This is a genomic window from Oceanisphaera ostreae (assembly GCF_042676125.1).
Taxonomy (GTDB): Bacteria; Pseudomonadota; Gammaproteobacteria; order Enterobacterales; family Aeromonadaceae; genus Oceanimonas; species Oceanimonas ostreae.
On sequence record NZ_JBHTJS010000036.1, the window covers coordinates 57,672 to 115,342 of the forward strand.

The 57,671-nt window shown below is 48.7% G+C and carries 53 protein-coding genes and 1 pseudogene (2 of these 54 cut by a window edge); 14 read left to right on the forward strand and 40 right to left on the reverse strand.

The window, feature by feature from the left end:
- The 5 genes from ACFQ1C_RS09985 to ACFQ1C_RS10005 all read left to right on the forward strand — a co-directional run.
- Positions 1-121: the end of a TRAP transporter substrate-binding protein gene (locus ACFQ1C_RS09985; RefSeq protein ID WP_379558462.1), read on the forward strand. It extends 869 nt beyond the left edge of the window; only the last 121 of its 990 coding nucleotides appear in the window; its start codon lies beyond the left edge, outside the window; it ends in the stop codon at positions 119-121.
- Between the two features lie 100 nt (positions 122-221).
- On the forward strand, positions 222-788 hold the full coding sequence (locus ACFQ1C_RS09990) for a TRAP transporter small permease (RefSeq protein WP_379558463.1): 567 nt from the start codon (positions 222-224) through the stop codon (positions 786-788).
- A gap of 33 nt (positions 789-821) precedes the next feature.
- Entirely contained in the window at positions 822-2,102 is a 1,281-nt protein-coding gene (locus tag ACFQ1C_RS09995) for a TRAP transporter large permease (RefSeq protein ID WP_379558464.1), read from the forward strand.
- Positions 2,103-2,148: 46 nt separating this feature from the next.
- On the forward strand, positions 2,149-2,865 hold the full coding sequence (locus tag ACFQ1C_RS10000; RefSeq protein WP_379558465.1) for an aspartate/glutamate racemase family protein: 717 nt from the start codon (positions 2,149-2,151) through the stop codon (positions 2,863-2,865).
- Positions 2,866-3,007: 142 nt separating this feature from the next.
- Positions 3,008-4,270, forward strand: a complete 1,263-nt coding sequence (locus ACFQ1C_RS10005; RefSeq protein WP_379558466.1) for a dicarboxylate/amino acid:cation symporter — start codon at positions 3,008-3,010, stop codon at positions 4,268-4,270.
- Between the two features lie 93 nt (positions 4,271-4,363).
- Here ACFQ1C_RS10005 and ACFQ1C_RS10010 read toward each other — a convergent pair whose 3' ends face one another.
- From ACFQ1C_RS10010 to ACFQ1C_RS10030, 5 genes are all read right to left on the reverse strand, one after another.
- The gene (locus tag ACFQ1C_RS10010; RefSeq protein WP_379558467.1) at positions 4,364-5,434 is read right to left on the reverse strand and encodes a LacI family DNA-binding transcriptional regulator; all 1,071 of its coding nucleotides are present in this window, start codon (positions 5,432-5,434) and stop codon (positions 4,364-4,366) included.
- 204 nt (positions 5,435-5,638) lie between these two features.
- Positions 5,639-6,640 carry a TRAP transporter substrate-binding protein gene (locus ACFQ1C_RS10015; RefSeq protein ID WP_379558468.1) on the reverse strand — a complete coding sequence of 334 codons (1,002 nt, stop codon included), beginning with the start codon at positions 6,638-6,640 and terminating at the stop codon, positions 5,639-5,641.
- An 80-nt stretch (positions 6,641-6,720) separates the two neighbouring features.
- Positions 6,721-7,953, reverse strand: coding sequence for an NAD(P)/FAD-dependent oxidoreductase (locus ACFQ1C_RS10020; protein WP_379558469.1), 1,233 nt, complete (start codon positions 7,951-7,953; stop codon positions 6,721-6,723).
- A 63-nt stretch (positions 7,954-8,016) separates the two neighbouring features.
- Positions 8,017-8,334 carry a non-heme iron oxygenase ferredoxin subunit gene (locus ACFQ1C_RS10025; RefSeq protein WP_379558470.1) on the reverse strand — a complete coding sequence of 106 codons (318 nt, stop codon included), beginning with the start codon at positions 8,332-8,334 and terminating at the stop codon, positions 8,017-8,019.
- Positions 8,335-8,402: 68 nt separating this feature from the next.
- Complete coding sequence (locus ACFQ1C_RS10030) at positions 8,403-9,371, reverse strand: fatty acid desaturase (RefSeq protein WP_379558471.1); 969 nt, start codon at positions 9,369-9,371, stop codon at positions 8,403-8,405.
- Positions 9,372-9,697: 326 nt separating this feature from the next.
- On the opposite strand from ACFQ1C_RS10030, the gene ACFQ1C_RS10035 reads away from it, so the two are divergent.
- Both ACFQ1C_RS10035 and ACFQ1C_RS10040 read left to right on the forward strand, forming a co-directional pair.
- The gene (locus ACFQ1C_RS10035) at positions 9,698-10,531 is read left to right on the forward strand and encodes a sugar phosphate isomerase/epimerase family protein (RefSeq protein WP_379558472.1); all 834 of its coding nucleotides are present in this window, start codon (positions 9,698-9,700) and stop codon (positions 10,529-10,531) included.
- Between the two features lie 457 nt (positions 10,532-10,988).
- Complete coding sequence (locus ACFQ1C_RS10040; protein WP_379558473.1) at positions 10,989-11,666, forward strand: type 1 glutamine amidotransferase domain-containing protein; 678 nt, start codon at positions 10,989-10,991, stop codon at positions 11,664-11,666.
- An 88-nt stretch (positions 11,667-11,754) separates the two neighbouring features.
- Here ACFQ1C_RS10040 and ACFQ1C_RS10045 read toward each other — a convergent pair whose 3' ends face one another.
- From ACFQ1C_RS10045 to ACFQ1C_RS10065, 5 genes are all read right to left on the reverse strand, one after another.
- Positions 11,755-12,507, reverse strand: coding sequence for an ABC transporter permease (locus ACFQ1C_RS10045; protein WP_379558474.1), 753 nt, complete (start codon positions 12,505-12,507; stop codon positions 11,755-11,757).
- Positions 12,504-13,451, reverse strand: a complete 948-nt coding sequence (locus ACFQ1C_RS10050) for an ABC transporter ATP-binding protein (RefSeq protein ID WP_379558475.1) — start codon at positions 13,449-13,451, stop codon at positions 12,504-12,506. The genes ACFQ1C_RS10045 and ACFQ1C_RS10050 overlap by 4 nt, the downstream gene beginning before the upstream one ends.
- Positions 13,448-14,599 (reverse strand): ABC transporter permease, encoded by a 1,152-nt coding sequence (locus ACFQ1C_RS10055; protein WP_379558476.1) that lies wholly within the window; start codon positions 14,597-14,599, stop codon positions 13,448-13,450. Before ACFQ1C_RS10055 ends, ACFQ1C_RS10050 begins: the two co-directional genes overlap by 4 nt.
- A 128-nt stretch (positions 14,600-14,727) precedes the next feature.
- Complete coding sequence (gene osmF / locus ACFQ1C_RS10060) at positions 14,728-15,645, reverse strand: glycine betaine ABC transporter substrate-binding protein OsmF (RefSeq protein WP_379558477.1); 918 nt, start codon at positions 15,643-15,645, stop codon at positions 14,728-14,730.
- A 97-nt stretch (positions 15,646-15,742) separates the two neighbouring features.
- Positions 15,743-19,861 carry a hypothetical protein gene (locus tag ACFQ1C_RS10065; protein ID WP_379558478.1) on the reverse strand — a complete coding sequence of 1,373 codons (4,119 nt, stop codon included), beginning with the start codon at positions 19,859-19,861 and terminating at the stop codon, positions 15,743-15,745.
- A 304-nt stretch (positions 19,862-20,165) separates the two neighbouring features.
- On the opposite strand from ACFQ1C_RS10065, the gene sstT reads away from it, so the two are divergent.
- The gene (gene sstT / locus ACFQ1C_RS10070) at positions 20,166-21,386 is read left to right on the forward strand and encodes a serine/threonine transporter SstT (RefSeq protein ID WP_379558479.1); all 1,221 of its coding nucleotides are present in this window, start codon (positions 20,166-20,168) and stop codon (positions 21,384-21,386) included.
- An 89-nt stretch (positions 21,387-21,475) separates the two neighbouring features.
- Here the strand turns inward: sstT and ACFQ1C_RS10075 are convergent, their stop codons facing one another.
- Positions 21,476-22,369 carry a LysR substrate-binding domain-containing protein gene (locus ACFQ1C_RS10075; RefSeq protein ID WP_379558480.1) on the reverse strand — a complete coding sequence of 298 codons (894 nt, stop codon included), beginning with the start codon at positions 22,367-22,369 and terminating at the stop codon, positions 21,476-21,478.
- A 92-nt stretch (positions 22,370-22,461) separates the two neighbouring features.
- Here ACFQ1C_RS10075 and ACFQ1C_RS10080 point away from each other — a divergent pair, with 92 nt between their 5' ends.
- Entirely contained in the window at positions 22,462-23,421 is a 960-nt protein-coding gene (locus ACFQ1C_RS10080) for a TDT family transporter (RefSeq protein ID WP_379558481.1), read from the forward strand.
- Positions 23,422-23,796: 375 nt separating this feature from the next.
- Here the strand turns inward: ACFQ1C_RS10080 and ACFQ1C_RS10085 are convergent, their stop codons facing one another.
- From ACFQ1C_RS10085 to ACFQ1C_RS10105, 5 genes are all read right to left on the reverse strand, one after another.
- Complete coding sequence (locus tag ACFQ1C_RS10085) at positions 23,797-24,630, reverse strand: metal ABC transporter permease (protein WP_379558482.1); 834 nt, start codon at positions 24,628-24,630, stop codon at positions 23,797-23,799.
- Positions 24,627-25,484 (reverse strand): metal ABC transporter permease, encoded by an 858-nt coding sequence (locus ACFQ1C_RS10090; RefSeq protein WP_379558483.1) that lies wholly within the window; start codon positions 25,482-25,484, stop codon positions 24,627-24,629. Before ACFQ1C_RS10090 ends, ACFQ1C_RS10085 begins: the two co-directional genes overlap by 4 nt.
- On the reverse strand, positions 25,468-26,388 hold the full coding sequence (locus ACFQ1C_RS10095) for a manganese/iron ABC transporter ATP-binding protein (RefSeq protein ID WP_379558484.1): 921 nt from the start codon (positions 26,386-26,388) through the stop codon (positions 25,468-25,470). The genes ACFQ1C_RS10090 and ACFQ1C_RS10095 overlap by 17 nt, the downstream gene beginning before the upstream one ends.
- The gene (locus ACFQ1C_RS10100; RefSeq protein WP_379558485.1) at positions 26,385-27,308 is read right to left on the reverse strand and encodes a metal ABC transporter substrate-binding protein; all 924 of its coding nucleotides are present in this window, start codon (positions 27,306-27,308) and stop codon (positions 26,385-26,387) included. Before ACFQ1C_RS10100 ends, ACFQ1C_RS10095 begins: the two co-directional genes overlap by 4 nt.
- A 267-nt stretch (positions 27,309-27,575) precedes the next feature.
- Positions 27,576-28,466: a LysR family transcriptional regulator gene (locus ACFQ1C_RS10105; protein ID WP_379558486.1), complete on the reverse strand. Its 891-nt coding sequence runs from the start codon at positions 28,464-28,466 to the stop codon at positions 27,576-27,578.
- A 103-nt stretch (positions 28,467-28,569) separates the two neighbouring features.
- Between ACFQ1C_RS10105 and ACFQ1C_RS10110 the strand changes: the two genes are divergently transcribed.
- Entirely contained in the window at positions 28,570-29,322 is a 753-nt protein-coding gene (locus ACFQ1C_RS10110) for a gamma-glutamyl-gamma-aminobutyrate hydrolase family protein (protein WP_379558487.1), read from the forward strand.
- A 116-nt stretch (positions 29,323-29,438) separates the two neighbouring features.
- Complete coding sequence (locus ACFQ1C_RS10115) at positions 29,439-30,866, forward strand: alanine/glycine:cation symporter family protein (protein WP_379558488.1); 1,428 nt, start codon at positions 29,439-29,441, stop codon at positions 30,864-30,866.
- A 320-nt stretch (positions 30,867-31,186) separates the two neighbouring features.
- Here ACFQ1C_RS10115 and ACFQ1C_RS10120 read toward each other — a convergent pair whose 3' ends face one another.
- From ACFQ1C_RS10120 to ACFQ1C_RS10180, 13 genes and pseudogenes are all read right to left on the reverse strand, one after another.
- Positions 31,187-32,230 carry an NADP-dependent oxidoreductase gene (locus ACFQ1C_RS10120; protein WP_379558489.1) on the reverse strand — a complete coding sequence of 348 codons (1,044 nt, stop codon included), beginning with the start codon at positions 32,228-32,230 and terminating at the stop codon, positions 31,187-31,189.
- A 24-nt stretch (positions 32,231-32,254) separates the two neighbouring features.
- Complete coding sequence (locus ACFQ1C_RS10125) at positions 32,255-33,412, reverse strand: iron-containing alcohol dehydrogenase (RefSeq protein ID WP_379558490.1); 1,158 nt, start codon at positions 33,410-33,412, stop codon at positions 32,255-32,257.
- Positions 33,413-33,508: 96 nt separating this feature from the next.
- Positions 33,509-34,096 carry a TetR/AcrR family transcriptional regulator gene (locus tag ACFQ1C_RS10130; RefSeq protein ID WP_379558491.1) on the reverse strand — a complete coding sequence of 196 codons (588 nt, stop codon included), beginning with the start codon at positions 34,094-34,096 and terminating at the stop codon, positions 33,509-33,511.
- A gap of 287 nt (positions 34,097-34,383) precedes the next feature.
- Positions 34,384-35,673: a hypothetical protein gene (locus tag ACFQ1C_RS10135; RefSeq protein ID WP_379558492.1), complete on the reverse strand. Its 1,290-nt coding sequence runs from the start codon at positions 35,671-35,673 to the stop codon at positions 34,384-34,386.
- Positions 35,674-35,770: 97 nt separating this feature from the next.
- On the reverse strand, positions 35,771-37,279 hold the full coding sequence (locus ACFQ1C_RS10140; protein ID WP_379558493.1) for a tripartite tricarboxylate transporter permease: 1,509 nt from the start codon (positions 37,277-37,279) through the stop codon (positions 35,771-35,773).
- A gap of 24 nt (positions 37,280-37,303) precedes the next feature.
- Entirely contained in the window at positions 37,304-37,792 is a 489-nt protein-coding gene (locus ACFQ1C_RS10145) for a tripartite tricarboxylate transporter TctB family protein (RefSeq protein WP_379558494.1), read from the reverse strand.
- A 91-nt stretch (positions 37,793-37,883) separates the two neighbouring features.
- Positions 37,884-38,849, reverse strand: a complete 966-nt coding sequence (locus ACFQ1C_RS10150) for a tripartite tricarboxylate transporter substrate binding protein (RefSeq protein ID WP_379558495.1) — start codon at positions 38,847-38,849, stop codon at positions 37,884-37,886.
- A 16-nt stretch (positions 38,850-38,865) separates the two neighbouring features.
- Complete coding sequence (locus tag ACFQ1C_RS10155; RefSeq protein ID WP_379558496.1) at positions 38,866-39,612, reverse strand: GntR family transcriptional regulator; 747 nt, start codon at positions 39,610-39,612, stop codon at positions 38,866-38,868.
- Positions 39,613-39,753: 141 nt separating this feature from the next.
- A pseudogene (locus tag ACFQ1C_RS10160) lies at positions 39,754-40,185 on the reverse strand (DUF4172 domain-containing protein); the annotation flags it as partial.
- A 120-nt stretch (positions 40,186-40,305) separates the two neighbouring features.
- Positions 40,306-41,004, reverse strand: coding sequence for a pirin family protein (locus tag ACFQ1C_RS10165; RefSeq protein WP_379558497.1), 699 nt, complete (start codon positions 41,002-41,004; stop codon positions 40,306-40,308).
- A gap of 49 nt (positions 41,005-41,053) precedes the next feature.
- A complete protein-coding gene (locus ACFQ1C_RS10170; protein WP_379558498.1) occupies positions 41,054-42,013 on the reverse strand; it encodes a quinone oxidoreductase family protein in 960 nt (319 codons plus the stop codon).
- 81 nt (positions 42,014-42,094) lie between these two features.
- Positions 42,095-43,066: a glutathione S-transferase family protein gene (locus ACFQ1C_RS10175; RefSeq protein ID WP_379558499.1), complete on the reverse strand. Its 972-nt coding sequence runs from the start codon at positions 43,064-43,066 to the stop codon at positions 42,095-42,097.
- 116 nt (positions 43,067-43,182) lie between these two features.
- Complete coding sequence (locus ACFQ1C_RS10180) at positions 43,183-43,659, reverse strand: DoxX family protein (RefSeq protein ID WP_379558500.1); 477 nt, start codon at positions 43,657-43,659, stop codon at positions 43,183-43,185.
- A gap of 112 nt (positions 43,660-43,771) precedes the next feature.
- On the opposite strand from ACFQ1C_RS10180, the gene ACFQ1C_RS10185 reads away from it, so the two are divergent.
- A complete protein-coding gene (locus ACFQ1C_RS10185) occupies positions 43,772-44,692 on the forward strand; it encodes a LysR family transcriptional regulator (protein WP_379558501.1) in 921 nt (306 codons plus the stop codon).
- 519 nt (positions 44,693-45,211) lie between these two features.
- On the opposite strand, the gene ACFQ1C_RS10190 is transcribed toward ACFQ1C_RS10185, so the two are convergent.
- The 7 genes from ACFQ1C_RS10190 to rpmH form a co-directional block, all read right to left on the reverse strand.
- Positions 45,212-45,529, reverse strand: a complete 318-nt coding sequence (locus ACFQ1C_RS10190) for a hypothetical protein (protein ID WP_341534344.1) — start codon at positions 45,527-45,529, stop codon at positions 45,212-45,214.
- A 636-nt stretch (positions 45,530-46,165) separates the two neighbouring features.
- Positions 46,166-47,161: a branched-chain amino acid aminotransferase gene (locus ACFQ1C_RS10195; RefSeq protein ID WP_379558502.1), complete on the reverse strand. Its 996-nt coding sequence runs from the start codon at positions 47,159-47,161 to the stop codon at positions 46,166-46,168.
- A gap of 360 nt (positions 47,162-47,521) precedes the next feature.
- Complete coding sequence (gene mnmE, locus ACFQ1C_RS10200) at positions 47,522-48,883, reverse strand: tRNA uridine-5-carboxymethylaminomethyl(34) synthesis GTPase MnmE (protein WP_379558503.1); 1,362 nt, start codon at positions 48,881-48,883, stop codon at positions 47,522-47,524.
- Positions 48,884-48,979: 96 nt separating this feature from the next.
- Positions 48,980-50,677: a membrane protein insertase YidC gene (gene yidC / locus ACFQ1C_RS10205; protein WP_379558504.1), complete on the reverse strand. Its 1,698-nt coding sequence runs from the start codon at positions 50,675-50,677 to the stop codon at positions 48,980-48,982.
- 3 nt (positions 50,678-50,680) lie between these two features.
- On the reverse strand, positions 50,681-50,926 hold the full coding sequence (gene yidD, locus ACFQ1C_RS10210; protein ID WP_379558505.1) for a membrane protein insertion efficiency factor YidD: 246 nt from the start codon (positions 50,924-50,926) through the stop codon (positions 50,681-50,683).
- Positions 50,887-51,249 carry a ribonuclease P protein component gene (rnpA, locus tag ACFQ1C_RS10215; protein WP_379558506.1) on the reverse strand — a complete coding sequence of 121 codons (363 nt, stop codon included), beginning with the start codon at positions 51,247-51,249 and terminating at the stop codon, positions 50,887-50,889. Before rnpA ends, yidD begins: the two co-directional genes overlap by 40 nt.
- On the reverse strand, positions 51,249-51,383 hold the full coding sequence (rpmH, locus tag ACFQ1C_RS10220; protein WP_208006204.1) for a 50S ribosomal protein L34: 135 nt from the start codon (positions 51,381-51,383) through the stop codon (positions 51,249-51,251). Before rpmH ends, rnpA begins: the two co-directional genes overlap by 1 nt.
- Before the next feature lie 375 nt (positions 51,384-51,758).
- Between rpmH and ACFQ1C_RS10225 the strand changes: the two genes are divergently transcribed.
- Positions 51,759-53,900 (forward strand): TonB-dependent hemoglobin/transferrin/lactoferrin family receptor, encoded by a 2,142-nt coding sequence (locus ACFQ1C_RS10225; RefSeq protein ID WP_379558507.1) that lies wholly within the window; start codon positions 51,759-51,761, stop codon positions 53,898-53,900.
- 102 nt (positions 53,901-54,002) lie between these two features.
- On the opposite strand, the gene ACFQ1C_RS10230 is transcribed toward ACFQ1C_RS10225, so the two are convergent.
- The 4 genes from ACFQ1C_RS10230 to elbB all read right to left on the reverse strand — a co-directional run bounded on the left by ACFQ1C_RS10230 (position 54,003) and on the right by elbB (position 56,985).
- Complete coding sequence (locus tag ACFQ1C_RS10230; protein WP_379558508.1) at positions 54,003-54,743, reverse strand: amino acid ABC transporter ATP-binding protein; 741 nt, start codon at positions 54,741-54,743, stop codon at positions 54,003-54,005.
- 7 nt (positions 54,744-54,750) lie between these two features.
- On the reverse strand, positions 54,751-55,416 hold the full coding sequence (locus tag ACFQ1C_RS10235) for an amino acid ABC transporter permease (RefSeq protein WP_379558509.1): 666 nt from the start codon (positions 55,414-55,416) through the stop codon (positions 54,751-54,753).
- Position 55,417: 1 nt separating this feature from the next.
- Complete coding sequence (locus ACFQ1C_RS10240; RefSeq protein ID WP_379558510.1) at positions 55,418-56,176, reverse strand: amino acid ABC transporter substrate-binding protein; 759 nt, start codon at positions 56,174-56,176, stop codon at positions 55,418-55,420.
- A gap of 161 nt (positions 56,177-56,337) precedes the next feature.
- Positions 56,338-56,985 (reverse strand): isoprenoid biosynthesis glyoxalase ElbB, encoded by a 648-nt coding sequence (gene elbB / locus ACFQ1C_RS10245; protein WP_379558511.1) that lies wholly within the window; start codon positions 56,983-56,985, stop codon positions 56,338-56,340.
- Positions 56,986-57,469: 484 nt separating this feature from the next.
- Here elbB and polA point away from each other — a divergent pair, with 484 nt between their 5' ends.
- Positions 57,470-57,671: the start of a DNA polymerase I gene (gene polA / locus ACFQ1C_RS10250; protein ID WP_379558588.1), read on the forward strand. 2,537 nt of this gene lie beyond the right edge of the window; only the first 202 of its 2,739 coding nucleotides appear in the window; it begins with the start codon at positions 57,470-57,472; its stop codon lies beyond the right edge, outside the window.

Here is a 57,671-nt window from a genome sequence, read left to right on the forward strand (position 1 = left end):
ATCTATCCTAGAGGATGAAGATAAATGGATTGAGCTGGCCAAAGAAAAGGTTTGGCCTCAGTTCTATGACTCTATCGGTGGTAAAGAAAGCTTCGAGTCCGTGCTGGAGCAGTTGAAGTAACCCTGATTTTCGAATGCTGTTAACCGGTTTTGACGAAGTGGGTTGAAACTTGAATAAGTGGGAGGAGTCTTCACTCCGCTCCCTTTATCGGAGGATTACTATGTTTAAACTGTTAAAGCATATGGACAAGCTGGAAAGCTATGTGTGCCAGCTATTACTGTGTTTATTTGTGGTCTTGCTGTTTATACAGGTCATTTTGAGGGTGTTTTTCAACTACGGCATACCATGGAGTGAAGAGCTGTCCCGGTTTGCCTTTGTTTGGTTTGTTTTTCTTGGCGCATCTTACGCGGCAAGGCTGTCGGCCCATAACAGAGTGACTTTTCATCTGAGAATGATGCCGGAAAAAATGAGAAACGCAGTTGAGCTGATAGGCGATATTTTCTGGATTGCCTTCAATACCCTGATGACTCTCAAGAGTATCGAGGTGATTGACTCCATGATGGAGTTTACCTATTTCTCTCCTGCTCTGGATTGGTCGATGGCTTACCTATACATGATCTTCCCTATCTCATTCACCCTGACCAGCCTGCGTATTATCCAAGTGAATTACATGAAGCTGGTCTGCGGAGTGAAATTTGGTGATGTGGATGAGCCCAATCTGGAAGATAACATTATGAGCACGCCGACTTCAAAGACTGGGCACCATGGTAATGGTCCCTTGGCTTGATAGATGGATTTTTTGGGATAAGAGGTTCAGATAATGACAGCTCCCTTTATTTTATTTGGTATGTTTTTCTTTTTGCTGGTGATAGGTTCCCCCATAGTCGTGGCCTTGGGGGCGTCGGCGCTAACCGTCTATCTGGCGGCCGGTGATGACTTTGTGTCTCTGGTGCAGACAGCATGGAACGCGGTTGATTCCTTCCCCATCATGGCTCTGCCTGCTTTTATTCTGTCCGGCGCCTTGATGCAAAGCGCGGGCATTTCACGCCGACTGGTGCACATTGCCGAAGTGATGGCTGGCCCCATGGCGGGTGGACTGGGCTTTTCCGCCATTCTTGCCAGCATGTTTTTTGGTGCTATTTCGGGTTCGGGCCCGGCGACAACGGCGGCGGTGGGCATGCTGATGATCCCTGCCATGGTCGACAGGGGTTATGGGCGCAGTTATGCGGGGGCGCTAACCGCCTCGTCCGGTGGACTTGGGGTGGTGATCCCGCCCAGTATTCCCATGGTGATTTATGGAGTTACTGCCAGTGAATCGATTACCAAATTATTCATGGCGGGTATTTTGCCGGGGGTCATGCTGGCCGGTGGCCTGATGATTGCCAACTATATGATCAGTAAAAAGAGAGGCTACACCGCCGGCACTGTGCATGAGCCTGGCGCACTGCGTAAGGCTTGTAAAGACGGTATCTGGGCGATACTGGCACCGGTAGTTATCTTGGGCGGCATCTATTCGGGACTCTTTACCCCCACCGAAGCCGCCGTAGTGTCGGTATTCTATACCCTCTTTATCGGTATTTTCGTTCATAAAGAGCTGAAGCTGGATGGTTTCAAGGAATCGCTGAACTCCACTACTTGGCTGACCGGCCGAGTGCTGATCATCATGTTCACTGCCACCGCCTTTGGCCGGATCCTAGTAGAGAACGACATTCCGGGGATGATTGCCCAGTCGATGTTGGAAATGACTGGCAGCCTGGCACTGATCTGGATCATGGTGATCGTATTTCTGATTTTCGTCGGTATGTTTTTGGAAACACTGGCGACTATCATGATTGTTACGCCGGTACTGTTACCAGTAATGGTCAGTCTGGGCGTAGATCCCATTCACTTTGGTATTGTTTTAGTATGCTGCTGTGAAATTGGCTTTTCTACCCCACCGCTGGGAGAAAATATGTTTATCAGCTCCAGTATTGCCAAGGTTTCCATTGAAGAAATATCGGTTCAGGCGATTCCCTTTGTGCTGGTGCAAGTATTTGTAGTGGTGCTACTGGCTTTCTTCCCTGAGTTGGTGCTTTGGCTACCTGAGCTATTCGGATATTGATTCTGTCGCGAAGGCGGCTGAGTCATCATTGTATGGATGAAGATAAATGAGTGAACAAACAGTTGGTGTAATAGGAGGCATGGGACCGGAGGCGACGGTGGACTTAATGCGCCGTGTGATTGCCGCCACTCCGGCTCGGGATGATATCGACCATATTCATATGCTGGTCGATAACAACCCCAAAGTTCCGTCCCGGATTAAGGCATTGATAGAGGGCTCGGGCGAAAGCCCTGCTCCTTTCATGGCCAAAATGGCCCAGGGACTGGAGCAAGCCGGAGTGGACTTTCTGGTGATTCCATGTAATACCGCGCACATGTATTACCCAGAGGTGGTAGCCGCGGTTTCCGTTCCTGTGGTGAACATTCTCGATGTGACGGTGGAGCATGTGAAGCGCTGTCAGCCGGATATTCGCAAGGTAGGCATGTTGGCCTCCACGGCCGTCGAAAATATCCGTTTGTATCATGACAAATTCGATGTCGAGAATGTAGAGACTCTGTTCCCATCTTTAGAGCATCAGAACAATGTGATGGAATTAATCAAGCGGGTGAAAGCAAAGACGCATGATGTAGACATTTTAGCCAAATATAACGAAGCGGCCGCATACCTGAAATTAATGGGAGCCGAATGTATTGTTCTTGCCTGTACCGAGTTGTCGGTGATTTCCGATAAGCTGACCACAGAGCTACCTGTTTATGATGCCTCGCAGCTGTTGGCAGAACATATCGTTTACAGGGTAAAGGGAGCGATAAAAGAGTCAGCTTGATGATATTAGCACTGACCTTGAAAATACGGCTTTCAGATTTTTAATGTGACGTTGAATGGCATTCTGTTTTTCTTTTTTAGGAATCTCAGTAATGCCATTTTTTTCGCTAAGGCTATGAATAAAAAAGAAAAGGAGTTCGACGATGAGTACCCTAACGGCGCAGGTAAAAATGAAAGATGTCAACTGGTGGAAAAGACTGCAGGTTTGGCAGAAGGTGTTAATAGGGTTGATACTGGGGGCCGCAACCGGCTTCCTGTTAGGAGGAAATGCAGCGGTTTTGCATCCCATCGGCAAAGCTTTTATCGCCGCCATCAAGATGCTGGTTGTCCCCCTGATTTTTATCTCTTTGGTGTGTGGTGTCACCGCCATCAAAGACGTGACCCGCATGGGGCGGATAGGAATAAAAACCTTTGTTGCCTATATAGTGACCACAGCCATCGCCATTCCCATTGGCCTAATTTTGGCTATCTGGCTTGAACCTGGTGTTGGTATGGATCTTGGTAGTGCGACGGCTATTGATGTGAAGTCGCCGCCAAGTATCGTCGACACCCTGCTGAATATTATCCCAACCAACCCCTTTGCCTCCTTTGCCAACGGTGATGTGCTGCAGATCATCCTGTTCGCTATCTTTCTCGGTATCGCTATCAACCTGGTCGGCGAAAAAGCGGATCCGGTGAGAAAGGTGTTCGATGCTTTTGCTGATGTGATGTACAAGCTGACCGATCTAGTGATTGCTTTCGCCCCTTACGGTGTATTCGCATTAATTGCTACCACCACCGGTCAATACGGTCTGGAAGTGTTATTGCCCTTGGGTAAGGTTATTCTTGGTGTCTATCTCGGCTGTATCATCCATGCAGTGGTAACCTTGGGCGGGGGATTGGCACTTCTGGCTCGTTTAAATCCTATTATGTTTTTCAAAGGAATTTTCGAAGCTCAGCTGGTCGCCTTCAGCACGACTACTGCCGCCGGTACACTGCCCGTAACCATGTCTTGTGCGCGTGATAATCTGGGCGTTTCCAAAGATATTGCCAGTTTTGTTTTGCCTGTGGGTACCACTATTAACCTAGATGGCACCGCACTCTATCAGGCTCTGACAGCCGTATTCATTGCTCAAGCCTATGGTATTGATTTGGGTATGGCCGAATACGGCATGATACTGCTAACCGCAATCTTAGCTTCTATCGGAACCGCATCAGTACCCGGCGGTGGCCTGATTGTACTTTCTCTCGTGCTGAGTTCGGTTGGCCTACCACTCGAAGGGATTGCCTTGGTAGCCGGTATCGACCGGATCCTAGATATGGCTAGGACCACGATTAATGTCACGGGTGATGCGGCCGTATCCGTGTTGATCGCCCATAGCGAAGGTGAGTTGGACAAGGACATATATTACAAGAAAGCCGGGTGATCTTAATATTCTGTATATATAATGGGAGCACTGAGGTGCTCCCATTATAAAAACATCAATTGGTAGCGTTCATAATCCGTAAATAAACCTACTTTACAGATGGTGGACTGTATCTCGAATAATTAAATTGAAGTCGAGCTCTGTGCGTATGAGCTCGTAGTCATTATCAAGGCAAGAAAGTAGATATTCAGCGGCCAGCATTCCCATTTTTTGCGCAGGAACATGGACGGTTGTTAAAGCGGGCATCATATTTTTGGATATTTCTAAATCATCAAAGCCAGTAATAGATAGCGAATCAGGAATATTAATTCCAAGTTTCTGACACTCCAACATGGCGCCAATTGCAAATAAATCACTGCCACATATTATGGCCGTGGGTGGATCTTTTTCTGACATTAGCTGCCGTAACGCTATGCGGCCACCCTCCATACTATAGGGAACTTCCAGTATTCTTTGATCTGGGTTCGCTATATTTCTAATCTTCAGTGCCTCAATAAAACCGGCTTTTCGTTCCCGTGAGCGATCATTCGCTTGCGTTATTCCTCCACCAACAATCATCGCTATATTTCGATGGCCTAAATCCAGTACATGGTCTGTCATCATGTGAACGGCTTTACGGTTGTCGAAGCCTATGCAGGAGTACTTACTGTTTTTATCGTAAGCCCATGTATTTACAAATGGAGTTCTACTACGCTCTAAAAGTTCGTACAGGCTTGGGTCGTGATCCAACCCAACGAGAACTATGCCATCAACGCCATGAAAAATGAGGCTTTTAGCATGTCGGAGTTCTTCTTCTCGATCATAGTTGGAAATAGCCAATAACGTGGAATTGTTGGCTGCAAACAATCGCTCTTGTAATGCTTGAACGCCTTTTGCAAAACTTGCAATATCAAGGGTGGGCACAATCACCCCTATAGTACGAGAGCGTTGTGTTGCCAGTGCACGAGCAACACCGTGGGGAGTATAGGAGAGGGTTGAAATCGAGGCCTCGACCTTTGCCCGAAGGGCCGGGGTTACCTTATCCGGATCGCTAAAACAGCGTGAGACTGTTGCAGTTGAGACTTGCGCGTGTTTCGCTACATCAGCGAGAGTAGCCTTGCGGTATTCCCTTGAACGACTTTCTTCATGGGGGGTATTTACGTCGTCTTTGTTATTTAAACTCATGTGCAATCTCGACAGGGGTAACGGACCTTTATTAGTACAACACCTATGAAATGTCAATGTTTTTAAGTGTGATAGGTATAGGTAGCCTTTATTACTGGCGTTTTCGTCCGGTGCAGGCTTGAGCGACCAAAACATTATTGTTTGACGGTGTTCGATTGGGAAATACACACTACTCGTCAGCGAGCAGTGTGTATTTTGTTTTGTTTAATCTGCAATTTGCCTTATGATTTCTTCAAAATTATCACGACCACCTATTGAATCGTAATATTTTGGCCATACCTTTTCTTGCGCTATCTTTATCCATTCTTCTTCATCTTCCAGTATGGATACTTCAACACCGTTTTTTATCATGTTTTGTTTGGCTTTATCGGCTTCTGTTATTTGGAAGAGCATGGCATGTTGTTGGGCTTCAAGTGCTGAACGGACTATGATGTCTTTATTTTCAGCGTTCATCTTGTTAAATTTATTTTTACCAACCAACAGCGGCTGAAGGGCATATAAATAATGAACCTCTGTGAGATAATCCTGCACTTCATAGAACTTCATTGAATTGTTGACGATATAGGGATTATCTTGGCCATCAACAACTCCTTGCTGAAGCGCCGTAAACGTTTCTGTCCATGACATTGCTATCGGGTTAGCTCCCCATGCTTCCCATGAAGCTAGCATGATTTTATTCTGAGGGACTCGTATCTTGAGACCTTGCAGGTCCTGAAGATTACGTACCGGACGTTTAGAGTTGGTTAGGTAGCGGAAATTTGAGTAGGTCCATCCTAAGATGCGTACTCCTGCCTGCTCCTGAGCAATAGTATTCCAGCGGTCGCCCAGAGCCCCCGTCGTGACTTTTAGAGCGTCATTAGTACTTTTAATAAGGTAAGGCATGGTTAATACGCCTAGCTTATCGGAAAATGGTGCTACATTGTTGATGGCGACTAATGCCATATCTAAGGCACCAAGACGTGTATTTTGCACCATTTCTACTTCATCGCCCAAAGCACCATTAGGGTATAAAGTGATATTGAGATCTCCATCTGAATAATGTTCAACCAACTCTTTAAAGCGTGTAGCGTAGGCTCCTTGATCCGAATTCAGTGGATCACCCATTCCCAGCTTTAAGGTTTCTCCATAACTCATTAGTGGCATGCTTGAGAGAGCACAGGTGGCTGTTAAACCTATAACTTTGGCTATTTTTTTTACCGACATCATATTGTATTCCTTTCAGTTGATAAATAAGAGTCCATTCAGTGTGCATGATTTTTGATACTAATTTCTTATGAGCTAACAGTCTATTTTTCCTTAGCCAGCTGGCGTAATGATAGAGATAAATCTGTAAGCATTGTTTCGGTAAGACGATTTTTTGAATATATCAAACGCCTGGCGAATGACATATCTCTACCCGCATTAACGCCAGCCACAGCAGTTATTATTCCGTCTTCTAGGTTGAATAGTATAAAGCTTCCTGACTCAATTTCTCCACGTAAAATTGGAGTATTCCAGACTCCTGGTAAACCAGCAATTTGCAGGTTTATGTCATATTGATCTGACCAAAACCAGGGTATTTCGCTGTGTATTTCCTTCTTGCCACACATATTATGAGCGGCAACGATTGCTTGATTTTGCGCATTTTGCCAACTTTCTAATCGAATGCGCTTATCAAGCAAAGAGTTAAAGTGATTAGTGCAATCACCAGCGGCATATATGGCTGAGTCAGAGGTGTTGCAAAATGAATCTGTGAGTATGCCATTATCTACTGCTAAACCTGAGTTTATTGCAAGTGAAGTTTCAGGCTCCACACCGATACCAATGACAACTAAATCGGCTTCTATAATCGAACCATCATCTAATACAACTAGACTAAAACCATTTTCATCTCTATCTATTTTTAATGGTGTGGAATTAAAATATAAATGAGCGCCTTCTGACTGATGTCGTGAGGCTATATACTGGCTAATTAGTGGAGGAACAGCTCTGCCCATCAGTCTCTCACCAGATTCGACTATAGACACAGTTACACCTCGTAGAGATGCGCTAGCAGCAACCTCAAGTCCGATAAATCCGCCTCCAATCACTACCAGCTTTTTCCCCTTGGTAAGCTGACTTGAAAGAAGCTTTGCATCATTCAATGTACGTAAGTAATGAATACTAGGGTGCTCTGTTCCTGGTATATTCAGTCGCCTAACGCGAGCGCCAGTTGTTATTAATAGCTTTTCATAGGTAAAAGTGCGTCCGTCAGTACACGTAATCATTTTATTATTTTGATCAAGCCCATCTGCGGTTGTACCTAGTACTAGTTCAACGTTTTTTTCTGCGTACCAGTTACTGTCATTAATGAATGTAACTTCATTGCTTTTTTCATTAATAAGCAGCTCCTTTGATAGAGCTGGACGTTCATAAGGAAGCTCATGCTCAGCTCCTATGAGGGTAATGAGGCCGGTATAACCAGCCTCACGCATTGCTTCTATGGCGCGGCCTGCCGCATGACCGCCACCAATAATTACAAAGCCAGGTTTAATATTCATGAACACCTCTTTTGCTCTAAACAGGCACTATGTTGGCGCTATAATACAAGGCTGTATATGGGTTTATTCAACAATTTGGACATATATTTGACCATCCACCACCTTTACTGGGAAGGTCTCAATAGGAACACTTACCGGTGCGCCATCTGGTTTCCCCGACGGTATATGGAAGCGACCTTGATGCAGAGGGCATTCAATTCTATCTCCTATTACTACACCATCAGATAAGCAGGCATGCCCATGGGTACATAAATCATGAGTGGCATAATAATTGCCCTTTGCATTATAAACGGCTAAAACTTTATCTAAAACTTTTACTTGGATAACATCTTCAACTTCTATTTCATCTGCCGATGCAACTTGATGCCATGAATTTGTCATTTTTTCATCCTCGTAATTTTCGCAGTCAAAATAATTAATTGTTATGTTTTATTAAGAGGCTTAAAAGCCTAATTGTTTTCTTGTTTTTTTGATGTTTCCCATGTGATTCCTTGTTGTCTAAATAACCGTCTCAGAACTTGAGCATGGACTTTAAGATAACTATCTGCTGTTGGAAAAAGTTTATCTTTTACTTGCTCATGTAGTCTGGGGAGAGCATGAAATGGTACCATCGGACTTAAATGGTGCTCTGCATGATAAGGCATATTCCAAAATAGAAACCTTACTAATCTTGAGGTTTTAGTTGTACGAGTATTCTCTCTTAAATCTGGCCCTTCTTCACATTCGCCATGTTCAGCAACCCGTAACCAGCGCATGAAGGGCTCACCGACTAGGCGAGGTATTATCCAATAGGTAAGAGGAGCCCAAGAATTTGCATAAATTGCCATCAAGGCTATGCCCAAATAGATAGCTATAATAATACGGGCTTCACGTACTACTCGTGGTACTTCCTCATCAGGCAAATAGTATCGATATTTAGGGTTAACACTGCCTAGCGAATGACGAATTAGCCAACTTATATTTCTAGCCCAGAAGGGGACTGATGAAATATAAACGATATAATTCCACACAGTAGCTTGTCTGGGGAATATCATATCCTGGTCTCGGCCACGAACCTGAGTATATGTATGATGAGCTGCGTGAGAATACCGGAAAAAAACAGGAGGTACTATATAAATTAAAGACACTAACCAATAGACACTTTCATTCAACCAACGGGTGCGGAATGGTGTACCATGGCTACATTCATGTACTGGCGCAAATAGAAAAGCCATCACTATGCCGTAGGCTAACATAGCGGGAACAATCCACCATGTATCGAGAGATAGGTATACTAGATAACCGGTGGCTCCCAATATTGCCATATGTCCAAAAAAATAAATTAAGCCATGTCGGTCAGTCCGTTTAACATAATATTTCAGCTCCTTCCGACTGATTACTTCCTTAGAACCGAAAGCAACTTCAGTTGTATTATCCATTACTTAACTCCTTTTCTCTCGTTTAAATGTAAGCGGTTACATTTGATTGGTTACAAGGTTATCCCTGGTCGTGTGTTGTGTCAACCCGTTTGTTGCGAGAATGTTGAATGTTGTGATTTTTGTTTTTAAGTGTTTGATTTTTATGTTTATTTGACTTTTGCTTTTGTTTTTTTTGTTGATGTGATGTTTATATGGTAGCTTTTATGTTGATAATGATGAGGTTTCGCTCGAGAGTTTAAATTTGTTGACTTTGTTTGTTGTTATGTAAATTATTAAGTGAAATATTTTTTCATGTTTTATACTTTTTAATTATTCGAGGTGTGTAAATGCAGAGCTTGTTAGTTTTTCAATCCTTGTGGGCAATGGAAAGAAGACATACAGATGGTTATGAACGACCACTTGAAGATAACTTGAAAATGATAAAAAATGCAGGTTTCGATGGCGTTAGTTATAGTTATGAAAATAGGAAAGTAGTTGAGCAAGTATCTTCATTTATTGCTGATAACAATATGTCTGCAGAGGCGATGTGTTACCCTCGAAGTATTGATGATTTAAAACCAATCTTGGATAATGCTGCTGAGTTTGGAGCAAGGCATGTCACACTCCAAGCCGATATCAGGCCATATACATTACAGGAATGCATCCCTATTATTGAAGGGTGGAAACGTCTCGAAGATGAATATAATATTCCAGTTTATATCGAGACGCATCGTAATCGAATGACAACAGATCTTTATTTTACCTTGCACTTGCTTGAAGCGTTTCCTTCTTTGAAGTTCACTGCTGATTTGTCTCATTATCTAGTGGGGCGGGAATTTATGTGGCCAGTGAGTGAAGAGGACCACAGCTATATTTATAAGATATTAGATAATAGCCTTTCATTCCACGGTCGAGTCGCTAGTCGTGAACAAATTCAGATAGAAATTAGCTTTCCACATCATAAGAAATGGGTTGATTTGTTTATGATGTGGTGGAGTTATGGTTTTAAAAGCTGGAAGAGCCGGGCTGATAAGAATGATAGCCTAATTTTTACATGTGAAATTGGACCTAATCCATACGCAATTACTGGGCCTGATGGGAATGATCTTACAGATAGGTGGGAAGACTCCCTCATAATGAAGAGAATGGTCAAACATCTTTGGGATACACTGGATTGTTAAATCAGTTTATAAGTAGATAAAAATTATTCCTATATTAATTATGAACCTTAGCTAATTTTCATAGCTCATCTGTATCGGAGAGGTTCTTATCGCTGTAAAGAAAAATCGCGGTAACATCTTCTCCAAATCGAAACGAATGTTAAAATGATAGCAATAGAAAAGATCGGCTATAAATTGACTTTAAATAGAAGAAATTTGCCTCTTTAACAAATTAACTCATGTATTCGCTCTGACCCACATCCCACTGACTTCACATGAAAAAAATACGCTAACTCATCTTAGGTTACGTGACATCCTAGACCCAAATTATTCGTTGCCCACCGGATAGGGTGGGAGCGTTAACCCCCTAAAGGTCATGCGTAATGAGAAGAACTTATGTCTACTCTGTTAACACTTTCCCCCTCACCAAGTAATCAGCTAGGCTGGTAAGCATATGTACTTAAACCTAGGAGTCAGAATGCATATTTTGATGGTCATGACCTCTCACGATCAGTTGGGCGACAGTGGTAAGAAGACTGGCCTTTGGCTTGAGGAGTTTGCCGCACCTTTCTATGTACTAAAAGACGCAGGGGCCACTATTACGCTGGCTAGCCCTAAAGGTGGTAAGCCACCGATAGATCCCAATAGCGTGGAGCCCGATGCCCTTACTCCTGCCACCGAGCGGTTATCGGGTGATGCCGATACCGAGGCTCAGTTTGCTAACACCCGTAAGTTAAACGACGTTTCAGCCTCTGAGTTTGATGCGGTGTTTTATCCGGGTGGCCACGGGCCCTTGTGGGATCTGGCCGAAGACTCCGACTCGATTCGTCTAATTGAAGAGATGTTTGCCGCCAACAAGCCGGTGGCGAGCGTGTGTCATGCGCCAGGTGTGCTGCGTCATGTTAAAGCGACGGATGGTGAGTCATTGGTGAGCGGTAAACGGGTGACTGGCTTTAGTAACAGCGAAGAAGAAGCCGTGCAGTTAACCGATATAGTGCCGTTTTTGGTTGAAGACATGTTGAAAGCCAATGGCGGCGATTATCACAAGGCGGACGACTGGCAGGTTCATGTCGAAACCGACGGCTTGTTAATCACCGGCCAAAATCCGGCATCATCAGCCGCTACCGCCGAGGCCTTGCTGGCGCTACTTCAGTGACCCATTCATTAACGAGCCCTTCGGGCAGCTGTACGCCTGAAGCCGTAAGCTGTCAGATAAACACCGCTTTTTGGTCTTTGCTGATCGCTTAAAGCTTACGGCTTACCGCTGGCGATAGCCGCCGTTCTAAGCGTAGTAAGAGCGTATCGATAATGATGGCCATTAACGCCACCATGATGCCACCTTGCAGCACGAAGGCCATATTGTCGGTGAGTAAACCGGCAATAATTACCTCACCAAAGCCTTTTGCCGCCACCGTAGATCCTATGGTGGCGGTACCTATACTGATAACCAGTGAAATTCGAATTCCCGCGACGATTAAAGGTAACGCCAGTGGTAGCTCTACCGACCACAGTTGCTGGCGCGGACTCATGCCCATGCCTCGGGCGGCTTCACATACCCGCTCGGGTACTTGCTGCAAGCCGGTGACGGTATTTTCATAGATGGGCAGCATGCCATAGAGAAATAGTGCCACTAGGGTGGGGGTGAGACCAAAACCCAGCGCCGGTACTGCCAGTGCCAATACCGCTACCGGCGGAAAGGTCTGGCCTAAATTTGCGATGGCACGAGCCAAGGGTAAAAATTCTCGGCCACCAGCACGAGTCACCCAAATGCCGCCGAGTAGGGCCACCAGAGTGGCGGCGGCGATGGCGAGCAAGACGGCCGTCAGATGCCAGAGCAGGAGATTAAAGACGCTGTCGCGGGTATAGATAGCGGGCGCTCGTTCGTCGACAAAATGGCGAAACAGCGGAGCTAACCATTCTATATTAACGGTCATTAGCAGCAGTAGCAGCAAGGGAAGACCGAGCCCCAGCCAGCTGCGAGCGGGCGGCACCTTCATGCTCGCGCACCCTGTTGCAGCAGCTCATGCATCGAAACGTGGCCAATGATTTGGCCGGCAGCATCCACTACTTGCAGCTGCTCTACCTGCTCCCAAATCAGTAATGCCATGGCCTCTCGCAGGTTGGCATTGGCATTAATGGTCGGTAGTTGGCCGATTGGCTGTGCTGTTTGCGCGCTCATGATTTGGCTGACTTGTTTGGTACTGAGCAGGCGCAGCGGTCGCTCGGTGCCGCCCACTAGTTCCTGCACAAAGCCAGCCTTAGGGTGACGTAGCAGAACTTCTGGAGTGTCCAGCTGCAGTAACTCGCCTTTATCCATAACGGCAATCACATCAGCCATTTTTATGGCTTCTTCTAGGTCGTGAGTCACCATAATAATGGTGATCTCCAGTAGCTGCTGGATCTTCAGTAACTCATCTTGTAGCAGCTCTCGGGTTAGCGGGTCCAGGGCACCGAAAGGCTCGTCCATCAGTAGTAATTCTGGTTTAGCGGCCAGCGCCCGAGCCACGCCTACCCGTTGTTGCTCGCCGCCCGACAATTGATGGGGATATTTGCCGGCAAAGGTGGCGGCATCCAGTTTGAATAGAGTCAGCAGCTCGACTACTCGCGCATCAATATCCGCTTTTTTCCAGCCCAGCAGCTTAGGCACGGTCGCAATGTTCTGATGAATGGTGCGATGCGGAAACAGGCCGACGCCTTGAATGACGTAGCCGATGCGCCGACGTAGCTGTTCTGGCGGTAGTGTGGTGACATCTTGACCCTTAATCAAAATTTGCCCTTGGCTGGGTTCAATCAGCCGATTGAGCATGCGCAGCATGGTGGACTTTCCGCAGCCAGAGGTGCCCACTAACACACAGAACTGGCCGCTATCTACTTTGAACGTGAGGTCATTGACGGCAATTTGTGTGCCAAACTGCTTGCTTAGTGATTTTACTTCGATCATGCTTTATCGCCTCGTTGCAGGGCTATTAGAGTGTCGATAACAATGGCGAATAAAAAAGCCAAGATCAGAGTCGGTACCGCACCCAGTATCACCAAGTCGGTGGCGGTTTGGCCTAAGCCCTGAAAGATATAGGTACCAAAACCACCACCACCAACTAGCGCTGCCACCGCGACGAGACCGATATTCATTGTCACCACTACCCGCAGTCCGGTCAGGATCACCGGTAACGCCAGTGGAAATTCCAACTGCCACAATCGCTGCCGGTGGCTCATACCCATTCCCGTAGCGGCGTCTCGCACACTGGCATCAATTTGATCGAAGCCGAGCGCGGTATTGCTGACAATCGGGAGCAATGAATAGAAAAACAGTGCGATTACCGCAGGTGCAGCGCCTATGCCGCGAATGCCGAGCTCGCCCAGCAGTGGATAATTGTTAGCTAACAGGCTCAACGGAATCATCAGCAGGCCGAACATGGCCAGACTGGGAATGGTCTGTAAGATGTTAAGTACCGGAAATACCGCGGCTTTTAGGCTGGCCGAGCGATGACAGCGTACCCCTAGCGGAATACCGATCAGTATGGCGGGTATGATGCTACCGAGTGACAGCTGTAAGTGGCGAATCGCCTGGCTCCAGAAGTTAGTCTGGTTGTGATATTCCCGTAATAGCGACAGTGAGTCCCAATAACCACTGGCGAGCAATATCAGCACCGATCCTATGATTAACGTCACCAGTGCCAGCCGAGACAGCGGGCCTAATACCAGCTTGATAGTGGCATCTGTGATCAACAGTGCTAACCAAAAAATCGCCAGCCAAAATCCACCGTTAAGAGAGACTCTGGCCAGGGGACTGGCCTCGACCAACAGCTGAGATGCGCTAACACCAACGGTATAAAGCAGCGTCATTAGGGTTACTAGGGTTATCAGCATCCGGATGTGAATTACATTTTTTAAAAGCGATAACATGATAGTAAGCGCTAACAAAGCTAGCAGAGGAGTTAGCGTCGTGAGGCTGGCCGCATCCAGCAGGCCTATGCTCTGGCCGGGCATAATGCGGTTAGGTTGCAGGCTGACGAAGGGCAGGGAAAACACCGACAGCAGTAGAGCTAATCCGAGCGTGCTACCGACCTTGTCCAAATTAGAAAACTTCAAAAAGACTCCAGAAATATAGATAAAGGTTCGTCACGGCAATATAAACTCACCCATACGGGCTCTACCGCGCCATTCTGGGCGCGGAGGGTCTACTTTTCGGTATCTGGCTTCTGTCTAGGGTCTGTTAGTTAATCCTGTAAAAAGCCCTTCTCGGATAGGTAGCTTTTGGCGACGGCTTGAGCACTTTCGCCACCAATGGCGATGCGGCTGTTTAGCTGTTGCAGGGTTTTGACGTCCAACGACAGAAAAATAGGCTCCAAAATTGTGGCGATCTCGGGATGAGCCTGCAAAATCTGCTCGCGCACTATGGGAGCAGGAGCGTAGACGGGTTGTACGCCCTTATCGTCTTCCATTACCACTAAGCCGACCGAGGCGATGGCGCCGTCTGTGCCGTACACCATGGCTGCATTGGTATTATCGGTCTGCAGCGCCGCCGCCTTAATGGTGGCCGCCGTGTTACCTCCGGCCAGCACTAATAGCTGTTTATCGCTTAGCGTGAAGTCATAGGTTTGCTGAAAGGCAGGCAATACCGCAGGGCTCGACACAAACTCGGCCGATGCGGCTAGTTTGATATCGCCACCTTGGCTGACGTAGCGACCGAAGTCGGACATGGTCTGTAACTGATTATTATCGGCAATGTCCTGGCGTAGTGCTATGGCCCAGGTATTGTTGGCGTTGGCGGGCGTTAGCCACACCAGCTTATGTTGGTCGTAATCCAGCTGTTTGGCTTGCTCGTAACCCTGTTGCAGGTCTCGCCATACTGAGTCTTCTTCTTGGTTGTGGAAAAAAGCGGCGTTGCCGGTATATTCTGGGTAGATATCGATTTCGCCAGAGATAATGGCCTTGCGCACGATAGGAGTACCGCCCAGCTGGGCGCGATTTTCTACTTCGAGTCCGGCGTTTTCTAACGCTAGATAGATGACATTACCCAGCAGACCGCCTTCGGTATCTATCTTGGAAGAAACTACGATGGCGTCGGCGGCTAACACTGGCGTAGCCACGACTAAAGAAAGGGTAAACATGGCCGAAGCCAACGACTTTTTCATGTTATTGATCCTTGTCTAAAAATAAATCCCGAAAACGTACTCTATGCAAAGCTTATCCCACGGTAAACCGCTAACCATCATCTGATGTCCATTTGGCTCAGTTTTTGGGTGGATTTTCGTTACTACCCTTAGTTTTGCCGCTATTTCCAAACTCGATATGTAAATTAAATGGCCGCCAGAACCCCTGCTGAGAGAAACACTCCCATCCCCAACGTAACCAACGTAATAGGGCAAAGGCCAGCCACAGTGCCCAGCTGAGCATTAATAAGCGATATACCAATAAGGGCACCGATAATACCCAAGCCTGAGGCAAGCTGGCTGCACTTCTATCTTGATACCAGCGCAGCAGATTGCCATAAGAGCGGTTACCGCTGATCTGCATATTGGGCACACCCAGCAAACCCTGCTGTATGGCAAAAAACAGATAACTTAGCGCCAATAAGGTCAGTAACACCAAGCCCACCTGTACCAAGTTGAACAACTTACCCGCCGATTCATGCTGCCAACGGCCGCGCAAGCCCAGCGCCAGCAGCCAGCCGACTACGATAAATGCCATCCATAGCGGAATTTGCGTTAGCCCGATGCCGAGCAATAACCAGTGATGAAAACGCAGCGGCGTACAGCGTATGCGGCTCAAGCCAAAGGCCAATAGCACAATAATTGCCAGCAAACTCCAGAATAATACCGCCGGGCCCATGCGTGGACCTGCGGCAAATAACACCCAGCGATCTTCACCGAGATTTAGCTCAATATCGTTATTAACGCTGGGGCTGTTCAGGCCAATTAATGGCGTAGTGAGCAACGGTTGAATGCCGTCGTTGTGACGCCAGTTAATACTCAGGTTTTGCGCACCTGGGGTGAGTGGAATAATCAGACTATTGTCTTGTTGCAGGCGAAGTGGCTGGCTTTTACCGTTAATAACCACTGACAGCAGGCTAATATCATCAGGCAATTGCAGGCTGTGTTGGCCCCCTTGGCTGCTGCGTAGTTGTAGCGTTAAGTTGGCATCCATGGCTCTATGGCCAGGTGTCATGATCAGCTTAGTGTGGTCTATGGTCAGAGTTTGTCCGGGTACACCAGAGGGACGACTAATGCGCAGTGTTAATGACTCACCCGGCCATGGGCGCCACTCTGGCAGCCAGTGGCCGCTCGCATCTTGATGGTGAATCACCGGCAAGCCGCTGGTTGTTACGTGCCAGATGGCGCTGGTATCTAGCTGCCAGCTTTCCGTCCAGTGATCGGTGTTGGCGGCGGTAAGGGTGAGCTCATCTGACTTTTCTAATCGCGACTGCCAACTGACTTCACGCTGGTTGGCGCCTAAGTTTATTATCGCCTTACCGTCTTGCACACGAATGCCGTCGGTAAGTACTGACTCACCTTCTAGTAGCGGTATGGCCAGCAATATGGGCTGGCCAAGTGGCGATTTCCGGCGCACTTGGGTCACTATTTTCCAGTCTAGATCGAGGCGCAAGATTCGCTCCACCCCAACAAACCCCGGTTGTGCGCCGGGCTCTAGTTTACGAGGCTCTGGGGTAGAGCTGGAGGTTTGCACTTTATTTAACTGCAGTTGGGCACTCGGCACGCCATTTTCATCTACTCCTTGCAGCGACCAGCCCAACGCTTGAACGGTCACCTGATGGGGGCGCAACGCTAGCGGGAGCGTGATATTGCTTTGCTTGGATAAAGGACCCGTTAGACGAACGGTATGAATACCCGCCGGCAAGCGCACATATAAGGTGCCATCCGGCTGGCGCAGTAGGGCACTGGTGGCACTACCATTAACCAGCACCTGACTGGGTAGCCAATGCTTGGCGTTGGCCGGCATTGGCACGGCCACGTCTTGCTGAGTATGCACTTCTAACTCGATTACCAACCGCTCGGCATCCGCAAGCTGTTCGTTATCTACAAGGAGCTGCATAGTGGCGATTTGCGCGCAATGCGGCAGGCAGTCTGGGGGCGTTAGTAGCTTGGTTTTTAACTCAGTTAACAGCTGAGCGTCGGGCATGGCAGCTTGTGCTGGGGTGGTGGCCATCAGTAAAGGCAACAACAAGGCAGCAGGTAACAGCAATGACCAGAGGCTACCTTTTTGCAGGGCCTCTTTTTGGCGGCTGAGATTGAGGCCGGTCATGCGTAATACCAAGAGGCTAACCAACAGCACGCGCAGCAGGTTTAATACTAAGTTCATCATGGGTGACAGTAGCACTAACTGTATTTGCTGATCTCGCTGTACTGGGCCATTCCAAGACAAGTCTACGCTGCTCCATTGCCAATTGGGTAGGCCCGGGCCGGTTTGTACTTTGGCATTGGGATCAATTTGCGTTAACGGTGCCGACTTACCTTGCGGTGCCGATAAGGTGAGTTGCTCGCCAGCCATGTCTTGGCGCTTTAAAGATGAAAGAGGTAATGCAGATTGCTCCATTTGATCACTGCTTATCGCTTCCATGGGCGCTTCATCCATTACCGAAAAAGGATGGTAAGGCGCAGTGTTCGCTAACTGCGGATACATAGCGGTGCGTACCTCGTCCACCATAAAGGGAATGGCAATCAGCAGCAGTATCAATAGGCTGATATTACGATAACCGATCACCCCTTTCTTTAGCCGGCCAGCGGGCAAGACCCTAAGCAGAGCCGTGGCGGCCAACAAATGTAGCCACACCCAGCGTGGCGGGCCAAAGCCTGCCGCTTCGTGCCAGATCAGCGAAAGTGTAAACAGAGTAATCATCCCCCATTGCCAGCCCCATAAACGAAAGGCGGCCACGGCGGCAATTAATACCAAAAATAAGTCTAGTAGGGTCCAGCGTTGTAACCAGGTATTGGGCGCGCTGTCCATCCCCGAGGCGGACAGTAAGGTCCAGCCGGGTGGCAGGTTTAGCTGGGTATGCAAAGACTGTAAGTCTATATCCCAACCCACGGCGGGCAGGGTATAAATTGCCTCTTGGTAGCGGCTGTCGGCGGTTAAATTTAGCTGGCCGCGACGCACTTCCACACCCACTTGCTCCGACTCGGCCTGCTGAGTAATAAACTGTGCTTGGCCATCCATCGCCACGCGACCCAGCAGCAGATCGGGCTGAGTTTCTAGTCGCCAGCCTTGGTTCATACGGCCAGTAATGGTGTCTTGCACACTATAACCGCCGCCATCAAAGTCCAGCCATAGCTGGCGCCGAAGACTAAGTTTGTCGGGTTGTGCATTTTGATTGCCGCGGCGAATTTCACGCAGCCCCATGCTCTCGCCTTGGCTCAGCTGATAAGCCGGTAACTGCTGCCAATCTGGTGGTAAGTTGGTTTGTTGCGGATCAACCGCCGTTAGGTTTTCTACTTCCACTAAGCGCAGTTGAGAGTCCGCCTGAAATACCCATACTTCTTGCTCAGGCCAAGGGGCGGGCGCTTTAGACAAGGTAAGGTTATTAATATTAGCTGGGTGGCGGCTAACTAGACTGATGCTCCAGCGGCCGGGACGAACTTGTACTCTTAGTTGGCCATTAGGCTCTAATCTGGCAGGGAGCGGGCTATCCAGTTGCAGGGGTATTTGTTGGTCGAGTAATAGCGGCCCCAGCAACAGCTCGCGTTGCTCGCCGGCCACCTCTAAGTTGATTAAGGTGGTCACTTGCAGGGGAATGCTGTCTGTTATTTTTCGATATACCTGCAGCGAGAGGGCATCACCTTGTGGTGACGTGGCGGGTTTATCGGTATCGCTTTGGCCGAGCCATAAGCGACCTTTATTATCCAACTCTACCGACTCTATAGGCTTATTATTAATAGTAAGCGCTAACAAACCAGTGGCGGGGCTGAGCATTAAATTTTTAGGTAATCGTGCCCACTGCCATTGCCCGGTAATAAGATGCAGGCCTGCTGCTAACTTAATACGAGGCTGACCATTATCAATCGAGACTGGCTGAGGTTTGCCATTCACGGTGACCTGTTGTGGCCAGTGTTGCTGGTTACCGGGCAGTTGTACCCAGCTGTCATTATATAATTGCCACTGCTGGCTAAACTGACCGCCGTTATCGGTTAAATCTAGCGCTAGCTTGGTTGGCCAAGCACATTGATACCCCTCGGCTTGGTTATAAATAAACGGGCATTGGCGCTGCTCTTCACCATCCAGCACCCATTCAATCCAAGGCTGTAATGGGGCGGGTACTTGCTCTGGGCTGATGGCGCGCGCAGCAAGAGAGAACAAGGTAAGCATCATCAGTAACACAAGGGTGACACGGCGCATAAGATTCCCTTCTTTGCTTAGTCGATAACGGGCAGCATTGGTATTCGATTTAGAATCATTATCCTAGCATGAAGACCTGAAAACATAGCCTTTAGTCAAACGGTGAGGGTGATACGTAAGGAGTGAGGGGTAAACCAGACCATAAATGCGGCTTTTATATAACTAAAGCAGCATATAAAAGCGTCTTGATGTGCGCTTCGTTGCAAAATGCTGCATTTTTGGTTTTTTTATAGAGAGTTGTGCTATAAAATCGCAGCCATATTGGTATATGAGATGGAATTTCTCCCCCATCAAAGGATGAACTATGAACCACACCCAACCCCTGTTATTACGCCTGACGAATCGTGTTAGTTTAGTGACGCAAATTGTGATTGGTATTATTGCCGGTACCCTACTGGCCGTTGTTGCACCAGAGGCCGCCAACTCGGTTGGTCTTTTAGGTAACTTGTTTGTCAGTGCGCTTAAAGCCGTGGCCCCTATATTGGTCTTTGTGTTGGTGGCGTCTTCCATTGCTAACCACAAGCAAGGTAGCCAAACCAGTATCAAACCGATATTGGCGCTTTATTTTATAGGTACTTTTGTGGCGGCACTCACTGCCGTGCTCATGAGCTTTATATTTCCTACTGAATTAGTGCTAGCAACTCATGGCGTGGAGGCTTCTCCGCCAGAAGGCATCGCGGAAGTTCTGCAAACGCTGTTATTCCAAGTCGTCGATAACCCCGTTAATGCACTGCTGACCGGTAACTTTATCGGCATTCTGGCCTGGGCTATTGGTTTAGGTCTGGTGATGCGCCAAGGTGCGGACTCAAGCAAGCATCTATTTCGCGATATTTCTGATGGCGTATCCAGCATCGTAAAATTGGTTATTCGATTGGCGCCGATTGGCATCTTTGGCTTAGTGGCCAGTACAATAGCGGCTACCGGTTTTGATGTGCTGTGGGGCTATGCCCGATTGTTAGCGGTATTAATTGGTTCTATGCTGATTATTGCGTTGGTGATGAATCCATTAATTGTTTATTTTAAAATTCGCCGTAACCCTTACCCGTTAGTGTTCCAGTGCCTGCGCGAAAGTGGCGTAACTGCCTTCTTTACTCGCAGCTCGGCCGCCAACATTCCGGTTAACATGGACTTATGTAAGCGCCTAAACTTGCATGAAGATACTTATTCAGTATCTATTCCGCTGGGTGCCACCATTAATATGGGCGGTGCGGCGATAACGATTACCGTATTAACCTTGGCTGCTGTACATACGTTAGGTATTGAAGTGGATTTGGCCACGGCCTTGCTGTTAAGCGTCATCGCGGCAGTATCGGCTTGCGGCGCTTCCGGTGTGGCAGGTGGTTCTTTGCTGCTGATCCCATTGGCGTGTAGCTTGTTCGGTATTCCTAACGAAGTAGCGATGCAGGTAGTGGCCGTCGGCTTTATTATTGGTGTACTGCAAGACTCGGCAGAAACCGGTCTTAACAGTTCTACCGATGTGCTCTTCACCGCCGCCGCCTGTCAGGCTGAGGAAACTAAAGCCTGATAAGCTACCGCGTTCAGCTATAAGCAATCAGTATTAAGATAAGCCCCGAGCCTTTAGGTTCGGGGCTTTTTGTTTTTCTAGCTGACAGCTTATAGCTGACGGCTGAAAGCTTTGTTTTCCTCATGTAGCTGACAAAGTGAGATAAAACGGCGTAATAAGGCCGAGTGATATTTTTGTTTATGCCATACCAGCTTGAGCGTGCGAGATAAGTGAGTGTTCACATTAATAATCTCTAAGCGGCCAGATAATAGTCGGTCGCTTACGGCTCTTCTTGATACAAACGCCAATCCTAACCCTTGTTCCACCGCCTGCATTACCGCCTCTAAGGTATTTAGCTCTAATAGCTGACCCAGAGTGCCAATATGTGGTGCCAACTCGCGATCAAACTGTTCACGGTTGCCCGAGCGAGGTTCACGTAATACCCAGTTATGGTGTGCAAGTTGCGCCAAACTAGGTAGTTGCTCACCTGCTAAAGGGTGAGCGGGGTGAGCAATAATTAACATCTCATCACTTAACCAGTCTTGGGTCACTAAGTTGGGGTGATAGTTTTCGCCCTCAATTAACGCCATATCCAGCTCAAAACGCTGCAACATCTCACACAGGTTATGGGAATTAGTGATCCACACCTTCGCTTGCAGCTCGGGCTGTTGTGCCAATAACTTAGGTAATAGGTAATTGCCGATAGTTTGGCTGGCGCCTAAACGTAAGCTGCCACTGGGCGCGCCTTGTTCGTCAAACAGGTGCTCAATATCGGTGATACGGCTTAAGACTTCTTCGGCCAGCGGCTGTAACTGGCGACCTTGCTCGTTGAGTTGTAAGCGTGGATGCACGCGGTCGAATAAGGGGTGATCCAATTGACGCTCCAACTCTGCCAAAGCTTGAGATAAAGCGCCTTTGCTTAAAAACAGCTCCTCTGCGGCCAAACCTAAGTTGCCGTGGCGAGCAATAGCGGTGAACACCTGTAGTTGTTTCAAACTTATCATTTAGAAAAACCAAACACCTTGTTTAAATCATTTAGATATCGTAAATGATAAAGTTTTTTTATGATTAGAGCCAATTACCAAGGAGGCCCACCATGCTGAATATTTCTCGAAATCGTTTTGCCAATGTTTCCACTCCCATGGCAGGACTGGCGTTAGGTATCGCCAGCCTAGGCTGGGCCTGGGAAAATGTGGGCCTATTTGCTGGTGGTGCACAAATGTTGGGCGCCATTATCGCCGCCGTTTTGCTGCTGATATTAACTGCTAAGTTTATGTTGCATCCGCATTTGTTGGCGCAAGACCTAGCGCATCCTGTAGTAGGTAGTGTGGTGCCTACTTTTGCCATGGCGACCATGGTGGTGTCTTGTGCGGTAGGTGGTAACTTGGGCTCCGGCCTGTGGCTGTTTGCCATCGCACTGCATCTGATATTTTTGGTCACCTTTATATGGCACCGCCTTAAAGACTTTCAATTACACCACATGGTACCCAGCTGGTTTGTGCCACCCATTGGTATCATAGTGGCTGATGTAGCCAGCCCCGGTGGTGCCTTTGCCCCTTTGGCCCAAGTGCTACTGTGGTTTGGTATTGTTTGCTATGCCGTAATGTTGCCGATGATGCTATATCGCCTGATATTTTGTGCCGAGGTGCCGGATGCAGCCAAACCGACTATCGCCATTATGGCGGCACCTGCCAGCCTATCGTTAGCTGGTTACCTGACTGTAACCGCCGAGCCTGCCCCGGTGTTGGTTGCGGTGTTGTTAGGTATCGCCGTGTTAATGACTGATCTGATTTATTTGGCCTTCATTAAGTTATTACGCTTACCCTTTAGCCCCGGCTACGCTGCTTTTACCTTTCCGTTGGTAATAGGCGCCACCGCCTTATTTAAAGTGGTTACTTTGGCTGAAACATTAGGCTTGGATGCTGCGGCTATTAATCAGTTACGTTGGATGGCAGAAGGCGAGTTGGTGATAGCCACTCTGGTCGTTAGCTATGTAGCACTACGCTTCGCTCAAAATTTTAACCCACTGCGTAAGGCACTAGCTGAGTTGGCTTAATGATTTAGCAGGGCCCAGCACCAATCTTAAAGAACTTTTCGCCACGGAACCCACGGAAAAGTAAAGATAAAATCTGAAAAAAATTTTATTAGATAAACACTATTTTGTGGTTTTGGTGTGTTTTTTGTAGTCTGACGCTTTAGCTGTCAGTCTCGCTTGGCGAGATTTAAAAATCACCCTGCTGGCGCAGCCTCAACAGCTAAACTCCGGCTACAAGAGAGTCGGAGTTTAGTCCTTACTATTGGTATAAGAATCCTTTTTCGCTTTTATCTCTATTTTTCCGTGTAATCCGTGGCAAAAATAGCTCTAGGTCGTAGTTTTTAGTGTTTAGAGCTTATGTTGACCTCTTCACGTTTCACTCCTTACGGTAAATACTTACACCTCACTTACTACATTAGCCTGTTTGCGGGTGGCGTATATAAAGGCGGCAATAAAGAACAGGGTGAGCAGCAGCACTATGGTGGGAGCTGGCGCGCTGTCGATAAAAAACGACGCATATACACCGAAAAAGGCACCAATGACGGCGATAATTACCGATAATAGCAACATAGTGCTAAATTTATTGGTGAGTAAGAAGGCGATAGCACCGGGTGCAATCAGTAGCGAAATCGCCAAGATTAAGCCTACTGACTTTAAAGCGGCTACTATGGTCAGCGCTATCAAACACAATAGGCTGTAATGCAACACGTTCACTCTTAAGCCGATGGCCTGAGCGTGAGCCGGATCGAAAGCATGCAGTAAAAAATCTCGCCACTTGCCGACTAAAATCAGTACCGTAATCAACGCAATTACGCCCGTTTCAATAATATCTGGCCAGCCTACGCCGAGCATATCGCCAAATAGAATATGGTCGAGATGCACATCGGAATGAATTTTTACATACAGCAGCAGCCCCAAGCCAAACATGCCGGAAAATACGATGCCCATTACGGTGTCTTGCTTGATGCGGCTGTTATTTTTTAAAAAACCAATCGATAGCGCACATACCATACCGGCGATAAAGGCCCCGATAGTAAAAGGCGCACCAACGATATAGGCGATCACCACGCCAGGAAACACTGCATGGCTCATGGCATCGCCCATTAACGCCCAGCCTTTTAGTACTAAAAAGCAGGAAAGTAGGGCAGTAGGTACCGCAATTAACACCGAAATAATCAGCGCATTCACCATAAAGGTAAACTGAAAGGGTGCTAGTAATGTTTCGATCATCGTGCCTCCTCCAGGGCTTGTGCCGCTCGTTTACGGGCGGCAAAATAACCATGTTTAGGTGCCAAGAAGAAAGCGAATAAAAACAATAACGTCTGTAGCACCACTATGATACCGCCGGTAGCACCATCCAAAAAGTAGCTGGCATAGGCGCCAACAAAGCAGGTCACTGAGCCAATAGTGACGGCAATAATCAATAGTTTAGGAAAGCGGTCGGTTAATAGGTAGGCCGTAGCCCCCGGTGTCACTACCAAACAAATGACCAGAAACGCGCCCACGGTTTGTAGCGCGGCTACGGTAGAAGCAGCCAGCAGGGTAAAAAACAGTAGTTTGATTTTGGTGGGGCTAATACCAATCGAGCGGGCATGATTTTCATCAAAGAACACCACTAAAATATCCTTCCACTTAACCAGCAAGATCAGCAGTGACACCACACTGATGATCACCAACTGAAGAATATCCATCGGATCGATAGCCAGAATATTGCCCAGCACGATGGTTTTTATGTTTACCGCCGTTGGCTTCAACGACACCATAAACAAGCCGAGAGCAAAAAAGCTGGAAAAAATTAGCCCGATAATCACATCTTCTTTAAGCTTGCTGCGCTGATTTAAAAACAGCATGGTGCCCGCCGCCAAACCTCCGGCAAAAAAAGCGCCCAGCGAAAAGGGCAATCCTAACATATAGGCGCCTGCCACCCCCGGCACGATGGAGTGTGACAGCGCATCGCCGATCAAAGACCAGCCTTTAAGCATTAAATAACAAGATAAAAAAGCACACACGCCCCCCACCAAGGCGGATACCCACATGGCGTTGAGCATGTACTGATAACCGAAGGGCTCAAGCAGTATCGTCATCCTTTTCATCCTCCCACTTACTTTGCGCTTCTCGGTTATGAGCTTGACCAGCCTTAATGATCAGCGGTCGTTCGTCGTCACTGATAATGCCGATTGAATGAGGTCTGCCGTGATGATTCTCATTGAGCACGAAGTGACGCAGTACACCGCCAAAGGCTAACTCTAGGTTATCTTGAGTAAAGGTATCTTGCGTAGTGCCATGGGCCAGTATCGTGCCTTTAATCAAGATAGTGCGATCACAAAACTCTGGCACCGAGCCTAAGTTGTGAGTGGACACTAACATTACGCGGCCCTCGGCGCGCAATTCACGAAGCAGTGCGATAATTTGGTCTTCGGTTTTTACATCGACCCCAGTAAAAGGCTCATCCAGCAAAATAATTTGGCCATTTTGTGCCAAGGCGCGGGCCAGAAACACCCGCTTTTTCTGCCCACCGGATAACTCGCCAATTTGGCGTTTGCGAAACTCACTCATATTGACCCGCTCCAGCGCTTGGGTCACCGCAGCATGGTCAACGGCCTTGGCGCGACGTAACCAACCCATGTGGCCATAACGACCCATCATGACTACATCTTCTACCAGCACCGGAAAGTTCCAGTCCACTTCTTCGGATTGCGGTACATAGGCCACTAGGTTTTGGCGCAGCGCCTCGTCCACACTCATGCCCAGTACGCTGATATTGCCCTTAGCCAAGCGTACAAAGCCCATAATGGCCTTAAACAGCGTCGACTTGCCCGAACCATTCACGCCGACCAGCGCCGCTATGGTGCCGGTAGGGATGGTAAAACTGGCATCACGCAATGCGGTATGGCCATTGCGATAGGTGACGGTGACATCTTCTACCGTCATGCCGGCACCGGCAGTTAAAGCTGTTACTGCGTCTGTTTGCTGATGCCCGTCGTTCATTTGGCCAACCCTTCTTTTATGCCGCTAACAATGGTTTGTGAAGTCACGCTGAGTAAGTCGAGATAAGTGGGCACAGGACCATCTTCTGCACTTAATGAGTCCACATATAAAACGCCGCCATAGTGGCTGCCGGTCTCTCGAGCCACTTGCTTGGCGGGTTTGTCGGAAATGGTACTTTCACTGAATACGGCGGGAATTTGGTGCTGGCGCACCGTGTCTATCACCTTGCGTACTTGTTGTGGCGTACCCTGCTGATCGGCATTAATCGGCCACAAATACAGCTCTTTTAAGCCAAAATCTCGCGCCAGATACGAGAATGCGCCTTCACTGGAGACCAACCAGCGCTTATCGACCGGCAGCTCATTAATGAGCTGCTGAATGGGGGCAATTTCCGCTTCAATTTTTGTCTTGTAGGCGGCGGCATTGTCTTTATAAATCGCGGCGTTGGTAGGGTCGTACTTCACGAAAGCATCGCGAATATTATCGACATAAATAATGGCATTTTTAGGGGACATCCACGCATGTGGGTTGGGCTTGCCTTCATAAGGGCCGGCCACCACACCCATGGGGTCGATGCCATCAGACACCACCACTTCTGGCATCTCTTTCATATTTTGATAGAACTTCTCAAACCAGAGTTCTAAGTTCAAACCGTTAGAAAAAATAAGTTGGGCATCGTGGGCGCGAATAATATCGCCTGGGGTCGGCTGATAATCGTGAATTTCGGCGCCGGGTTTAGTAATAGACTCCACGATGGCTGCGTCGCCCGCTACGTTTCGCGCCATATCGGCAATGACGGTAAAAGTGGTCACCGCTTTAAATTTTTCTTGTGCGCTGACGGGAGAGGTTATTAATAGTAGGGCAGAACAAGCGACTCCCAACAGGTTATTGAATACGGCAACGGTCTTCCTGTTCAACATGGTTACTCCTTATAATGTATGAAGGTATCTAAACCGCGATTACCCCAGCGTTTACTCAATATCATTATAAATGGTAATAATTTCTATTTATTGGGTTTTAGCAACAAAAAAAGCGCCGCAGCGCTCAGTAATGAGTTAGTTCCAACGATACACCACATTAAGTGAATGTGATCTATATCTCAAATATAGCGTGTGACTAACGGCATATTTAAGATCTGTTGAGCCACTCGCAGTGGCTTTTGTTCCGCGGCGACACACTTCTTTGGGTTAGCCTAGCGTCTGACTTTTTATATATTCGATAAATAACAGAGAGATATCATCCGGCGACTCAGGGTTCCAGACCATGCTGAGATCGAAGGTGAGCCGGTGATTACTCAGAGGGATGGCTTTTATAGAAGGAGGAAGTTGGTCCAAGATACCTTCTCCCATAATGCCGATGCCTTCACCCATGCGCAGGTGCGCCATCATGTCTGGCAGTTCGTCGGCTTCTGCGGCAACCCGAGGGGAAAAACCGGCACTTAAGCAGATGGCATTAATAATTTCGCGATAGTAGCCCCAGCGCTGAATATTGCCCAATATCATGGGTTCATCCGCCAGTTCTTCAACTTTTAGCCTGTTGCGGCTAAACCAGGGATGGCCCTTGTTGACCAGTACCATTGGTTTTTCTCGGGATATTCGCCAAGATTCCAGCGGCTGCTTGCAGGCAATGGAAAAGGCAAAGCCGAGGTTGATGCTGCCTTTATCTAGAGCCTCTAACTGTTCATTAGTGGCCAGCAGACGCAGGTGAACGTCAATATCCGGATAGGCTTTTCTAAAGCCGACAATTAGGTCGGGCATACAGCTCATTGAGGCAAAGATACCATATCCGATCAATAACTTGCCCGACTTGCGGAGTGCACAGTCGCGGGCCATGGATACCCCTTGCTGCAATATTCTGGCGGCGCGATGGGCATAGTCGACCAGTACCAATCCGGCCGCCGTGGGTACCACTCCGCGCGGTTGGCGCACCAGCAGTTGTAACCCCAGCTCTTCTTCTAGGGCTTTCATGGCTCGGCTTAGTGCGGGCTGGGCTACGTGCAGCTGTTTTGCCGCCGCATGAATGTTGCCTTGCTCCACAACAGCCAAAAATTGTACGAGGCGTCGTTGAAGTAATTCCACTCAAGATACTCTTAAGGTATTCACATATGCTTAATATATATTATTAAAGTATTAACCGCGCGCGTAATCTTGCGCAACGATTTTTACTGATCTGGAAAATAATATGAAACCGTTAATAGGCGTGTTGTCTGACTTCAGCGAAGACGATCAGATCGGTGTCTCAACCAAACTGGGGTTTCGCGGACAAGAATGGCAACTGTTGGCCAGCGATTATGTGCGTGCCATCGAAAACAGTGGGGGCATTCCCGTGATCATTCCCGTGATGCAGAATCAGGATAACCTGCCCGAGCTGTTGTCGCGCTTAGACGGCCTGTTTCTGACCGGCGGCTCAGACATCGATCCCCAGCTGTACGGTGAGCTACCGCGCGCAGGTCTGGGTGATATTAATCCTCAGCGGGATGCTCATGAGCTGGCTTTGGTGCGTTATGCATTAGCGCATATGGACTATCCCATACTTGGAATTTGCCGTGGCCTGCAGCTTTTGAATGTGGCGGCAGAAGGTACTTTGTATCAGGACTTAGCCAGCCAGCGACCTTCCGATTTGCATCACACCAACTGGAACGCTCCCAAACATCATCCGGTGTTCACCGCTGATATTAGCAGTGGCTCTCGCTTGGCGGCGGCGTTTGATGCGCTTGCTATGCCAATCAACAGCTATAACCATCAGGCTGTGAAGGAGTTGGCCCCCGGCTTTCAGGCCACTATGACAGCGCCGGATGGCTTGATCGAAGGCATCGAAAAAGACGGCAACAGATGGGTATGTGCGGTGCAATGGCATCCGGAGATGATGGCAGAACGTCATCCTAAATATCTTCGGTTATTCAGCAGCTTCGTTGAAGCCTGCAAAAAATCATAACAGGTAGTGGCTCGTTAAAAGTGCATGGCGTTAAGCCATGCCAGACAAGAGAGCCTAGTTTGCTAGTTCTCTCTTGTCTGGTGAGTGTGTTGCCAGGAAACTAAAGCAATTAGATTATGGATAATATTATGTCGACCATTAACGAAATTATTGGCACCCTGACCGGTTTGATTTGGGGCCCTTGGATGCTGGTTGCCCTAGTAGGCATCGGGGTTTATTACACCTTGCGTCTGGGGTTCTTTCAGCTGCTTCGTTTTCCATTTGTTATCAAACAAACCTTAGGTCGCGCCTTTCTGCCTGAAAGCAAGATTGCCGGTGAAGGCACCTTGCTGCCACGCCAAGCGGCATCTGCGGCTCTATCGTCAACCGTAGGGGTGGGCAATATAGTCGGGGTAGCCAGCGCATTGTTGTTGGGTGGGCCCGGCGCAATTGTTTGGATGTGGATATCGGCTTTCTTTGGTATGGCCACCAAGTACGCAGAAATCGTGCTGAGTATTGCCTACCGAGAAAAAGACCAAAATGGCATCTATCATGGTGGTCCGGCTTGGTATATGAAAAAAGGCCTGAAGGCCCCTTGGCTGGCCAATATTTTTACGGTCTGTCTAGCTGCAGTGTGCCTGGCGGGCAACATGATTCAATCCAACGCCATCGCCGGCAACGTTGAAAGTGTGACCACACTGGATCCGCTGTGGACCGGCCTGATTTTGATGGCTTTGGTCGCCGCCGTTTCTGTGGGTGGTGTGCGCCGACTGGGCAAGGTCACCGAGAAGATAGTACCTATTATGGTGGTGTTCTATCTGCTGGGTGGCATTATTACCATTTTGTACCACGCTACAGCGCTGCCAGAAGTGATTGCAGGTATGTTTAGTTCTGCTTTCTCGCTGGAGTCTGTGGGCGGTGGCGTGGCGGGTTATGCCATTATGGAAATTATTCGCTACGGTGTTGCACGCGGCCTCTATTCCAACGAGGCAGGTATGGGTACGGCTCCCATTGCTCACGCATCGGCCAAAACTGATCATCCAGCTCGCCAAGGCATGTGGGGTATTACCGAAACCTTTATCGATACCTTTTTGGTGGGTACCATTACCGCGCTAGCTATCTTGACCAGTGGCGTGCTGACCCCAGAAAGTGATGCCGCCATTTTGGCTAGTCAGGCATTCGATACCGTGGTGCCCGGCTTTCGCTATATTGTCTCTATCTCGATAGTACTGTTTGCCTTTTCCACTATTATCGCCATCAACTACTACGGCGAGTCCATGTGTTTCTTCCTCGGTGGTCGGCGCCTGTCTTTGGCTTATCGCTATATATTTCTGCCTTTTACCGTGATTGGTGCCATCGGCGGTTTGAAGATGATTTGGTCCGTTTCCGACTTGCTATTCGGCTTGGCGGTGATCCCCAACCTGATCGCGATACTGTTGCTGAGCCCCAAGGTCATTGCTTTGTCGAAGGAGTTCTTTCAAGACATAGCCGTACGTGAACGCAAGCAGGAACAGGCCGACGCTAAGGCGAAGGCTCAAGCAAGGTCCAACGCTGCTGGCGGTTGATGAAAGTAACATGCAATTGACGCGGTATCGCTGAATAGCGCGCCGATGAAGCGTCACTTAGTCGATGAATAAAAACCCGGTGAGCACCTGCCCACCGGGTTTTTGTTTTGTATCGTTCGCTGAAAACTCGACGGCTCTCTAACCAATGCCAGTGTCAGGCGTCTGCCACCAGCAGCCGGGACGCTGAATATTGGCTCAGGTCGGTGGTAAACTCGGCTTTTAGCAAGGGTTTGCTGAAGTAAAATCCCTGAATGGTATCGACTCCCTTCAGCCGCCTCTATATTGAATGGGGCGGCGTAAATGGCCGCCCCGTTTGTTACTTAAGCCAGTTCGTCGTCGCCGACACGTATTACCAGCTTGCCAAAATTCTCGCCTTGCAGCAGACCGATAAAGGCTTGGGTTGCTTGGTCTAGTTCGTCCACTATTTGCTCGCGATAGTGGATTTTGCCCTCATTTAGCCATTGGCTCATGTCTTGGGCAAATTCGTTATAACGATGGGCGTAATCGTCGAAGATAATAAAGCCCTTCACCGTCATGCGCTTAACGAGAATAGAGCCCATCAGTTGGCCTAAGCGATCTGGGCCATCCGGCAATGCGGTGGCGTTGTACTGAGAAATTAGGCCGCATACTGGAATACGGGCACCGGTGTTTAGTAGCGGCAAGACTGCATCTAATACTTTGCCACCCACACTTTCAAAATACACATCAATGCCATCTGGGCAGGCCTTGGCCAGCTGCTCGGCAAAGTCGTCAGCCTTGTGATCGAGACAGGCGTCTACGCCTAAGTTGTCTCGGGCATAGCTACATTTATCTGTGCCCCCGGCGATGGCCACTACTTTAGCGCCTTTCAGCTTGCCTATTTGCGCTACCATGGAGCCTACGGCACCGGTAGCGGCGGCCACAACGATGGTTTCGCCTGGTTGTGGTTTACCTATGTCCAGTAAGCCCATATAAGCGGTAAAGCCTGGCATGCCCAATACACCCAAGGCATAAGAAGGCGGCACTTGAGTGGGGTCCAACTTGATCAGTCCCTCGCCATTAGAAAGCGCATAATCCTGCCAGCCGCTGTAGCTAAGTACCCAGTCACCTACTTGAAAATCTGGATGGTGGCTGGCGTGCACTCGGCTAACGGTGCCGCCGACCATGGGCTGACCAATGGCCACCGGATCCGCATAGGATTTGGCGTCGCTCATGCGACCGCGCATATAAGGGTCCAGGCTTAAAAACACCGTGCGCAATAGCACTTCACCTGACTGTGGTGTGGGGATGGCCGTTTCGTGCAGCGCAAAGTCATTGACCGTGGGCGCACCTACCGGCCTTGAGGCCAAGGTGAGCTGGCGATTGGTGTGCTGAGTTTGTCTCATATTTTCTCCTTCGCTATTGGCTGATTACAGGCTGGCTAACAGTATTTGGCGGCAGTGCTCGGGGGTGACGTCACCGTGCTCACCAAGAGCCACCATGCCGTGGGCTTGCAAGCTGTTGATGATGGCGTCGATATGCTCTGCACCTAGGTCATAGTCGCTAAGGCGAGTTTTAACGCCCACGGACTCGAAGAAAGCGCGGGTGTGTTCAATGGCGGCCTCGGCTTTTTCATCATCGCTACCTTCACGGATATCCCATACTCGCTCGGCGTATTGCACCAGCTTGTCAAGCTTAGTGGCTTTACGCTGACGCAGCATCTCCGGCAAAATAATGGCCAAGGTTTGGGCGTGATCCAAGCCGTGCAAGGCGGTGAGCTCATGACCCAGCATGTGGGTTGCCCAATCTTGGGGTACACCGGCACCAATTAAGCCATTAAGCGCTAAGGTGGCGGTCCACATTAAGCTGGCGCGCGTTTGGTAGTCTTCTGGATTGGCTAAGGCTTTAGGGCCAATTTCAATTAAGGTTTGTAGTAAACCTTCGGCAAATCTATCTTGCACCGGCGCATTTGCGGGATAAGTTAGGTACTGCTCAATCACGTGCATAAAGGCATCAACCACGCCATTGGCAATTTGGCGGGTGGGCAGGGTGTAGGTCTTTACCGGATCCAGAATCGAAAATTGCGGATACACCAGCTCACTCATAAAGGGCAGTTTTGCGTGCAGTGACTTGCGGGTGATCACCGAGCCTTTATTCATTTCTGAGCCGGTGGCCGGCAGCGTTAACACGCTACCAAAGGGCAGGGCGCTGGTGATGTTCTGGCCGCCTTGCAGCAAAATATCCCAAGCATCACCTGCATATTGTGCGGCTGCCGCCACAAATTTGGTGCCATCGATCACCGAACCACCGCCTACGGCGAGTAAGAATTCAATGTTGTTTTCGCGAACGACCGTGACGGCTTTCATTAAGGTTTCAAAGCTGGGGTTGGGCTCTATGCCACCAAACAGCTGTACTTCGCGCTCACCCAAGGCAGCGGTTACTTCATCCAAGGTGCCAGTACGACGGGCACTTTCGCCGCCAAATAACACCAGCACCCGAGCCTTGGCCGGTACTAGTTGGTCTAGGTTCGCAATTTTTCCAGCACCAAATTCGATACGGGTTGGGTTGTAAAAGCTAAAGTCTTGCATAAGTTGTCCTACAAAGTTGAGAGTTTAAATTAGACCGGTCGTCTAGTTAAGTGTGGTAAAAAAGCTCGCACCATTGGCGAGCTTATCGCAATAAAATTACTCAGTGTTGAGTAGCTGGCATGTCATTTTCATGGCCAAGTTCATATGTTGCTCATCACGGTGCAGCTTAGTCAGCAAGCTGGCGCCCAGCCACAACTGATACAAGCTGGTGGCCAAAAAGTCCGGCTGGGTACTGTGTAAAGAGCCTTCACTAACCCCTGCTTCAATACAGCGGGTAATGCGCTCGATAACCTTATTGGTGCCGGCTTTTAGCGTGAGCCGCATTGGCTCCGATAAGTCCGCTACTTCGGCACTTAGCTTAACCACCAGGCAGTCGCTGCGACTATTTGGGCCACAGTAGCGGCGTTGCCACTCTTCCCAGTAGCTCATTAACTGCTGCTGGCTACTCAAGCTGGGCTTGCTGAATAACAGATCGAGCTCAGTCAGATAAAATTGGAAGTAATCTTCCAGCAGCGCCTGACCAAACTGCTCCTTCGACTTAAAATAGTGGTAAAAGGAGCCCTTAGGCACACCAGCCTGCTGCAACAGTGCGCTTAGGCCAACCGAACTAAAGCCCTTTGCTGCGAGAATCTCGCGACCGGTATCGAGTAAGTGTTGGCGTGTATCTTGATGTTTTGTGTTCATGAAAGGCACTTTACATATTATTAGACCAGTCGTCTAGTGATTTTTGCTATGGGATTATATAAAATAGCGCTTAGCTTCGATGTTGGACGCGATATTTTTCTGATGGTGACTAATCGGCTCAATTATAGTGAGCAGCTAGCGCTGCTTACCGACGGTACAGTGCCAATGAAGAGTAACATTGCTCGCCTCTCACGGCCGTGACAATGCCTGAGCCCTCCAGAGTTCCTGCAATGTTGGCACTTCCGCCATCCATGGCGGTCGTATCGCATTTTTAATACTAGATCTCGTTAACTTCCTACGACTGGTTTCACATCTAAGATATACATCTGCCGCGTATTTTCGTGTACCGAGTCGATACATACTTGGGTTCCGTCGTGATTCCAGCGAGGATGCAGATCGCAGCGGCTTACTTTCTTGAGATCTGAAGTGTAAAACTCGCCGATTTCATGTGCTACATCTTGGTCATTGTCGTAAATGAGCAACTTGCGAATGTTAGTTTCAGCATCGGGGTAAGTGTCAGTCAACAGCCAGCGCGTATCTACTGGTGAGTAACTCATGTGACCATTTTCGGTAAGCAAGTCACCACTGATTATCTTCACTTCCCCATTAGGTGCATCGTGATAGAGGTGATAATGGATAGCGTCATTATGGGGGCCCCAAACGATGATGTAACTGTCATCTTTCCACATTGGATGAGAGATCTGATATTCGGACTTCTCGTAGTCGTAGGTGCCCACTGCATTAGGGTCAAAGCCGACCTCTAGTTGCGGAAGTGGATGATCAGAACACTCCAGCAGGCGCAGATCGCTACCATCCGGATTGATGGTCATCAAACGATGTATAAAGCAGGTCTCGTCCTCAACACGTCTAGTCCAGCGATGTAAAAATAGAATGCGGGAAGAAGCGGGATTAATCTCGATATGGCTAATCCAGTGAACAGCATCATCCATGGAATCGCGATGGTGAAACTTGCTGAGTTCATCATAACTCACCAGCAGTGTTGTTTCGCCACTATCCAAGTCTAGTCGGCATAAGCCGTCATCAGCTGGGCATAGCGGCATGTCTGTTTTCTTGTCGTCCGCTTCGCTATAACCGATGGTCTCGTGAGTGATGTAGAGCCGACTAAAGTCGACCGTTATAGCGTAGTCACTATTGGGAGCCACAGAGTAGATTGGGTCTGCCAACAATCGCTTATCACCACTTTCTAGGTCATGAATTGCGGCGCCAAAGCTTGGATAGCGACCTTGGGGCTGTTCAAGTCGTACGTTGTAGATAACCTGTCGCCCCGATCTTCCTGCCAACCACTGTAATTGGCAACCCATTTGCCAGTTCCAGGTAGTGGTGTCACCGATCTTGTGGAAGGTGTCATTATTCTCTGTATCGAAGTAACCAACTTCGGCAGAAAGCTCGGGTGTTAAATCTGCATCCATCATGGGTACACGATCGGCCAATATATAACGGCCATCCTGGCTCCAAGGACTTTTATTATAATAACCGAAGAAGTGATTGTACTCCGCATCTCCTAGTTGGCGTATTGAGCAGGGAGTTTTAACGAGTTTGTGATGTGAAGAATCCATAAATTTATGCTCCGATGAGTATCTATTTTTAGTAGAGGTGTTTAGAGGGTTCTGACCGAGTGCAGTTACACTCGGTCAGTGTTATCAGGTGTAATAATTATGCTGTTTCTTGACCGTCTTGAGACGCCCGACGTGATTTGAGATAACCCATAATTATCGACGCGAGGCAGAGCACTACCAGTACAAGGGAAAACGGTCGCGTGATGAATTGCACTAATAACTCTCCGACATCGCCACGCACTAGAGTTAGGGCTCGTGACAAATTCGACTCCGCCATAGTACCTAGCACCAACCCTAGTACCATGGGCGCGCGCGAGACCGAGAAGAACATAAATAAGTAGCCGATGACCCCGATACCCAGCATAAGCCCTATGTCACTTACTTGCCCGCGGATAGCATAGGAGCCGATAACTGCCAAGGTAAGGATAGAAGCAGCAAGGATCTCTTTAGGTAAAAGAATGACTTTTACGCAGTATTTAGCTACCAGAAGACCAATAGGTACGAACATTAAATTGCTGAATAATAAACTGAAAATGAAACCGTAGGCTATGTCTGGCGAGTTATCGAACAAAATCGGACCAGGAGTTAAGCCATGAATAATTAAGCCTCCCATCAACACCGCGCTCACGGCGTTACCGGGAACGCCTAGAGTGAGTAGCGGCACCAATGAACCCCCAGTAACGGCATTATTAGCCGTTTCGGCGGCCACTAAACCCTCTTCTGAACCTTTACCGAACTGCTCTGGCGTACGAGAGCTGCGCTTTGCTGCATCATAGGCTATAAAGCTGGCAATACTTTGTCCGGCTCCAGGTATGATACCAATCACAGTGCCGATCACGGAGGAACGTAGCACGTTAAGACGCTGTGCCAGCACGCCTTTTAAAGCGCTTAATGCTCCCGTGAACTGAGAGTTTTCACGCTTTTGCGAGGAGGTTTTCTCGCTAAGGATATTGACAACTTCCGGTATAGAATAGAGTCCGATCAGTGTGATGACGAGTGGAATACCATCGTATAGCGAAGGCTGGCCTAAAGTTAGGCGCATTTCACCGGTCAGAGAATGCATGCCAATCAAGCTTATGATTAATCCTAATACGCCTCCTATCATGCTTTTCAGCATGCTGCCTTCAGACAGCGAAGCAATAATAGTTACCCCGAATAAAGCTAATAGAAAGTATTCAGGGGCGCCTAGCATTAAAGAAAATTCGGATAACATCGGTGCCATAAATAACAGCACAATGGCACTAAATATACCGCCTATACAGGATGCAAAAACCGAAAGACCAACGGCGCGGCCCGCTTGGCCGTTGCGAGTCATTGGGTAACCATCTTGACAGGTCGCCACTGCAGATGGCGTACCAGGAATATTGAGCAAAATAGCACTAATCGAGCCGCTAAACGTTGATGCTAAGTATATCCCGCCTAACAGGGCAAGCCCCACGGCAGGGGGAAATGAAAATGTTACGGGAATTAACAACGCAACACCCATAGTGCTGGTTAGGCCCGGTAACATGCCGATAAAAACGCCGATCGTGACACCTACAAATGCTGCAAGCAGCATACTAGGTTGCGATGCGGTGAGTAATCCAATAGATAGAGCGTCCAACATAGTGTAGATCCCCGTAAAAATTTATTAGACGATTTTGAAGAACTCGTCTAATGGCAGGATACTATCAGGCAAACTTACGCCTAATGCGTTAAAGAAAAGCATGAAAATTAATATTGATAAAATAGCACTGTAGGCTAGATAGTAATTGCGATGCTTACCCGAAAAGAAACACATGGACAGGTAGACGAAGAAGAAAGTTGCGAGAGCAAAGCCAACTAATGTAATCGTTACGATATATCCACCCACAAGTCCAAAGACAAGTAATGCCTTGAGTAGCTGGTGAGCATCCTCGCTTTTAAAGTAAGGCGCTGAGTGTCCATTCGATATTACTAGGCGACGATATTGAACAACACGAATAATAAGAAATGTGGCACTCATTACTACCAATATGATTGCTAATCCCCGTAAGAAAAAAGAAGACTGCAGGGAGTAGCTAAACGATTCCCAAGTTATCCAGATGCCTAAGATAGTTAAAACCAGCGCAAAGGCGGCATCTCTTTTAATATTTATCACGTTTGTACCTCGGATAAGAAAAGTCGCGTTTTATTCTTTGACGAAGTGAAATAACTTTCCCGCAGGTAATATTGCCTGCGGGAAAATTGGATTATTTCATCAGGTCAATGTAGCGCTTGGTCCCATCACGTGAAGATTTTAGGGTCTCTTCAAAAGCTTCACTGTTTTGATAAGTTAACGTGATGCCTATGTTTTGAGCCGCCTTGATGAAATCTTCATCTTTAAGCAGTGACTCGAAAGCTTTTTCCAAATGCTCAACACGCTCTTTGGAAACACCAGCTGGCGAGGCAACACCTCGAATGGCAGTGCCTATATCAGCAACATCAGTCCCTGAAGCTTCATTAATGGTCGGCAATTCTTTCAGTGCAGGATGACGTTCGGGTGCAAAAACCGCTAACGGGCGAATTCGACCGGACTCAATAAATGCTAAGGCTGAGCTGGTGGTCAGCAAAGCAGCCTCTACTTCATTACCTAGTAGCGCCGTTGCAGAAGGACCTGAGCCACTGTAACTGACGAAGTTGATGTCTAGCGATAGTGCATCTTCGAGAGCTGCAGCCTGAAGATGGATATTGGACTGGGGACCGTCGCCGGAGACATTAATCGAACCTGCGTTGTTCTCGACTTTTTTGGCAAAGTCCTCAAAGCTCTGGTAATCGCTCTTAGCATTCACCGCTAGCAATATCGGGTCAGACTGAATGTTGGCAATCGCTTGGAAATCATCCAGTGTAAAGGCCACATTCTTACGCAACATCTCGATCATAAAGATAGATGGTGAGCTAAGAAGACCTACGGTATAGCCATCATTATCGGTTTTAGCTAAGCGGGTGAAACCTATCTGACCGCCGGCTCCCGAGGCGTTTTCCACCACCATACGAGCGCCAAGATAAGGCTCAATGTGTTTTGCCATCAAGCGTGCAACGGTATCATTACCGCCACCGGGTGAGTAGGCGACGATCATTGTTACCGGTTTTTCTGGGTAATCATCGGCTATCGCGAGTGGAGTAGTCAAAACGCTGGAACAAACAATGGCAGTAAAAAGCTTTTTATATAATTTCATCACGGCTTCCTTGTGTTTATTTAGCTTTTATTTTAAGAACATGGCGACAACGACTTCCGCTGAATAGCCACTTAGAGAAAACAATCGCCCGTCCCTGTTGATCGTAGGTCGTGCGCTCATTTAATAGGCCCGCAGCCGGTATCTTCTTAATACCCAACACCTTAGCTTCTTCTTCAGTGAGAAGAACCGGTTCGATCTGGAGCGTAACCTCCCCAATTAGAAGGCCAAACTCACGGGTTATTTTGTTTGAAAAAACTTTAGTAGAAGTGAAGTCTTGTGCGGTAAGACCAGGAAACAACGACTTAGGTAGATAGATTTTTTCAATAAACAGTGGTTCGTTATCAGCGAGACGAAGACGCGTCACCTTGATAACCTCTTCGCATGCCTGCCCCAGTCGCGAGGTAGCGCTTGGCGAATGGTAGCTGGTATCGAAGTTGATAAGCTCTACCTTATTGGTATGACCACCCGCTTCAATTTGCATGTCAAAGTCGTGCAGGCCGAGCAGGTCACGTTCCACCTTCTCGGCGCGTTTTACAAAATTACCGGCACCTCGTTGGGTTACCACTAACTTTTCGTTTTTTAGTTGACTAATTGCCTCGCGCACAGTGGCGCGGCTAACGTCGTGACTCTCTCGTAATACTCGCTCAGGAGGAAGCATATCCTCAGGTTTCAATATTCCTGTATTGATTTGCTGACGTAAAATCTCTGCCAGCTGGAGATACAGTGGAATGGGGCTTTGTCTGTCAATTGTCATGTCGCGCATATCGTTATCCATGAGACAGTCGGACGTCATGATGTCCGTACCAATTTCTAGATGTTAGTTTATTGTTGCTAACGCTGTCAAGGTGGGTTTTGTAAATGTAAATATAGACGAGGCTGCCCACTTCCAACGGCGTTGTTTCCTCTAAAGCTCAGGCTTAAAAATAGAGCAGTTATTTACTCCGTTTGGTATAAGCTCGGCTGCTAATCTATCTCGGGGAGGAACCTCAAAGTGGACCTTTGGCTTATCTAGACGACCAGATACGACTTGCATGGGTTCATCGCCACTAAGTTGCCCAACCTTCAGCGAGTGGCTGGTCAGCATGCCAACCTCATCAGGAAATAACCAAACATGCCATTGCGACAGTCGCTCTCGAGTAAAGGGCTGCTGATGTTCCTGGATTGCATCCATTAACATGGCTGCCAGCCCTTCGGAGCGTTCTGATACCGGATAAGGATGGTCTTCAGTTACCTTCAACCGCCGAGCCAGAGAAGAGCGTACTGACTGTACATTCAGGGTTTCGTTTTCGATGGCAGAAGAAGCCACAATGCTTTGCTGTAGGGTATCCAAAGCCTGTTGCGCATTGTGTGTACGGCAAACGAGTAGTCAAGAATCCCCTAGAAAAAAGATTTCAACGCGTAACCTGAAAGGTAAAACCGCTCACTTTACTGTAATTCTGATCGTAGATAGCACGGTTTATGCCACATCCACTAGCACAATTTCACTGTCTTGCTGAGCACTGACCTGCAGCAGGCGCTCATCGCTAATCGCCACGCCATCACCAGCAGTGGCCAGTACGCCATTAACTTCGATTTGACCGCTGGCAGGAACCAGATAGACCTTACGGCCGGCAGCGATATGATATTCGGTAGCTTGCCCGGCCTTTAGAGTTGCGGCGACCATACGCGCATTGGCACGGATCGGTAGCGCCTCCGTATCATCGGGCAGACCACTGGCGAGGGTGAAAAAAGCTCCGCTGCGCTCGCCCTTGGGAAAGGGCTTGGTACCCCAAGTCGGCGGCAGGCCTTTTTCATTGGGCATAATCCAGATCTGGAAGATCTGCGTCGTCTCGTCCTCTTCATTCATCTCGCTATGGGCAATGCCCGTTCCGGCGCTCATTACCTGCACGTCGCCTGCTTCAGTGCGGCCGCTATTACCGAGGCTATCCTGGTGAGTAATTGCACCTTTGCGCACATAGGTGATGATTTCCATATCCCGGTGTGGGTGGCGCGGAAAGCCCGAATGTGCAGCGATAGTGTCGTCATTCCAGACTCTGAGATTCCCCCAGTGCATGCGCTCGGGATCGTAATATTCGGCAAAGGAAAAATGGTGACGGGTGTCCAGCCAGCCATGGTGGGCGCCGCCTAGCTCTTGATAAGGTCGTAGTTCGATCATTGCAGAACCTCCTCTTTGATATGGTTTTTTGCTGCTAAAACCTGCTTGGTTATGGGATCAACACCATTTTTTCTGAACCGCCTTTGCTAACTTGGTGATATGCGGCAACGGCCTCAGACAGTGGTAACTCGATAAACTCACTTGGAGCTGGTAAACCTGCGTCAAATGCAGCGCCTATTTGCGTCAGTATTTGCGCGCAATCTTCTAGGCTGTATAACAACGAGTTAACGCCGATAATCGAGCCGCCACGGCGGTATAAATCTAAGGGTGACAGACTGATTAAGCCGTCCTTTGGTGCCGCAATAATCGCGACGCGGCCAAAGGTATCAAGGCTGTTTATTGCCGCTGCTAACCAGAAGCCGGTGGTATCGAAAATAACTTCTGGTGCCTGCTGTTGAAAGTGTTCCAGCGCTTGTTCTGGTAGCCGCGCCTCTTCAGTTAACTGGAAAGCACTTATACCTTGGGCTTGCAGCTCTTGCACCGCTTCAGCACGGCGCGCAGCCAATACCACCTCGGCACCTCTTGCTTTAGCCAGCGCATGCGCAGCTTGAGCTACCGCACCGCCACCGATGATTAAAAAGCGGGTGTCAGCCTGAACCTGACTGCGCTCAAGTGCATCCCAAGCGGTGATAAATGGCACTCCGCACGTCGCTGCTTGAGCAAAGCTTAGTGACTTAGGTAACAGGGCGACGGCGTTGGCCGGCACCACCACATATTGAGCATGGCAGCCATCATGATAAAAACCAAAACCCTTACCGGTGCCACCCCAAACCGCCTTACCCTTTAGCTCTGGTGGCCCACTGATTACCACACCGGCAAAGTCTCGGCCGGGAATACGCGGCGTGCTGGTGTAAGGAAACAACCCCAGAAGGTTCTTGATATCACTCGGGTTAATGCCCGTTGCCCGCACCTCAACCAACACCTCATCGGCTGCAGGTTCGGGTGTTGGTAGCTCGCGTAATTGTAGTGAGTCCAAAGAGCCGGTTGCTGAAAACTGTAACGCTTGCATAAGAGACCTCAATCAATGGTGGGTATGCGCCGATTGAGCTGCGAATGAATCTACAGGTCAATCGAGTTGACGCAGCATCATTCACTCGCGGCCGTGTGGACCATCGAGGTTTAATGCTGGGCCCGCCGGCACAACTCCCGTTGGGTTGATGGTGGCGTGACTGCGGTAATAGTGCTCTTTGATATGTTTCATATTGACTGTCTCGGCGACACCTGACCACTGGTACAGCTCGCGTACATAACCTGCCAGATGCGGATAATCTTCGATCTGCTGTAGGTTGCACTTAAAATGCCCGTGATACACAGCATCAAAACGGATCAGCGTGGTAAATAAACGCCAATCTGCCTCGGTGATTTTATCGCCGAGCAAGTAGCGGTTCTTCGACAAGCGCTGATCCAGCTCATCCAAGGTCGCAAACAAAGGAAATACCGCCTCTTCGTAGGCGTGCTGAGTGGTAGCAAACCCCGCTTTATAGACACCATTGTTTACGTTGTGGTAAATCTGCTCGTTAAGGCTGTCAATTTGCGTGCGCAGCGCCTCTGGATAATAATCGCCAGCTTTGGCACCAATGCCGTCGAAAGCCGAGTTCAGCATGCGGATAATCTCGGAAGATTCGTTGCTGACAAACCGATTTTGCTGTTTATCCCACAGTACCGGAATCGTTACGCGCCCAGTGTACTCAGGGTCCGCAGTGGTATAAATTTGGTGCATGTACTGTGCTTGGAAGAGGGGGTCTGCGATAACACCTTCGTCTTCTTCAAAAGTCCAACCATGTTCAACCATTAGCGGGTTGACCACTGACACTGAAATCATCGACTCCAGTCCTTTCAGTTTACGAAAGATCAGCGTTCTGTGTGCCCAAGGACAGGCTAGTGAAACATATAAATGATAGCGTCCGGCTTCGGCCTTGAACCCAGCTTCACCGGTAGGGCCGGCACTACCGTCGGCAGTGATCCAGTTGCGAAATTGCGACTCACTACGCGCGAATTTACCGCCGTTAGAGTCCGTGTCATACCATTGGTCAACCCACTGACCTTCTACGAGTAAGCCCATGTTGGTGCCTCCGTTTGCATTTGAATATGTTGGCCAGGGGAGCTTTCTCCCCTGGCGTGCCTGTGCTGTGCATAATAGGTATCAAATGAGCGATGGCGTTGTGCGCCGGAGCTCGGTTATGACGAGCGGCCTGGCTTAGCACTGTCTTTACTCGTCATGTCACTCAACTTGCGGTCCAGCGACCACTTTCCGCCCCCGTTAAACACCAGGGCCACCGAGATGCTGAGCAGAGCGAGGCCGAATTCATAGCCGTTGTTACTCATGAAGAGTCCATTGGGAAGGTGGACGCTGGTGATGGCGGCGAGCATGGTGACTGCCAACATGAAGGCCGCGGGGCGGGTCAGTAGTCCAATGAGTAGGGCGAGACCACCGAAGAACTCGGCACTACCCGCCGCCAGCGCCATCAGGTAACCAGGCTCCAGACCGATGGAAGCCATCCACTGGCCGGTGCCTTCCAGACCGTAGCCGCCAAAGCTGCCGAACAGCTTTTGAGCGCCATGGGCGACGAATATGACGCCGGCAGGAACACGAAGTGCTAGGCTGGTGAAGCTGTTGTCGGTTACAAGTACGCGCTTTATCAATTCTTTGTTCATGTGGTCATCTCCATGTCACATCAATATTGCTGTTCGATGTAGATACTATATTTAAAAGGGTTAGCAATTAATAACGGAAAAAATTGACCTTTATCATCAGGAAAACTGAATTATGTTGTCGCTTATCACTCTGGATGCACTGCAGACACTCGACGCCATAGAGCGCCGCCAAAGCTTTGCCGCTGCTGCTGAAGAACTGCACCGTGTTCCGTCCGCTATTTCCTACACCGTTAACAAGCTGGAAGAGGATCTTGGCGTTGCGCTGTTTGACCGCAGCCGGCGCAAGGCAGAGCTGACCGCCACGGGGCGTCTGGTACTGGAGCAGGGCAGGCAAATTCTAAAGGCATCCGAAGAATTGACGGCGCTGGCCCGCCAGGCGGCGGACGGTTGGGAAGCAGAGCTTCGGATCTGCATCGACAGCGTACTGAGCTGCGACCCTGTATATGACTTGATTAAAGCCTTTCTGTGTATACAGCCCAAGACCGAAATACGCCTGAGTGAAGAAGTGCTCGGCGGCAGCTGGGATGCATTAAGTGACGATCGTTGTGATCTGGTGATAGGAGCCGAGGGGGCTCCCTCTGGTCCGGGGTTCGCTCTGCACTCTCTGGGAAAAGTAGACTTTGCGTTCGCGGTGGCCGCCGGCCATCCACTGACCAGACTGCCCATGCCGCTGCCGGCGAGTGCGATACAGGATTACCCCACCGTGATCGTGGCCGACAGCTCACGGCGCTTACCCGTCCGCTCCTCCGGGCTGCTGGATGGTCGCAGCCGTATTATCGTGCCGACCATAGATCACAAGATAGAAGCGCAGTGCAAAGGGCTGGGCGTCGGCTATTTGCCGTGTCACCGGATCAGGCAGGAGCTGGCGGAAGGGAAACTGGTACTGTTAACACTGGATACACCACGACCCCCGGTAGAAATCTCGGTAGCCTGGCATCGCGGCGATACGGGTAAGGGACTCATGTGGTTTGTCGACCGCCTCAAACAGATGCAGTTCGACCCTAACCTCGGCACACTCACCCGAAACCCATAGAGCCTGTTCTTTCACCATTGCCGTAATCGGGCTGCTGCCAGATCCAGATTAAGGTCATGAGTGGCCGATATTTAGGCAAAAAATGAGTCGAATATAGTACTTAATCGGCTCATCAATTAAGCCGAATAGGCGCGTTATTCGGCTCACGGTCGTAGGAGGCGCTCTCTGTTGCCTCTTTATAAGCATCGAGTGGTCTGTGAGCAGCGTCATCAGTCACCTGAGAAATATAGGAGAGGATGAAGGGCACTGCTCCACCGACCATCACATGACAAGGGTGTCATGTGATGAAGTTAGAGGGGGCGAGCTTGTCTCGCCGTGACGAGCAGTAGGCTGATACGATGAGTGTCATTAGCCCGAAGCGTGTCGGTGGAGTAGGCCGTTTATCCGACCTTTATAGGAAGTAAAAGCAGACTGCTTATTTAGTGCGATTGGTATAATAATCCGAGATTCAGTGAATAACCAAACGCTTCAATCAATCCTGCGGGCCGCATTTAGCAATGGGAGATCTCATTGAAGAGGTCAGTGGGTTACCGTGGGCGGTGAAGACGTAGCTTTATCAATGAGTTGACGTACTCTATCGTGAGTCTTCCCCAAAGCATCGGCCAGCTCTTCACACAGAAACTCAATGCTATGGTTTAAATGCTTGCGGTCAGTGGCGCTCAGGGGGAGCTGTTCTTGCATCACGCTCAGTCCTTTTACGACTTCAGCGTAGCCAAGTGGATCACCTTTATCGATAGCCGCTTGATTAGCCGTTGCACGAACTTTCCATTGCTCACTGAGCTTGCCTTGCCAGCTTGTTAAATGTTGAATGATTTTTTTTGCTTCCCTAGCACTCATAACGCTACGAATGCTGCTCGGCATATCGTTAGCGCGCACCAGCCAAGTGAGGTCATTACGTTTGAAATAGAGTTTGAAAAACGTGGCTTTGCTTTCGCCAGAAAAGCTTTTTTTACGAATGGATTTAACTATACCAATACCATAACCGGGATGGTAAATACGATCACCTTGATTAATAGTGATAATGTTCTCCTCGTGTCAAAAACCTCGTGAATAAAAATAATTAATATAATCAATATCTTACATTAATTTCCTGTTAAGTTCAAGGTGCGGTTACTTACGGACTAATTAAGCTCGTAGGAGTCGGTGAGTAACCGTGGCGTTGTGGCATCAGAAACTACGGGCCGCCCTAGCCAGTAGCAGTCAGAAAAATGAGTTCGTTTCCATGCTCTGAACCGAGGTCTGCAATAACAGCTTTGCGCAGCAGGTGTAGCGTCAGGTTTTTCTCTTTACGCTGTAGGAAAAGTGGACTTTGAGTTCGCGGTAGTAGGCCGACTAAGTTTCGAGTAGCGGTGGCTTTGCTGACCTCGGCTTGGTTGGAGGTCAGCTTGTAGCTTAAAGTCTCAGCCAAAAACTTTCGTTTTTAAAGTGCAGAAGGAGCCGAACGATCTACTATTCGGCTTATAGGTGGGAGTGTTAGCAGACTTTAGTTAACCAGCCGTGGGTGTCAGGCGCTTTGCCCCATTGAATATCATTTAACGCTTGGCGCAAAGCGTTGGTGGTGGGGCCGGCTTCACCGTTACCGACGGTATATTCTTTGTTGTCATGTATTAAGGTGCCGACCGGCGTTAATACGGCGGCGGTGCCTGATAATGCGGCTTCTGCACCGGTTTTTTGTGCGCGTTCTAATAGCTCGTCTACGCTTAATGCCCGCTCCGATACTGTCATGCCGCGATCACGCGCTAAGGTCAGAATAGAATGACGAGTAATGCCGTGTAAAAACGAGCTATCTAATGATTTAGTAATGATCTCGTTACCGTCGATTAATAAAAAGTTAGCGGCTCCCGTTTCTTGCACGTCACCATTTGGGCAGAATAATACTTGGTCGGCCTGTACCGATTGGCGCGCTTTTAAGATTGGTTGTAGCGCACTGGCGTAGTTACCGCCGCTTTTTACCACGCCCATATGCGAGGCGCAGCGAGTTTCGTTGGCTAATAATAAGCGTAGTGGTTTACTGCCACCAGTGAAGTAATCGCCTACCGGCGACAGTAAAACATACAGCAGAGACGTACTACTCGGTGCCGCCGCTTTGCCTATTGAGGCTTCTGTGCCGATATGGGTCGGTCGAATATACATAGAGCCGGGAGGCAGAGGCACGTCAGCCGCGTATCGCTTCACGATATCAATAATCATCTGCTTGAGCTGTTCGGCATTCACGGCCGGCAGCGATAATAATTCGCTGCTTTGAGCTAAGCGGGCAATATTTTGCTCCATGCGAAAGATGTTGATTGAGCCATCTTGATGCTTAAATGCCTTTAACCCTTCAAAACAGGTACTTGAGTAATGCAGCACATGGGCACCTGGGTGCAAACGAATGCTATCGCTGTTAACGAATTCTGTGGCGCTCCACTGACCTTGCTCGTAACGGGCGAGGCTCATTTCAGGAGCAAATACGGTACCAAATGCTGACATGCTGCTATTCCTGTTGGCTAATGAATAAATGTTATTAAACGAATAGTAAAAATCCTGCTCAATAATTGCGGATAAAAGTGTATTGATAGCGCCATGCTGACGATTATGGCAGAAAGTTTTTAATTACTAAGATCTATAGCCAGAGGTCAAAGCTATTTTTGCCACAGAAGAACAGGTAACAGCGCCTAGCACCAAGCCAAAAGGTCAGCACTGCTCTGTGCCAAGTCTTGGATCTAGCTCGGCGCTGGGAGCTGTATTACCTCTTTCAGATCTGCTCTCTATTTTTCCGTGCTCTTCCGTGTATTCCGTGGCAAAAAAATCTTTAGTCCCTGTGTTTAACTTGGCGCTCGGCGCTGAACATTACTTCCCGATACAAAACGAGCTAAAAATTTTGCCCAACAAATCATCGGAGGTGAATTCACCGGTTATTTGGCTAAGCTGTTCTTGGGCTAGACGTAGCTCTTCGGCGACCAGCTCTCCGGCCATATATACCTCTAACTGCTCTTTGGCGACGATCAGATGCTGGTCGGCGTGGTGCAGGGCGTCTAAGTGGCGACGGCGGGCGCTAAAGCTGCCTTCGGTACCGCCCTGAAAGCCCATGCAGTCTTTCAGGTGTTCTTTCAGCGCCTCGACACCTTGGCCGGTAGTGGCAGAAATCGGGTACACCGCATGCTCGCCATCGCTGACGATAGTTAGCGCTTCGCCGCTCAAGTCGGCTTTATTGCGCACTACGGTAAGCCCTATATGGGCGGGCAGGCGGTCGATAAAATCGGGCCAGATATCTTTGGGGTGTAGGGCATCGGTGGTGGTGCCGTCTACCATAAACAGGATGCGATCGGCCTGCTCGATTTCACTCCAAGCACGCTCTATGCCGATACGCTCTACGGCGTCGGTGGCTTCGCGCAAGCCGGCGGTATCAATAATATGCAGCGGCATACCATCTAGGTGGATAAATTCACGCAATACATCACGGGTGGTGCCGGCAATGTCGGTGACAATGGCGGACTCTTTGCCAGCTAACGCATTAAGCAGGCTGGATTTACCGGCATTGGGCCGACCGGCAATCACTACCTTCATGCCTTCGCGCATAATGGCACCTTGGCGCGCTTGGCGCTGCACTTCGGTTAAGCGGTCCATAATGGCGTATAAGTCACCGGCAATTTTGCCGTCCGATAAAAAATCCACTTCTTCTTCGGGGAAGTCGATGGCGGCTTCTACGTAAATGCGTAAGTTGATCAACGCCTCTACCAAGTCATTTACGTGGTTAGAAAACTCTCCCTGCAGCGATTGTAGTGCCGAACGAGCAGCTTGTTCGCTAGAGGCTTCAATTAAGTCGGCAATGGCCTCAGCCTGTGCCAAATCTAGCTTATCGTTTAAAAAGGCGCGTTCACTAAACTCACCGGCTTTGGCGGGGCGAAGGCCAGGCAGGGCTAAGATGCGGCGCACTAGCATATCTAATACCACGGGGCCGCCATGGCCTTGCAGTTCGAGTACGTCTTCACCGGTAAAGCTGTTTGGGCCTTTAAATAACAGGGCGATGCCTTGGTCTAGCACCTGGTCTTGTTGGTCTTTAAAGGGCAGATAGTCGGCGAAACGCACCTTGGGCACTTTGCCTAACACGGCTTGGGCCACGGCTTCGGCATGGGGGCCAGAAACGCGTATTATGCCCACACCACCTCGGCCGGGGGCGGTGGCCTGAGCGACTATGGTATCAAACGACATCTGTTGTTACTCCAAGCAATAAAAAGGCGACCCTGGGGTCGCCTTTAGTGTATTGATTTCTGGCGCTAGCGGCCAGTAAACCTGAGTGCAGAAAGCTTAAGACTCAGTCTTATCTTTCGCTTTGTTACCGTGCAGGCCTTTCTTCTCTAGCTGGCGGAAGATATACCACTGCTGAGTGATGGTCACCACGTTGCTGACTAACCAGTATAAAGTTAAGCCGGCAGGGAACCACAAGAAGAAGAAGGTAAAGATGATGGGCATAAACTGCATCACCTTCTGCTGCATAGGATCGGTAACTGTGGTTGGGCTCATCTTTTGGATCAAGAACATACTTGCGCCCATTAGAATTGGCAGCACAAAGTAAGGGTCACGAACCGACAAGTCGTTAATCCACAGCATGAAAGGCGCGTGGCGTAGTTCAACCGATTCCATCAATACCCAGTATAGGGAGATGAAAATAGGCATCTGCACCACGATAGGTAAACAGCCGCCCAGCGGGTTTACTTTCTCTTTCTTATACAGCTCCATCATGCCCTGAGACATCTTCTGGCGATCACTGCCATAACGCTCTTTCAGCTCTTTTAGCTTAGGCTGCAGCATGCGCATCTTGGCCATGGAGGTGTACTGCGCTTTGGTCAGCGGGTACATAACACCACGTACGACAAAGGTGGTAAGTATAATGGCCAAGCCCCAGTTAACGGCAAAGCTTTGCAAGAAGTGCAGTAGCTTAAACAGCGGTTGGGCGATAAACCATAACCAGCCGTAGTCGACAGTCAAATCTAGGTTGTCGGCGGCAGCGGCCATTTTATTCTGCAGTTTAGGGCCTAACCATAGGTCGGCGGATACCGTTTGTTCAGTTCCTGGCGCTACGGTGATCAATGGTGCTTTAAAGCCAATAGCCGCTTGACCTCTGCTATTTAAATTGCTGCTGTATAACTGATTCTGTTCTTGTTTTGGCGCAATCCAAGCAGATACAAAATAGTGCTGTAGCATGCCGACCCAACCGCCTTCGGTGGTTTGGTTTAGGTTAGCTTCTTTTACTTTTTTAAAGTCATATTTGGTATAGCGAGTTTCGCTGCTGGAATAGGCAGGCCCACGATAAGCGGACGCCATCAGCATGTTGCCACCATCGGCATGCGGGCTTTCAATGCTTTGCTTTAACTGACCATAGAGCTGAGCTTGAACGGGCTCGCTACTTTGGTTATTAATCGCATAGCTAACGTTTACCACATGGCTGTTGCGCGTTAGGGTAAAGTTTTTGGTGAACACCACGCCGTTATCGTTGGTAAAGGTCATGGGTACGGTCAGGCTGTCTTGACCTTCTGCCAGCACATATTGCTGTTGTGCGGTGTGATAAATAGGGCGACCGGCACTGTTGCTGTCGGGGCCATCGCGACCGATAAGACCACTTTGTGCCACGTTAACAAAATCGGCACCGTTAGTTAGCAGTACAAATTTGTCATCAGAGTCTAGGCTGTCGTTGTGCTCTAGCAGCTCGGTACCCACAACGTCACCACCTTGGGTGTCGATAGTGAGACTCAGCATGTCTGAGGTCACGGTAATAAGATGACGATTAGCAACGGCTGCAGCTGCTTCAGTAGGCACTTCGCCTTCGCCACTTGCCTGATCGCCCTGAGGAATAAAGTCGCCATCCCCTTGGTTTGCTAAGGCATTGGTGGTTTGGGTGCTTTGCTGTGCGGTAGCTGGTTGAGAGCTATCGGTTGTCCACTGTTGCCAGATGAGAAAGCTCACCAGCAGCAGCGCGATAATCAGTATATTGCGTTGGGATTCCATAGTTTATTTTCTTCGCTTTGTCGGGACCGGGTCGTGGCCGCTTGGACCTAAAGGATGGCATTTTAATAGACGTTTGAGTGTTAACCAACCGCCTTTTAAAAAACCGTGGAGCCGAATGGCCTCAATGGCGTACTGCGAACAGGTGGGAGTAAAGCGACACCTGGGCCCAAGCAATGGACTGATCACCAGTTGGTAAAGGCGAATAATGCCTACGCTGAGTCGTTGCAGCGGCGAGAAAGCGTGCGCCATAGCCTATCCAGTAATTCGAACAGCTCGTCGTTTGGCACATCTCCGATCCCTTTTTTAGCTATCACCACAATATCCACATGAGGTAAGTCGTGTTGCTTTAAGCGAAATGCTTCGCGGGAAACACGTTTAACCCTATTGCGCCAAACGGCACGTTTAAGTGCTTTTTTGGGTACAGCTAACCCAAGCCTTGGGTGACCCAATTCGTTTGGTTTGGCAAGAAGTGTGATATGCGGGGAAGCGGCTCTGACAGGGTTGTCGAAGACGTTTTTAAAATGGGCGGGAGTTAACAAACGTAACTCCCGTGTAAAGGCGTGCTTGGCCATTAGGCGCTCAGACGTGCACGACCTTTGGCGCGACGTGCGACCAATACTTTACGACCACCTACAGTGGCTTTGCGAGCACGGAAACCGTGGCTGCGTTTACGCTTCAAGTTTGAAGGTTGGAAAGTGCGTTTCATAGTAGTTATTACCGCTGTGTCAGTTTGCTATACAGTTTGGCCATGTACTCGACTGACGCATAAACATCACCGAGACGGCCCCACCAAGGAGGCCGAATTCTAAACAGTTCTGTTTATAACGTCAATCCACATGCCGTTGATTGACGACCAATTAATAGAAAATGTTTACCTATTAAGGTCGATCCCAAGATCCTTAACGATCGCGGGGCTGGAATTATACAGTCCCTTTGGGTGTTAGCAACAAAAACAACAACATCGGCTGAATGGCTATAAAAAATCGCCACCAACTCCGTAATGCAAGTGATAGTAATTACCATTTAGATCTAATAGTATTGAGCACCAAATTAAACCTGTTATGGATGAAAGGTAAAATAGATGCTCAGCAAAACCTTGTTATCAGCCTCAATTATGGTGGCATTATCACCGGTAGTTGCAGCCAATCCGGTGTCGTTTCTTAATGAAACGGTAGTGTCGGCAACGCGAACTGACCAAGCGAAAAAAGACGTATCGTCGTCGATAGAAATCGAGTCACGTGATGAATTAGACCTGACCATTGTCCATGATCTTAAAGATGCGCTGAAATATACCCCAGGGGTGGCAGCAACAGGCGGTGGCCGTTTTGGCGTGTCTGGTTTTAATATTCGCGGCGTAGAAGGTAGTCGCGTTAAAACCATGATCGATGGCGTGCAACAGCCGGTGTCTTATAACCCAGGTGCTAACGAGCAGCGCAGTTATCCCAATGCGGTTGAAATTGATACCTTGCAGGCGATTGAAATTAATAAGGGGCCTGCTTCTACCTTATATGGTTCGGATGCTATTGGTGGTGCGGTATTACTTAAAACCAAAGATCCCAGCGATGTACTGATAACCGATGGTAACGAGCATCGTTTTGGTATTAAAACCAGTTACGCCTCGGTGAACGAAGAATTTAAAAACACCGTGACGTGGGCTATGCGCCAAGGCCAATTAGAAACCTTATTAATGGCCACTTATGCTGATGGTCATGAAACGAAAACCCATGGTAGTGGTGCCGAGGTAGAAGGGAGCTCACGCGGTGCCGCCAATCCAGCTGACTCAGAATTAGGGAACCTGCTTGCTAAAGCGTTTTATCAAGTTAATGACGAGCATAGAGTAGGTGCTACGGTTGAGCATTACAGCAAGCAGTATGATGAAGATGAGCTAGATAATAATGGTTACACCATAATGCCGGGCTTCACTTACACCGATAATTACAACGAGGATGCTAGAGAGCGGCTGCGTATCGGGTTAGAGCATCAATGGCAGCTTAATAGTGTGTTGGCTGACTCTCTTGATTGGTCGGTGAATATGCAACGCTCGGAGTCACTCTATAAAAATTATGACACCACTGGAATAAATGGCCGACGCCAACGTGAGCGTTATGCACAAGATGAGTTGGTGCAGGTGGATGCACAGTTCGCCAAGCTGGCCGGAGCAGCCCAAAACCACCAGCTGACCTATGGTGCCAGTTTCGTTCATAATGATTTTCAGCTCGACAATATCGACTATAAATTTGATTTCGGCAGTGCTAATTCCGGCAGTACCGGTTTACCCGATGCACAGCTCACGCAGTGGGGCGCTTTTGTACAAGATCAGCTGTATTTAATGAATGACCAGTTCATTGTTACGGCAGGTGCTCGTTACGATAATTATGAGGCGAAACCCGGCAGTGATGCTGGCTATGTTAACGATTTTAGCGCGAATGAAGATGATGCTATTACCCTGAAATTAGGCTCGGTTTATCATTTAAATGATCACCTTTCAGTATTTGGTCAGGTTAGCCAAGGCTTTAAAGCGCCTACGGTAGAAGATCTTTACTACGTCTATGACACTGGCGCGGTATTTAATCCGAATCCTGATTTGAAAGCAGAAAAGAGTTTAGCGTATGAGTTAGGTCTACGAGGCCAGAATGCTATGGCTAGCTTCGAGCTAACCACTTTCTATACCGAATACAGCGACTTTATTGCCGATGTAATAACCGGGACGATCCCCGGGCCCCGTGGCACACGCGACGTTATTACTAAGAAAAATCTAGATGAAGTCACTATTTATGGTGCCGAGCTAAGTTCCACGCTAAATCTAGATTCGACCTTTAATGGGCCAACAGGAAGCTACGCACGCGCATCACTGGCTTATGCCGACGGAGAGGACCGCAATACCGGTCGCAGTCTCAACAGCGTGGCGCCGTTAACGGGAGTCATTGGGTTGGGTTTGGATAGAGACAACTACGGTGGTGTGGTTAACTTGACCATGGTGGCTAGCAAAGAAGATTGGCAAGAAGAGGATCACGCCGATGCCGCGGGTTTTGGGCTGGTTGATTTAACGGCCTACTATAAACCAGTATCAGATCTGACCTTACGCGCTGGTCTGTTTAACGCCTTAGATAAAAAATATTGGGCCTACAGCGATCTAGCTGAAGATAATCACGGTAGCAGTGGCTCAGACATTAATAGTCAGCCCGGCCGTAACTGGAGCCTAGTGGTCGATTATCAGTTCTGATTGTTCCGCTTGGTATAACTGAACGAGGTTAAATGTTCTTAACACCCCCTCTGCCACTAGGTTAGAGGGGGATTTTTGTCTCTGGCTTGAAATCTGAGGTTTTTAAGCCGCTGGCAACACCTTGCGTAAAAAAGCGCGGGTGCGGGGATCGCTGGGATTAGTCAGCAATATTTCAGGCGGGCCTTGTTCTACGATGTGCCCGCCATCCATAAAGATTACGCGGTCGGCTACATCTCGAGCAAAGCCGATTTCGTGAGTCACGACCACCATGGTTTGGTGTGCCAGCGCCAGATTTTTCATCAGGCCCAATACTTCATCCACCCACTCAGGATCCAATGACGAGGTGGGTTCATCAAACAGCATCACCTTGGCATGGCTGGCCATGGCTCGGCCTATACCTATGCGCTGCTGCTGGCCACCCGATAAAGAAGAGGGGTAAGCATTGGCTTTATCCTCAAGCCCGATATCACCGAGAATACGCAGCGCCTCGGCGTGAGCTTCGGCCTTGGATTTGTTCCAAACGGTAATCAACCCTTCGGCGATGTTATCGCGAGCCGTCTTATTGGCAAACAAGGCATAATTTTGAAATACAAAAGAAGTGCGTTTGCGCAACTCAATGGCGTCTTTGCTACGGTGTTTGGCCAAGTTAATAGCGAAGCCGTCTATGTCTAGGCTGCCAGCCTCTGGTGTTTCTAACAGGTTAAGACAGCGCAACAGCGTGGATTTTCCGGTACCAGATGGCCCCAGGATCACCACAATTTCGCCTTTTGCAATGTCTAGACTGATGTCGTTGAGCACGGTTTGGCCATGATAAATTTTGGTCAGATTGCGTAAGGTAATCATGGGGCTCCTAGTAAGCGGCATTGAGCCGTCGCTCTAATAACGTCTGCAAATAGGTAAAAAACACCACCACGGCCCAGTAAATGAGGGCGACAGCAATGAAAGACTCAAAAAATTTGAAACTGCTGGAGGCTTCTTTTTGTGCCGACGCCATAATTTCAGCCACACCTAGGGTGAAGGCAAGGGAAGTACTCTTGATCATGTCGATAAAGTAGTTCATCAGCGAAGGGGTCGCGACGCGGGCGGCCTGGGGCAAAATAATGCGCCGCATGGCCTGGCTACGTGTCATGCCAATGCTCATGGCCGCTTCCATCTGACTTTTATGTACCCCTAAAATGGCGGCACGAATCGACTCTGCCATATAAGCAGAAAAGTGTAGCGTTAAGCCAATGACGGCGGCGCTGAAGGCGTTGATACCAATAAAAATTGGCATAATCTGCGGCAGGCCGTAATAAAGCAAAAACAGCTGTACTAGCAGCGGGGTGCCACGAAAAAAAGAGATAAACAGCTTGGCCAGAGCATTAAGCCCAGGTAGCTGAAAAGTTCTTATTATTGCCAGCGCCCCGGCAATAATAAGGGCGAATACAAAGCCTAGCAGCGCCATTTCCATGGTAGTGCCCAAATATTTGAACAAGATAGGAAATAGCGCCAGCGTATAGTCAAAATCAAATTGCATATTATTTACTGCTAATGTCTGCGCCTAACCACAGCTCAGATATAGTCGTCAGAGTGCCGTCGGATCGCATATCGGCCAGCGCTTGATTCACTTCAGCCAGTAGAGCTTCCTGCTCAGGTGTTTTCAGGAAGGGAAAGGCATTTTCCAGGGTATCGAAAGGCTTTCCGGCTAGTTGCAATGGCAAGCCGGCTTCTTTAATCAACTGAGCAGAGCCTACTCTGTCCATCACGAAAGCATCGGTACGACCCAGAGCCACGTCTTGCTCAAGATTGGTTTCATAGGTGATGATATTAATTTCATTATTGGTATCTTGCTTGCGCATCAGCTGTTCGAAGTTAGATCCTAGGTTAACCGCTACTTTCTTGCCTTTGAGATCTTCCATTCCTTGAATGCTGTCGTTGCCTTTACGTACCACGATTTGCGCGCCGTCATAGACATAGGGAGTGGAAAAATTATATTGCTCTAGGCGTTCTGGTGTAATGGTGATCTGATTGGCAATGGTATCAATACGGCCCGTTTCCAACATGCCGAATAGCCCAGAGAAGCTAGTCGTTACAAACTCAACTTCTTTGTCTAAACGCTCACCAATTTCGTTCCATACGTCGACTTCAAACCCTTGCAGCTTGTCTTGTTTAACAAAGGTAAAAGGATAATAACGGCCGGACATACCTACTTTAACGGTATCGGCTGCCATGGCCGGCGTGAGCATAGTGGCAGACAAGGCAAGGGCGCTACCCAGTAGCGTAATGGACTTAAGCATTATTTATTCTCCTTGTGCCTAACGGCACCATGTTAGGGCGTCGCCATCGTTGGATGGCGTGACGAAAGAAGCGCTGTTATGTTGGTCAGCAGTCGTCCGCCAGATTTTACAAGTTAATCACATATAACCGCAACCAGCAGCGTTACGCAACAAATCGACGATTACATCTCCAGCAGTCGCTTTACCAACTTGCCAATGCCGGTATCGGCTTCGGTAATCGTTTTCGCCAGCATATAGGCGGGGGTAGAAATAACCTGATAACGGCTGTCTTCTACCACATCGGTAACGACGCAGCCGATATGCTCGCCGCCCATGGCGGTAAACGCCTCTGCCACTCCGGTTTCTGTGCCTATGGTGCCTTTCACACCTGCGGGATACACGCGGGGTATCAATATAGGAGCTATGCAGCAATATCCGGCGGGTTTGCGCGCGGCAGCAAAAGCCTTACAGGCTGCCAGCACGTGTGCATCAAGTTGAGCGTCTGCTCCTTGTGCGGCAAAGTCACTGAGGTTTTTAGCCACACCAAAACCACCCGGCAGTAGCAGGGCATCAAAGTCTGCGGTGTTGAGCTCGGTTAACGGTTTAATATCGCCGCGGGCAATGCGCGCCGCTTCAACCAGCACATTGCGGCTGATTTGCTCTTCTTCACCGGTAATGTGATTAATAACCTGACCTTGAGGCTTATCGGGAGCAAAGCATTGATAGCTGGCGCCTTGTCTTGCCAAATGCAACATACACAACACGGCCTCGTGAATTTCTGAGCCATCGTAGACACCGCAACCACTTAAGATAATGGCAACCTTTTTCATATCAGTCTCCTTAATTGCTACGCAAAAAAACAGGTGAGGGTAAGGCGTAAAGAGTTAAATCTAACCTGTATTCTAAGCATTATCAGTTCTTATATTTCGTCTGTAGATTGCGTGGTAAAAAATGCCAGCTAAGCTTTGATATATTCGGCAGCGGATAGTGACCAGCAAATAGCTATGTTTTATATATCTGTCATGCCAAATTCCCTATTTACCACTAAATGAAGCATTCATATCATGCTAGCATTTATTTCGGTTAATAATTGTGCAGATCACGTGCGATAAAGATTTTCCACATTGCAAGATCTTAATTAGATATTGGTTAATTATTCTTAACTTATTGATAAATATAGATTAAAAAATAAGATCAAGATCTTATCAAGATCACCTTTGCACAGAGTTATCCACAGGGTTGAATGGCGCTGCCATGGTGCCCGCGGCTTGGCTGTGGCATGCTAACGGCCAACGCATTAACGAGAACGACACCATGGTTGCCATTCCTTCCAAACCGCTGATCCTAGTTGATGGATCTTCCTATCTTTATCGTGCCTATTTTGCCTCCTTAAAGGCGGATCTGCGCACCAGCGATGGTCGCCCAAGTGGGGCTATTCGTGTGGTCACGAACATGCTGCGCAGCCTGCATAAGCAGTTTCCCGACTCGCAAGTCACGGTCGTATTTGATGCCAAGG

Coding starts and splice junctions, on each gene's coding strand:
- ACFQ1C_RS10125 (WP_379558490.1), bottom strand. CDS start 33,412: ATGCAAGACTTTAGCTTTTACAACCCAACCCGTATCGAATTTGGTGCT.
- ACFQ1C_RS10035 (WP_379558472.1), top strand. CDS start 9,698: ATGCAGAGCTTGTTAGTTTTTCAATCCTTGTGGGCAATGGAAAGAAGA.
- ACFQ1C_RS10085 (WP_379558482.1), bottom strand. CDS start 24,630: ATGATCGAAACATTACTAGCACCCTTTCAGTTTACCTTTATGGTGAAT.
- ACFQ1C_RS10000 (WP_379558465.1), top strand. CDS start 2,149: ATGAGTGAACAAACAGTTGGTGTAATAGGAGGCATGGGACCGGAGGCG.
- ACFQ1C_RS10110 (WP_379558487.1), top strand. CDS start 28,570: ATGAAACCGTTAATAGGCGTGTTGTCTGACTTCAGCGAAGACGATCAG.
- ACFQ1C_RS10075 (WP_379558480.1), bottom strand. CDS start 22,369: ATGATAAGTTTGAAACAACTACAGGTGTTCACCGCTATTGCTCGCCAC.
- ACFQ1C_RS10100 (WP_379558485.1), bottom strand. CDS start 27,308: ATGTTGAACAGGAAGACCGTTGCCGTATTCAATAACCTGTTGGGAGTC.
- ACFQ1C_RS10185 (WP_379558501.1), top strand. CDS start 43,772: ATGTTGTCGCTTATCACTCTGGATGCACTGCAGACACTCGACGCCATA.
- ACFQ1C_RS10225 (WP_379558507.1), top strand. CDS start 51,759: ATGCTCAGCAAAACCTTGTTATCAGCCTCAATTATGGTGGCATTATCA.
- yidC (WP_379558504.1), bottom strand. CDS start 50,677: ATGGAATCCCAACGCAATATACTGATTATCGCGCTGCTGCTGGTGAGC.
- ACFQ1C_RS10180 (WP_379558500.1), bottom strand. CDS start 43,659: ATGAACAAAGAATTGATAAAGCGCGTACTTGTAACCGACAACAGCTTC.
- ACFQ1C_RS10195 (WP_379558502.1), bottom strand. CDS start 47,161: ATGTCAGCATTTGGTACCGTATTTGCTCCTGAAATGAGCCTCGCCCGT.
- ACFQ1C_RS10025 (WP_379558470.1), bottom strand. CDS start 8,334: ATGACAAATTCATGGCATCAAGTTGCATCGGCAGATGAAATAGAAGTT.
- ACFQ1C_RS10135 (WP_379558492.1), bottom strand. CDS start 35,673: ATGGATTCTTCACATCACAAACTCGTTAAAACTCCCTGCTCAATACGC.
- ACFQ1C_RS10175 (WP_379558499.1), bottom strand. CDS start 43,066: ATGGGCTTACTCGTAGAAGGTCAGTGGGTTGACCAATGGTATGACACG.
- ACFQ1C_RS10150 (WP_379558495.1), bottom strand. CDS start 38,849: ATGAAATTATATAAAAAGCTTTTTACTGCCATTGTTTGTTCCAGCGTT.
- ACFQ1C_RS10045 (WP_379558474.1), bottom strand. CDS start 12,507: ATGAAGGTGCCGCCCGCTCGCAGCTGGCTGGGGCTCGGTCTTCCCTTG.
- mnmE (WP_379558503.1), bottom strand. CDS start 48,883: ATGTCGTTTGATACCATAGTCGCTCAGGCCACCGCCCCCGGCCGAGGT.
- yidD (WP_379558505.1), bottom strand. CDS start 50,926: ATGGCGCACGCTTTCTCGCCGCTGCAACGACTCAGCGTAGGCATTATT.
- ACFQ1C_RS10010 (WP_379558467.1), bottom strand. CDS start 5,434: ATGAGTTTAAATAACAAAGACGACGTAAATACCCCCCATGAAGAAAGT.
- osmF (WP_379558477.1), bottom strand. CDS start 15,645: ATGAAAAAGTCGTTGGCTTCGGCCATGTTTACCCTTTCTTTAGTCGTG.
- ACFQ1C_RS09990 (WP_379558463.1), top strand. CDS start 222: ATGTTTAAACTGTTAAAGCATATGGACAAGCTGGAAAGCTATGTGTGC.
- ACFQ1C_RS10005 (WP_379558466.1), top strand. CDS start 3,008: ATGAGTACCCTAACGGCGCAGGTAAAAATGAAAGATGTCAACTGGTGG.
- ACFQ1C_RS10235 (WP_379558509.1), bottom strand. CDS start 55,416: ATGCAATTTGATTTTGACTATACGCTGGCGCTATTTCCTATCTTGTTC.
- ACFQ1C_RS10015 (WP_379558468.1), bottom strand. CDS start 6,640: ATGATGTCGGTAAAAAAAATAGCCAAAGTTATAGGTTTAACAGCCACC.
- ACFQ1C_RS10030 (WP_379558471.1), bottom strand. CDS start 9,371: ATGGATAATACAACTGAAGTTGCTTTCGGTTCTAAGGAAGTAATCAGT.
- ACFQ1C_RS10155 (WP_379558496.1), bottom strand. CDS start 39,612: ATGCGCGACATGACAATTGACAGACAAAGCCCCATTCCACTGTATCTC.
- ACFQ1C_RS10130 (WP_379558491.1), bottom strand. CDS start 34,096: ATGAACACAAAACATCAAGATACACGCCAACACTTACTCGATACCGGT.
- ACFQ1C_RS10190 (WP_341534344.1), bottom strand. CDS start 45,529: ATGAGTGCTAGGGAAGCAAAAAAAATCATTCAACATTTAACAAGCTGG.
- rnpA (WP_379558506.1), bottom strand. CDS start 51,249: ATGGCCAAGCACGCCTTTACACGGGAGTTACGTTTGTTAACTCCCGCC.
- ACFQ1C_RS10115 (WP_379558488.1), top strand. CDS start 29,439: ATGGATAATATTATGTCGACCATTAACGAAATTATTGGCACCCTGACC.
- ACFQ1C_RS10170 (WP_379558498.1), bottom strand. CDS start 42,013: ATGCAAGCGTTACAGTTTTCAGCAACCGGCTCTTTGGACTCACTACAA.
- sstT (WP_379558479.1), top strand. CDS start 20,166: ATGAACCACACCCAACCCCTGTTATTACGCCTGACGAATCGTGTTAGT.
- ACFQ1C_RS10065 (WP_379558478.1), bottom strand. CDS start 19,861: ATGCGCCGTGTCACCCTTGTGTTACTGATGATGCTTACCTTGTTCTCT.
- ACFQ1C_RS10240 (WP_379558510.1), bottom strand. CDS start 56,176: ATGCTTAAGTCCATTACGCTACTGGGTAGCGCCCTTGCCTTGTCTGCC.
- rpmH (WP_208006204.1), bottom strand. CDS start 51,383: ATGAAACGCACTTTCCAACCTTCAAACTTGAAGCGTAAACGCAGCCAC.
- ACFQ1C_RS10095 (WP_379558484.1), bottom strand. CDS start 26,388: ATGAACGACGGGCATCAGCAAACAGACGCAGTAACAGCTTTAACTGCC.
- ACFQ1C_RS10040 (WP_379558473.1), top strand. CDS start 10,989: ATGCATATTTTGATGGTCATGACCTCTCACGATCAGTTGGGCGACAGT.
- ACFQ1C_RS10020 (WP_379558469.1), bottom strand. CDS start 7,953: ATGAATATTAAACCTGGCTTTGTAATTATTGGTGGCGGTCATGCGGCA.
- ACFQ1C_RS10080 (WP_379558481.1), top strand. CDS start 22,462: ATGCTGAATATTTCTCGAAATCGTTTTGCCAATGTTTCCACTCCCATG.
- ACFQ1C_RS10050 (WP_379558475.1), bottom strand. CDS start 13,451: ATGATCGAAGTAAAATCACTAAGCAAGCAGTTTGGCACACAAATTGCC.
- ACFQ1C_RS10120 (WP_379558489.1), bottom strand. CDS start 32,230: ATGAGACAAACTCAGCACACCAATCGCCAGCTCACCTTGGCCTCAAGG.
- ACFQ1C_RS10140 (WP_379558493.1), bottom strand. CDS start 37,279: ATGTTGGACGCTCTATCTATTGGATTACTCACCGCATCGCAACCTAGT.
- ACFQ1C_RS10090 (WP_379558483.1), bottom strand. CDS start 25,484: ATGACGATACTGCTTGAGCCCTTCGGTTATCAGTACATGCTCAACGCC.
- ACFQ1C_RS10165 (WP_379558497.1), bottom strand. CDS start 41,004: ATGATCGAACTACGACCTTATCAAGAGCTAGGCGGCGCCCACCATGGC.
- ACFQ1C_RS10230 (WP_379558508.1), bottom strand. CDS start 54,743: ATGATTACCTTACGCAATCTGACCAAAATTTATCATGGCCAAACCGTG.
- ACFQ1C_RS09995 (WP_379558464.1), top strand. CDS start 822: ATGACAGCTCCCTTTATTTTATTTGGTATGTTTTTCTTTTTGCTGGTG.
- elbB (WP_379558511.1), bottom strand. CDS start 56,985: ATGAAAAAGGTTGCCATTATCTTAAGTGGTTGCGGTGTCTACGATGGC.